The 56,748-nt window shown below is 68.2% G+C and carries 50 protein-coding genes (2 of these 50 cut by a window edge); 28 read left to right on the plus strand and 22 right to left on the minus strand.

Features of this window, described 5'->3' with window-relative positions:
• The 3 genes from ABD017_RS05505 to ABD017_RS05515 form a co-directional block, all read left to right on the plus strand.
• Positions 1–1,308: the 3' portion of an efflux RND transporter permease subunit gene (locus tag ABD017_RS05505; RefSeq protein ID WP_343880998.1), read on the plus strand. The gene continues 1,851 nt to the left of window position 1, outside the view; the window shows 1,308 of its 3,159 coding nt (coding positions 1,852–3,159); its start codon lies beyond the left edge, outside the window; the stop codon is at positions 1,306–1,308.
• 141 nt (positions 1,309–1,449) lie between these two features.
• On the plus strand, positions 1,450–4,626 hold the full coding sequence (locus ABD017_RS05510; RefSeq protein ID WP_343881000.1) for an efflux RND transporter permease subunit: 3,177 nt from the start codon (positions 1,450–1,452) through the stop codon (positions 4,624–4,626).
• Positions 4,627–4,894: 268 nt separating this feature from the next.
• Positions 4,895–5,665 carry a prephenate dehydrogenase/arogenate dehydrogenase family protein gene (locus ABD017_RS05515; protein WP_343881002.1) on the plus strand — a complete coding sequence of 257 codons (771 nt, stop codon included), beginning with the start codon at positions 4,895–4,897 and terminating at the stop codon, positions 5,663–5,665.
• Between the two features lie 207 nt (positions 5,666–5,872).
• On the opposite strand, the gene fabB is transcribed toward ABD017_RS05515, so the two are convergent.
• Both fabB and fabA read right to left on the minus strand, forming a co-directional pair.
• On the minus strand, positions 5,873–7,081 hold the full coding sequence (gene fabB, locus ABD017_RS05520) for a beta-ketoacyl-ACP synthase I (protein ID WP_343881004.1): 1,209 nt from the start codon (positions 7,079–7,081) through the stop codon (positions 5,873–5,875).
• Between the two features lies 1 nt (position 7,082).
• Positions 7,083–7,598, minus strand: coding sequence for a 3-hydroxyacyl-[acyl-carrier-protein] dehydratase FabA (gene fabA, locus ABD017_RS05525; RefSeq protein WP_343881006.1), 516 nt, complete (start codon positions 7,596–7,598; stop codon positions 7,083–7,085).
• 494 nt (positions 7,599–8,092) lie between these two features.
• Here fabA and ABD017_RS05530 point away from each other — a divergent pair, with 494 nt between their 5' ends.
• The 3 genes from ABD017_RS05530 to ABD017_RS05540 all read left to right on the plus strand — a co-directional run bounded on the left by ABD017_RS05530 (position 8,093) and on the right by ABD017_RS05540 (position 11,599).
• Positions 8,093–9,481 (plus strand): M16 family metallopeptidase, encoded by a 1,389-nt coding sequence (locus ABD017_RS05530; protein ID WP_343881008.1) that lies wholly within the window; start codon positions 8,093–8,095, stop codon positions 9,479–9,481.
• Positions 9,478–10,947 (plus strand): M16 family metallopeptidase, encoded by a 1,470-nt coding sequence (locus ABD017_RS05535; RefSeq protein WP_343881010.1) that lies wholly within the window; start codon positions 9,478–9,480, stop codon positions 10,945–10,947. The genes ABD017_RS05530 and ABD017_RS05535 overlap by 4 nt, the downstream gene beginning before the upstream one ends.
• Before the next feature lie 130 nt (positions 10,948–11,077).
• Complete coding sequence (locus tag ABD017_RS05540; RefSeq protein ID WP_343881012.1) at positions 11,078–11,599, plus strand: acyloxyacyl hydrolase; 522 nt, start codon at positions 11,078–11,080, stop codon at positions 11,597–11,599.
• Positions 11,600–11,614: 15 nt separating this feature from the next.
• Here the strand turns inward: ABD017_RS05540 and ABD017_RS05545 are convergent, their stop codons facing one another.
• The 5 genes from ABD017_RS05545 to ABD017_RS05565 form a co-directional block, all read right to left on the minus strand.
• Complete coding sequence (locus ABD017_RS05545) at positions 11,615–13,141, minus strand: DHA2 family efflux MFS transporter permease subunit (protein WP_343881014.1); 1,527 nt, start codon at positions 13,139–13,141, stop codon at positions 11,615–11,617.
• Between the two features lie 168 nt (positions 13,142–13,309).
• Positions 13,310–14,530: an efflux RND transporter periplasmic adaptor subunit gene (locus tag ABD017_RS05550; RefSeq protein WP_343881016.1), complete on the minus strand. Its 1,221-nt coding sequence runs from the start codon at positions 14,528–14,530 to the stop codon at positions 13,310–13,312.
• Between the two features lie 9 nt (positions 14,531–14,539).
• Entirely contained in the window at positions 14,540–16,000 is a 1,461-nt protein-coding gene (locus ABD017_RS05555; protein WP_343881018.1) for an efflux transporter outer membrane subunit, read from the minus strand.
• A gap of 30 nt (positions 16,001–16,030) precedes the next feature.
• Entirely contained in the window at positions 16,031–16,402 is a 372-nt protein-coding gene (locus ABD017_RS05560) for a MarR family winged helix-turn-helix transcriptional regulator (protein ID WP_343882182.1), read from the minus strand.
• Positions 16,403–16,613: 211 nt separating this feature from the next.
• Positions 16,614–16,865, minus strand: coding sequence for a hypothetical protein (locus ABD017_RS05565; RefSeq protein WP_343881020.1), 252 nt, complete (start codon positions 16,863–16,865; stop codon positions 16,614–16,616).
• 245 nt (positions 16,866–17,110) lie between these two features.
• Here ABD017_RS05565 and ABD017_RS05570 point away from each other — a divergent pair, with 245 nt between their 5' ends.
• Positions 17,111–17,947: a helix-turn-helix transcriptional regulator gene (locus ABD017_RS05570; protein ID WP_343881022.1), complete on the plus strand. Its 837-nt coding sequence runs from the start codon at positions 17,111–17,113 to the stop codon at positions 17,945–17,947.
• Positions 17,948–18,039: 92 nt separating this feature from the next.
• Here the strand turns inward: ABD017_RS05570 and ABD017_RS05575 are convergent, their stop codons facing one another.
• A complete protein-coding gene (locus ABD017_RS05575) occupies positions 18,040–18,738 on the minus strand; it encodes an RNA polymerase sigma factor (RefSeq protein ID WP_343881024.1) in 699 nt (232 codons plus the stop codon).
• 146 nt (positions 18,739–18,884) lie between these two features.
• On the opposite strand from ABD017_RS05575, the gene ABD017_RS05580 reads away from it, so the two are divergent.
• Positions 18,885–19,433 carry a DUF4142 domain-containing protein gene (locus ABD017_RS05580; protein ID WP_343881026.1) on the plus strand — a complete coding sequence of 183 codons (549 nt, stop codon included), beginning with the start codon at positions 18,885–18,887 and terminating at the stop codon, positions 19,431–19,433.
• 10 nt (positions 19,434–19,443) lie between these two features.
• Positions 19,444–19,803 (plus strand): cupredoxin domain-containing protein, encoded by a 360-nt coding sequence (locus ABD017_RS05585; RefSeq protein WP_343881028.1) that lies wholly within the window; start codon positions 19,444–19,446, stop codon positions 19,801–19,803.
• 134 nt (positions 19,804–19,937) lie between these two features.
• Here ABD017_RS05585 and ABD017_RS05590 read toward each other — a convergent pair whose 3' ends face one another.
• Both ABD017_RS05590 and ABD017_RS05595 read right to left on the minus strand, forming a co-directional pair.
• Positions 19,938–20,408: a GNAT family N-acetyltransferase gene (locus ABD017_RS05590; protein ID WP_343881030.1), complete on the minus strand. Its 471-nt coding sequence runs from the start codon at positions 20,406–20,408 to the stop codon at positions 19,938–19,940.
• A gap of 43 nt (positions 20,409–20,451) precedes the next feature.
• Positions 20,452–22,875, minus strand: coding sequence for a S9 family peptidase (locus ABD017_RS05595; RefSeq protein ID WP_343881032.1), 2,424 nt, complete (start codon positions 22,873–22,875; stop codon positions 20,452–20,454).
• Positions 22,876–23,020: 145 nt separating this feature from the next.
• Here ABD017_RS05595 and ABD017_RS05600 point away from each other — a divergent pair, with 145 nt between their 5' ends.
• The 6 genes from ABD017_RS05600 (at position 23,021) to ABD017_RS05625 (ending at position 29,884) form a co-directional block, all read left to right on the plus strand.
• The gene (locus tag ABD017_RS05600; RefSeq protein ID WP_343881034.1) at positions 23,021–25,165 is read left to right on the plus strand and encodes a prolyl oligopeptidase family serine peptidase; all 2,145 of its coding nucleotides are present in this window, start codon (positions 23,021–23,023) and stop codon (positions 25,163–25,165) included.
• Positions 25,166–25,298: 133 nt separating this feature from the next.
• The gene (locus ABD017_RS05605; RefSeq protein ID WP_343881037.1) at positions 25,299–25,964 is read left to right on the plus strand and encodes an alpha/beta hydrolase; all 666 of its coding nucleotides are present in this window, start codon (positions 25,299–25,301) and stop codon (positions 25,962–25,964) included.
• A gap of 26 nt (positions 25,965–25,990) precedes the next feature.
• On the plus strand, positions 25,991–27,028 hold the full coding sequence (locus tag ABD017_RS05610; RefSeq protein ID WP_343881039.1) for a sensor histidine kinase: 1,038 nt from the start codon (positions 25,991–25,993) through the stop codon (positions 27,026–27,028).
• Positions 27,025–27,732, plus strand: coding sequence for a LytR/AlgR family response regulator transcription factor (locus tag ABD017_RS05615; protein WP_343881041.1), 708 nt, complete (start codon positions 27,025–27,027; stop codon positions 27,730–27,732). Before ABD017_RS05610 ends, ABD017_RS05615 begins: the two co-directional genes overlap by 4 nt.
• Positions 27,733–28,020: 288 nt before the next feature.
• Positions 28,021–28,695 (plus strand): hypothetical protein, encoded by a 675-nt coding sequence (locus tag ABD017_RS05620; RefSeq protein ID WP_343881043.1) that lies wholly within the window; start codon positions 28,021–28,023, stop codon positions 28,693–28,695.
• A 70-nt stretch (positions 28,696–28,765) separates the two neighbouring features.
• Positions 28,766–29,884 (plus strand): TIR domain-containing protein, encoded by a 1,119-nt coding sequence (locus ABD017_RS05625; RefSeq protein ID WP_343881045.1) that lies wholly within the window; start codon positions 28,766–28,768, stop codon positions 29,882–29,884.
• A 297-nt stretch (positions 29,885–30,181) separates the two neighbouring features.
• Here ABD017_RS05625 and ABD017_RS05630 read toward each other — a convergent pair whose 3' ends face one another.
• Complete coding sequence (locus ABD017_RS05630) at positions 30,182–31,234, minus strand: NAD-dependent epimerase/dehydratase family protein (RefSeq protein WP_343881048.1); 1,053 nt, start codon at positions 31,232–31,234, stop codon at positions 30,182–30,184.
• Positions 31,235–31,454: 220 nt separating this feature from the next.
• Between ABD017_RS05630 and ABD017_RS05635 the strand changes: the two genes are divergently transcribed.
• On the plus strand, positions 31,455–31,892 hold the full coding sequence (locus ABD017_RS05635) for a RidA family protein (RefSeq protein WP_343881050.1): 438 nt from the start codon (positions 31,455–31,457) through the stop codon (positions 31,890–31,892).
• Positions 31,893–32,175: 283 nt separating this feature from the next.
• Positions 32,176–33,090, plus strand: a complete 915-nt coding sequence (gene hemC, locus ABD017_RS05640; protein ID WP_343881052.1) for a hydroxymethylbilane synthase — start codon at positions 32,176–32,178, stop codon at positions 33,088–33,090.
• 376 nt (positions 33,091–33,466) lie between these two features.
• Here the strand turns inward: hemC and ABD017_RS05645 are convergent, their stop codons facing one another.
• Positions 33,467–34,264, minus strand: a complete 798-nt coding sequence (locus tag ABD017_RS05645) for a DUF481 domain-containing protein (protein ID WP_343881054.1) — start codon at positions 34,262–34,264, stop codon at positions 33,467–33,469.
• A 93-nt stretch (positions 34,265–34,357) separates the two neighbouring features.
• Positions 34,358–35,251, minus strand: coding sequence for a hypothetical protein (locus ABD017_RS05650; RefSeq protein ID WP_343881056.1), 894 nt, complete (start codon positions 35,249–35,251; stop codon positions 34,358–34,360).
• 128 nt (positions 35,252–35,379) lie between these two features.
• On the opposite strand from ABD017_RS05650, the gene ABD017_RS05655 reads away from it, so the two are divergent.
• Positions 35,380–36,357 (plus strand): helix-turn-helix transcriptional regulator, encoded by a 978-nt coding sequence (locus ABD017_RS05655; RefSeq protein ID WP_343881058.1) that lies wholly within the window; start codon positions 35,380–35,382, stop codon positions 36,355–36,357.
• A gap of 229 nt (positions 36,358–36,586) precedes the next feature.
• Here the strand turns inward: ABD017_RS05655 and ABD017_RS05660 are convergent, their stop codons facing one another.
• Positions 36,587–38,359: an SLC13 family permease gene (locus tag ABD017_RS05660; protein ID WP_343881060.1), complete on the minus strand. Its 1,773-nt coding sequence runs from the start codon at positions 38,357–38,359 to the stop codon at positions 36,587–36,589.
• 196 nt (positions 38,360–38,555) lie between these two features.
• Between ABD017_RS05660 and ABD017_RS05665 the strand changes: the two genes are divergently transcribed.
• Complete coding sequence (locus tag ABD017_RS05665) at positions 38,556–39,485, plus strand: patatin-like phospholipase family protein (RefSeq protein WP_343881062.1); 930 nt, start codon at positions 38,556–38,558, stop codon at positions 39,483–39,485.
• A gap of 8 nt (positions 39,486–39,493) precedes the next feature.
• On the opposite strand, the gene ABD017_RS05670 is transcribed toward ABD017_RS05665, so the two are convergent.
• Together ABD017_RS05670 and ABD017_RS05675 are read right to left on the minus strand one after the other, a co-directional pair.
• On the minus strand, positions 39,494–39,862 hold the full coding sequence (locus tag ABD017_RS05670; protein WP_343881064.1) for a DUF488 domain-containing protein: 369 nt from the start codon (positions 39,860–39,862) through the stop codon (positions 39,494–39,496).
• 33 nt (positions 39,863–39,895) lie between these two features.
• On the minus strand, positions 39,896–40,612 hold the full coding sequence (locus ABD017_RS05675) for a glycosyltransferase (protein WP_343881066.1): 717 nt from the start codon (positions 40,610–40,612) through the stop codon (positions 39,896–39,898).
• Positions 40,613–41,826: 1,214 nt separating this feature from the next.
• On the opposite strand from ABD017_RS05675, the gene ABD017_RS05680 reads away from it, so the two are divergent.
• Both ABD017_RS05680 and glmU read left to right on the plus strand, forming a co-directional pair.
• Positions 41,827–42,912 carry a DUF748 domain-containing protein gene (locus ABD017_RS05680; RefSeq protein ID WP_343881068.1) on the plus strand — a complete coding sequence of 362 codons (1,086 nt, stop codon included), beginning with the start codon at positions 41,827–41,829 and terminating at the stop codon, positions 42,910–42,912.
• Between the two features lie 48 nt (positions 42,913–42,960).
• Complete coding sequence (gene glmU, locus ABD017_RS05685; RefSeq protein WP_343881070.1) at positions 42,961–44,334, plus strand: bifunctional UDP-N-acetylglucosamine diphosphorylase/glucosamine-1-phosphate N-acetyltransferase GlmU; 1,374 nt, start codon at positions 42,961–42,963, stop codon at positions 44,332–44,334.
• Positions 44,335–44,492: 158 nt separating this feature from the next.
• On the opposite strand, the gene ABD017_RS05690 is transcribed toward glmU, so the two are convergent.
• A complete protein-coding gene (locus ABD017_RS05690; RefSeq protein WP_343881072.1) occupies positions 44,493–45,479 on the minus strand; it encodes a chorismate transformation FkbO/Hyg5 family protein in 987 nt (328 codons plus the stop codon).
• Positions 45,480–45,569: 90 nt separating this feature from the next.
• Here ABD017_RS05690 and ABD017_RS05695 point away from each other — a divergent pair, with 90 nt between their 5' ends.
• The 7 genes from ABD017_RS05695 to ABD017_RS05725 all read left to right on the plus strand — a co-directional run bounded on the left by ABD017_RS05695 (position 45,570) and on the right by ABD017_RS05725 (position 51,251).
• Positions 45,570–45,839: a phosphopantetheine-binding protein gene (locus ABD017_RS05695; RefSeq protein ID WP_343881074.1), complete on the plus strand. Its 270-nt coding sequence runs from the start codon at positions 45,570–45,572 to the stop codon at positions 45,837–45,839.
• A 162-nt stretch (positions 45,840–46,001) separates the two neighbouring features.
• On the plus strand, positions 46,002–46,295 hold the full coding sequence (locus ABD017_RS05700) for an ApeI family dehydratase (RefSeq protein ID WP_343881076.1): 294 nt from the start codon (positions 46,002–46,004) through the stop codon (positions 46,293–46,295).
• Positions 46,292–47,245 carry a lysophospholipid acyltransferase family protein gene (locus ABD017_RS05705; RefSeq protein ID WP_343881078.1) on the plus strand — a complete coding sequence of 318 codons (954 nt, stop codon included), beginning with the start codon at positions 46,292–46,294 and terminating at the stop codon, positions 47,243–47,245. Before ABD017_RS05700 ends, ABD017_RS05705 begins: the two co-directional genes overlap by 4 nt.
• Positions 47,175–47,837, plus strand: coding sequence for a LolA-related protein (locus ABD017_RS05710; protein ID WP_343881080.1), 663 nt, complete (start codon positions 47,175–47,177; stop codon positions 47,835–47,837). Before ABD017_RS05705 ends, ABD017_RS05710 begins: the two co-directional genes overlap by 71 nt.
• Positions 47,819–50,158 carry an MMPL family transporter gene (locus ABD017_RS05715; protein WP_343881082.1) on the plus strand — a complete coding sequence of 780 codons (2,340 nt, stop codon included), beginning with the start codon at positions 47,819–47,821 and terminating at the stop codon, positions 50,156–50,158. The genes ABD017_RS05710 and ABD017_RS05715 overlap by 19 nt, the downstream gene beginning before the upstream one ends.
• On the plus strand, positions 50,142–50,576 hold the full coding sequence (locus ABD017_RS05720; protein WP_343881084.1) for a hotdog family protein: 435 nt from the start codon (positions 50,142–50,144) through the stop codon (positions 50,574–50,576). Before ABD017_RS05715 ends, ABD017_RS05720 begins: the two co-directional genes overlap by 17 nt.
• 138 nt (positions 50,577–50,714) lie before the next feature.
• On the plus strand, positions 50,715–51,251 hold the full coding sequence (locus ABD017_RS05725; protein WP_343881086.1) for a hypothetical protein: 537 nt from the start codon (positions 50,715–50,717) through the stop codon (positions 51,249–51,251).
• A 4-nt stretch (positions 51,252–51,255) separates the two neighbouring features.
• Here the strand turns inward: ABD017_RS05725 and ABD017_RS05730 are convergent, their stop codons facing one another.
• The 5 genes in view from ABD017_RS05730 to ABD017_RS05750 are tightly spaced (at most 20 nt apart) and all read right to left on the minus strand, a layout consistent with a single transcriptional unit that may run on beyond the window.
• Positions 51,256–52,842 carry an NAD(P)/FAD-dependent oxidoreductase gene (locus tag ABD017_RS05730; protein WP_343881088.1) on the minus strand — a complete coding sequence of 529 codons (1,587 nt, stop codon included), beginning with the start codon at positions 52,840–52,842 and terminating at the stop codon, positions 51,256–51,258.
• A 2-nt stretch (positions 52,843–52,844) separates the two neighbouring features.
• The gene (locus ABD017_RS05735) at positions 52,845–54,107 is read right to left on the minus strand and encodes a cation:proton antiporter (RefSeq protein WP_343881090.1); all 1,263 of its coding nucleotides are present in this window, start codon (positions 54,105–54,107) and stop codon (positions 52,845–52,847) included.
• 20 nt (positions 54,108–54,127) lie between these two features.
• Positions 54,128–54,883 (minus strand): glycosyltransferase family 2 protein, encoded by a 756-nt coding sequence (locus ABD017_RS05740; protein ID WP_343881092.1) that lies wholly within the window; start codon positions 54,881–54,883, stop codon positions 54,128–54,130.
• Positions 54,880–55,671: a beta-ketoacyl synthase chain length factor gene (locus ABD017_RS05745; protein ID WP_343881094.1), complete on the minus strand. Its 792-nt coding sequence runs from the start codon at positions 55,669–55,671 to the stop codon at positions 54,880–54,882. Before ABD017_RS05745 ends, ABD017_RS05740 begins: the two co-directional genes overlap by 4 nt.
• Positions 55,668–56,748: the 3' portion of a beta-ketoacyl-[acyl-carrier-protein] synthase family protein gene (locus ABD017_RS05750; RefSeq protein ID WP_343881096.1), read on the minus strand. The gene runs 113 nt beyond the window's last position; only the last 1,081 of its 1,194 coding nucleotides appear in the window; the start codon falls outside the window, past its right edge; it ends in the stop codon at positions 55,668–55,670. The genes ABD017_RS05745 and ABD017_RS05750 overlap by 4 nt, the downstream gene beginning before the upstream one ends.

Here is a 56,748-nt window from a genome sequence, read left to right on the forward strand (position 1 = left end):
CGCATGTGGATCGACCTGAAGCCGCTGGGCGACGGCCCGGGCCAGCGCCGGGTCAGTTCGAAAGTGGTGCTGGAGCGGCTCAGCAAGCAGTTCGAGGTGTTGCCCGACATGAAGGTGCAGTTGCGCACGCTGCAGTTCATGGGCGGCGGTGGCGGCAACAACGATGGCGCGCAGCACAGCTTCCAGATGATCAGCAAGGATGGCACCGACCTGCAGCCGTGGGCGCTGAAGATGGTGCGGCAGATGCGCAAGTCGAAGGAACTGCGCGACGTGGGCAGCGAGTTCGACGAGGTGGGCAAGCAGCAAATGCTGAAGGTGGACCACGATGCCGCCGCGCGGCTGCACGTGAACATGGGCATGGTCGACACCGCGCTGAACAACGCCTTCGGCCAACGCACGGTGTCGACCATCTACTCGGACATCAACGAATACCACGTGGTGCTGACCAGCGCCGGCGCGCAATCACTGAGCCCGGCCGCGCTGCTGGACACGCGCGTGCGCAACGCGCAGGGCCAGCTGATTCCGCTGTCCGCGATCGCCCGCATCGAACCCAACATCAGCCCCGCCGGCGTGGTCCACCAGGATCAGCTGGAAGCCACCGACCTCAGCTACAACCTGCCCGCCGGCGTGCCCGAAAGCCACGGCATCGACCTGGTGAACCAGGCTGCGCTGGCGATCCACCTGCCCGGCGGCATCCGCCTGAAATTCACCGGCACCGACGAGGAGATGCAGGATCTGCAATCCAACGGCGGCACCTTGCTGCTGGGCGCGATCCTGGCGATGTACATCGTGCTGGGCATTCTGTACGAGAGCCTGGGCCATCCGCTGACCATCCTTTCCACCTTGCCGGCGGCGGGCGCGGGCGCGTTCCTGGCGATGCTGGTGACGCAGACCCAGCTCAGCCTGATGGCGATCATCGCGATATTGATGCTGATCGGCATCGTGAAGAAGAACGCGATTCTGATGGTCGACTTTGCCCTGGTGGCGCAGCGCGAGCGCGGCTTGTCCGCGCCCGACGCGATCCGCGAGGCGGCGCTGGTGCGCTTTCGCCCGATTACCATGACCACCCTGGTGGCGATGGGCGCGGCGCTGCCGCTGGCGATCGGTTTCGGCGTGGGCTCGGAGATGCGCCAGCCGCTGGGCGTGGCGATCGTGGGCGGCCTGCTGGTGTCGCAGCTGCTGACCTTGCTGAGCACGCCGGCGATCTACCTGTGGGGCCACGACCGCAAGCTGCGCAAGGCCGCACGCAAGGCGCGGCGAGCGGAAAAGAAACGCCTGCGCGCGGGCCTGGCGGCCAGTGCGTCGTAATCCGCGCGACGGTCTGGCGACCGGGTCCACGGACCCGGCAGCCACGCGCATGCCGTCGTCGGTATCATCCCGGCGCATGCCTGCATCCTTCCTCGCCGATTCCCACCACCGTTTCCTTTCCCCGATAACCCGGCGGTGCGCATGAACGTCTTCGCACCGATGGTGCGCCGCCCGGTGGGCACCTCGCTGCTGGCGATCGGGCTGATGCTCGGTGGGCTGTGGGCGTACCTGCTGCTGGGCGTGGCGGCGTTTCCGTCGATCGAGTTTCCCGGCGTGGTGGTGTTCGCGCAGATGCCCGGCGCCAGCGCGCAGACCATGGCCAGCACGGTGGTGGCGCCGCTGGAGCGGCACCTGGGGCGCATCCCCGGCGTGCGCCAGATGTACTCCAGCGCCAGCGAGGGCGGCGCACAGATCCAGATCCTGTTCGAGATGGACCGCAGCGCCGACAAGGCGGCCCGCGACGTGCAGGCGGCGATCAACGCGGCCGCCGCCGACCTGCCCGCGGGCATGCCCAGCCCGCCGGGTTACTTCAAGTTCGATACCTCGCAGATCCCGGTGCTGCTGGTGTCGCTGACCTCCACCAGCCTGGCGCCCGACCAGCTCTACGACCTCACCGACACCTTGCTGAAGCCGGCCGTGGCGCAGATCCCCGGCGTGGCCCAGGTGCAGGTGTCCGGCGGCGCGCCGCACGCGGTGCGGATCGCGCTGAACAGCGCCGCGCTGGCGCGCAAGGGCATCACCAGCAACGACGTGGCCAATGCGCTGCGCGCGGCCAACGTCACCTCGCCGCAAGGCATGCTCAGCGACGGCGCCACCCAGATGACGGTGAGCGCCAACGACGCGCTGCACACCGTGGCCGATTTCGCCCCGCTGGTGATCGCCAGCCGCAACGGCGTGCCGGTGCGGCTGTCCGACGTGGCCACGATTACCGGCGGCCAGCAGGACCAGTACGCGGCGGCATGGTTCAACGGCCAGCGCGCCGTGACCATGCAGATCAGCAAGCGCGCGGAGGCGAACGCGGTGGCCACGGTAAATGCCATCCGCGCCGCGCTGCCGGGCTTCAGCCACCTGATGCCGGCCGACGTGCAGATCCACCCGATCTTCGACCTCACCCCCACCACCGAATCAGCGCTGCACGAGGTGGAGGTGGCGCTGCTGATGAGCATCGTGATGGTGGCGCTGGTGATGCTGGTGTTCCTGCGCCGCGTGCGGCCCACGGTGATCGCGATGTTCAGCGTGCCGCTGTCGCTGGCCGGCGCGTTCGTGGTGATGTGGATGCTGGGCTTCACCCTCAACATCTTCTCGCTGGTGGCGCTGGTGCTGTGCGTGGGTTTCGTGGTGGACGACGCGATCGTGGTGATCGAGAACATCGTGCGCCACATGGAGCGCGGCGAGCGCCCGCTGCAGGCCGCGCTCACCGGCGTGCGCGAGATCGGCTTCACGGTGGTGTCGATCACCTTGTCGCTGATTGCCGTGTTCGGGCCGATGGTGTTCGGCAACAACATGTTCACCATGCTGATGCGCGAGTTCTCGGTGACCCTGATCGCCACCATCGTGATCTCGGCCCTGGTCTCGCTGACGCTGACGCCAGCACTGTGCGGTGCCTGGCTGGCGCACGAATCGGGCACGCGCACGCCCGGCCGGCTGGAGCGCCTGGCCGAGCGCTTCGACCAATGGCTGCTGCGCATCTACCAGCGCGCGCTGGACTGGGCCATGCATCATCGGCGGGTGATGCGCTGGCAGCCGATCCTGTTGCTGGTGCTGACCGTGGTGCTGGCGGTGGTGGTGGCCAAGACCGCCGGCGGCGGCCTGATGCCGAAGGAGGACACCGGCCTCTTGCAGGCGCAGATCACCGCCGACGCCAACATCTCGCCCACCCTGCTGGCCGAGCGCACGCAGGCGATGGCCGCCGTGCTGCAGGCCGACCCGGCGGTGGCGGACGTCTCCACCATCCTGGGCGGCAACAACAACAATGGCGCGGTGGGCAACCAGTCCACCCTGTTCGTCGATTTGAAACCGCTGGGCGACGGCCCGAATGATCGCCACGAGCCGGGCCAGGCCGTGGTCGACCGGCTGGACAAGTACTACAAGACGGTGACCGATCTCGACGTCACCCTGACCACGGTGCAGTTCATCAGCGGCGGCGGCCCCGGCGGCGGTGCCAAGGGCCAGTATGCGTTCCAGCTCACCAGCACCGCCGGCCTGCCGCTGCAGCAACCCACGCTGCACCTGGCGCAGGTGATGCGCGGCATGAAGCAGTTCCGCGATGTCAGCACCAGCTTCGACAGCATCGGCCGGCAGGAGCTGCTGCAGGTGGACCGCAATGCCGCCGGCCGCCTGCACGTCAGCATGGGCCAGATCGATTCGGCGCTGTACGACGCGTTCGGCCAGAACCAGATCTCCACCATCTATTCGGACATCAACCAGTACCGCGTGGTGCTCACCGCCGACCCCGCGCAATCGCTGAGCCCGGCCAACCTGCTCAACACCTACGTGCGCAACACGGAGGGCAAGATGATCCCGCTGTCCGCGCTGGCCAGCATCCAGCCACACATCGCGCCGGTCACCATCAACCATTACAACCAGCTCGAATCGGCCTCGATCAACTACAACCTGGCCAAGGGCCTGACCCAGACCGACGGCCTGAAATACGTCGACCAGGCCATCTTCGCCGCCGGCCTGCCACCTGGCGTGCAGAAGAAGTACACCGGCGACAACGAAAACCTGATGGACGCGCTCAACAACGGCCTGCTGATGCTGCTGGCGGTGATCCTGGTGATGTACGTGGTGCTGGGCGTGCTGTACGAAAGCCTGATCCACCCGCTGACCATCCTCTCCACGCTGCCGGCCGCCGGCATGGGCGCTTTCCTGGCCATGCTGGTCACCCACACCCAGCTGACCATGATGTCGGCGATCGCGGTGCTGATGCTGATCGGAATCGTCAAGAAAAACGCCATCCTGATGGTCGACTTCGCCCTCGTCGCCGAACGCGAACACGGCCGCTCACCACCCGAAGCGATCCGCGAAGCCGCCCTGGTGCGCTTCCGCCCCATCACCATGACCACCCTGGTGGCGATGGGCGCTGCGCTGCCGCTGGCCATCGGCTTCGGCTACGGCTCGGAAATGCGCCAGCCGCTGGGCATCGCCATCCTGGGCGGCTTGTTCGTGTCCCAGTTGCTGACTTTGCTGAGCACGCCGGCGATCTATCTGTGGAGCCATGACCGCAAGGCGCGCAAGGCGGCGCGCAGGGCGCGCAAGGCGGAGAAGAGACGACAGAAGATGTTGCGGCGGGAAGCGCGGGCGGGCGGTTCGGCTTGAATCGCGGCGCTCGCGGCACTTCGACTTCGCCGTCCGGCAGACGGCTACGCTCAGTGTGATCGGGTGAGGGAGCAGGCATCGATCGAGAACCCCAACCGTTCTTCCTGAGCGTCGGCCGCGCAGCGGCCAGAGTCGAAGGACATGCCGCCTCGATATCGCGCTTTTGGACGTCCAATCCGACCCCCGGCTCGTCCGATCACGCCCCTCGATGGAACGAAAAGTCCGCGCTTGTGGCAGCATCAACGGTTTTCGACGCGCAGGAAGGCCCATGGTGTTCGCGATACTCGGGTACGGCCGCTTCGGCCAGGCGTTTGCCGGTCTGCTGGCACGGGCGGGGCACGAGGTGCGTATCCATGACCCGCAGGCCGAGGTGCCGCCCGCGCTGGCGACGGCGTCGGTGGCCGCCGCGGTCGATGGCGCGGACTGGGTGGTGCTGGCGATGCCGGTGCCGCGGATGGCGGAGGCGCTGGCCGCGTTGAAGCCGCACCTGGGCGCCGGGCATACCGTGATCGACGTGGGCAGCGTGAAGCTGCACCCCTGCGCGCTGATGGATGAGCAACTGGGCGACGCGATAGCGCACGTGGGCACGCACCCGCTGTTCGGGCCGCTGAGCCTGGCGCGCGGCGAGCGGCCGCTGCGCACGGTGGTGTGCGCCAGCGCCCGGCATCCGCAGACGGCCGAGCGCGCGCGTGCGCTTTTTCGCGAGCTGGGCTGCGAGGTGATCGACCAGGACCCGGCCACGCACGACCGGCACATGGCGCATACGCACGCATTGGCGTTTTTCCTGGCCAAGGGTTTGATCGAGATCGGCGTGGATGACGACTTGTCGGTAACGCCGCCGTCATTCCAGGGCCTGAAGAACATGCTGGCCGCGGTGCGCGGCGATGCCGGGCATCTGTTTGCCGCGATCCAGCAGGAGAACCCGTTTGCCGCCGAGGCGCGGGCGCAGTTGCTGGGGGCGTTGCAGCGTATCGATCGGCAGCTTGCCAGTGCGGATGACGACAGCCTGGCGATTCCGGTGCGGAAGCAGGAATCCTAGGGACTCCGATAAACGGGGTTGGCCGTCATCCCGGCGAAAGCCGGGATCCAGCGCCTCGGCTCTTCAACGACGTAAAGTCGCTGGATTCCGGCTTTCGCCGGAATGACGGATTTTTCGGGTTCTCTGTAGGAGCGACTTCAGTCGCGATGCTCTTTCGCCATGCAGCCAAAAAGCGTCGCGGCTGAAGCCGCTCCTACAAGGGCAGCCTCAGACTTTCGCGAACACCAGCGTGCCGTTGGTGCCGCCGAAGCCGAAGCTGTTGGACATTACCGTGGCGAGTTTCGCGTCGCGGCTTTCGCGCACGATCGGGAAACCCTCGGCCTGCGGGTCCAGCTCGGTGATGTTGGCGGAGGCGGCCACGTAGCCTTCGCGCAGCATCAGCAGGCTGTAGATCGCCTCATGCACGCTGGCGGCGCCCAGCGAATGGCCGGTGAGGGCCTTGGTCGAGGACAACGGCGGCACCGCGTCACCGAACACTTCGCGCACCGCCTTCAGCTCGACCACGTCGCCCACCGGCGTGGAGGTGCCGTGGGTGTTGAGGTAGTCGACCGGGCCGCTGACGTTGGCCAGCGCCATCTGCATGCAGCGCACCGCGCCTTCGCCCGACGGCGCCACCATGTCGCCGCCGTCGGAGGTGACGCCGTAACCCACCAGCTCGGCCAGGATGTTGGCGCCGCGGGCGCGGGCGTGCTCGTACTCTTCCAGCACCAGCATGCCGCCGCCGCCGGCGATGACGAAGCCGTCGCGGCTCACGTCGTACGGGCGCGAGGCCGATTCCGGCGTGGCGTTGTAGCTGGTGGAGAGCGCGCCCATCGCGTCGAACTGCGAGGTCATGCCCCAGTGCACCTCCTCGCCGCCGCCGGCGAACACGATGTCCTGCGCGCCGTGGCGGATCAGGTCGGCCGCCGCGCCGATGCAGTGCGCCGAGGTGGCGCAGGCGGCGGAGATGGAATAGCTCAGGCCCAGGATGCCGAAGCCGGTGGCCAGCGTGGCCGACACGGTGGAGCACATCGTGCGCGGCACCATGTACGGGCCGATCTTGCGCACGCCGCGGTTGCGCAGCAGGTCGCCGGTTTCGATCTGCCACTGCGGCGAGCCGCCGCCGGAGCCGGCGATGACGCCGGTACGCGGGTGGCTGACCTGCTCGGCGGAAAGGCCGGCGTCGGCGATCGCATCGCGCATCGACACGTAGGCGTATGCGGCCGCATCGCCCATGAAGCGCTTCAGCTTGCGGTCGATCTCGGCCACCAGGTCGATCTCGGGCACGCCGGCCACGTGGCTGCGCAGGCCAAGCTCCGCGTATTCGGGCACGGCACGGATGCCGCTGCGGCTGTCGCGCAGGGCCGACGACACCGTCGCCCCGTCGTTGCCCAGGCACGACACCACACCCATACCGGTGACCACGACACGACGCATCTCAAAACCCCTCGGTGGACTGGAACAGGCCGACGCGCATGTTCTCGGCGGCGTAGATCAGGCGGTCGTCGACAAACGTCTTGCCGTCGGCGATCACCAGCCGCAGCTTGCCGCGCATCACCCGGCGGATATCGATCTCGTAGCGCAGCTTCTTGGCCGTGGGCAGCACCTGGCCGGTGAACTTCACCTCGCCCACGCCCAGCGCGCGACCCAGGCCGGGCTCGCCCAGCCACGGCAGGAAGAAGCCGCTGAGCTGCCACATGCCGTCCAGGCCCAGGCAGCCGGGCATCACCGGGTCGCTCTCGAAATGGCAGGCGAAAAACCACAGGTCGGGACGGATATCCATCTCGGCCTGGATCACGCCCTTGCCGTAGGCGCCGCCTTCGGTGGAGATGTGGGTGATGCGATCGAACATCAGCATCGGCGGCAATGGCAGGCGGGCGTTGCCGGGGCCGAACATTTCGCCGCGGGCACAGGCCAGCAGCTGGTCGTGGTCTAGGGAGGAAGGACGCGTCATGAAAAGCTCATCAGTGGAGGAAGCCGGAAGGAGGGGCGTGCACGCAGGCCACGGGTTCCGGTCAAACCGTATGGTGACAGGGGCACGCCGATTCGCACAATGCGACAGACGGTAGCGGAGGGCGTCATAAACGCGCGTAAAGGCCGTAGTGGCAGGCGTTGATGGGCGAAGACGCGCGCGTCCGGCGAACGCCGAAGTCCGATCCGTGACCTCCTCTCCCCTTGGGGAGAGGACTGAGGTGAGGGGGTGGGGCTTGCGGGGAAAGTGATCGTGGGAGCTATCGGCGATGCGGGAGCGTCGTTGGGGCTTTCCCGCGGCGTGTCCCCCTCTCCCTGCCCTCTCCCCGCAGGGGAGAGGGGATTACGGTGTCTTTCGGGGCTGAGGTTTGGCGTTGTGGCGTTGTTGGGGCTGGCTCGCGATGCGGCCCGCTGCGGGCTGGACGCGTACCCGTGCCCGCTTGCTATGGTTGCCGCTTTCCACCGACAGGAATGCCCATGCGCCTGCTGCGTCCGGCCCCCTTGCTGGCCTCGTTCGTCCTGCTTGCCGCCATGGCCTTGCCCGCGCCGGCCGTCGCCGCCGAGCTGGCCATCCCGCCGGTGCATTACCAGCAGCGCACCCTGCCCAACGGCCTGCAGGTGCTGAGCGTGGAGGACCACGGCAGCCCCAACGTGGCGGTGCAGATGTGGTACCACGTGGGTTCGAAGGACGACCCGAAAGGCCGCTCCGGCTTCGCGCATCTGTTCGAGCACCTGATGTTCAAGAGCACGCGGCACATGCATGCCGAGCAGATGGACCGCCTGACCGAGGACGTGGGCGGCGCCAACAACGCCTCGACCGGCGACGACGTCACCAATTATTTCGAGGTGGTGCCGGCCAACCACCTGCAGACGCTGCTGTGGGCCGAGGCCGAGCGGCTGTCCAGCCTCAACGTGGACGAGCCCAATTTCCAGTCCGAGCGCGCCGTGGTGGAAGAGGAATACCGCCAGAGCGTGCTGGCCAATCCGTACGGCAAGCTGTTCAACGCGATCGATCCCAACTCCTACACGGTGCACCCCTACCGCCGCCCCACCATCGGCAGCATCGAGGACCTGGAAGCGGCCACGCTGCCGGACGTGATCGATTTCCACCGCACGTTCTACCGCCCCGACAACGCCACCCTGATCGTGGCCGGCGACTTCGATCCAAAGCAGCTGGACGCCTGGGTCGACCAGTATTTCGGCTGGATACCGAAGCCGGCCACGCCGATCCCGCAGGTCACCGCCACCGAGCCGAAGCGGCGCAAGAACCGCCGCGTCACCGTCACCGCCGATACCGCGCCGCTGCCCGCGGTGGCGCTCAGCTGGCTGATTCCGCCGGCATCGGACAGCGCCGACACCATCGCGCTGCAGGTGGCCGCCGCGCTGCTGGCGCGCGGCGATGCATCGCGGCTGTACCAGGCGCTGGTGTACCGCCACCAGGTGGCGCGCCAGGTGGACGCCGAGGCCGACGTGCGGGTGGGGCCGGGCCTGTTCCTGGCCTACGCGATCCTGGCCAGCGGCCACGCGCCGGAAGAAGCGGAAAAGCTGCTGCACGAGGAAATCATCTGGCTGGCCACCCAGCCGATTTCCGCCGAGGAACTGGAGCGCGCCAAAACGCTGTTGTTGACCGATGAACTAAAACAGCGCCAGACCGCGCAGGGGCTGGCCTTCGCCCTGGGTCAGGCGGCGCTGATCGGCGGCGACGTGGCGCGCGTCAACACCGACCTGACGGCGCTGCAGAAGGTCACCGCGAAAGACGTGCACCGCGTGCTGCAGAAGTACGTCACCGGTGGGCGCTACGTCACCATCGATTACCTGCCGGCCGCGAAAGCCAGCCAGCCGGCCAGCGGGGAGCATGCGAAATGAACCGTCCGACCGGCATCCTGCTTCTGGCCGTCTTTACCTCCCTTTGCAGCGTGGCCGCCGCCGAGCCGCCAGCCACGTTTCCCTCCACGCCGCCCGCGCCCGGTCCGGCGCCCGTGCTGACCCTTCCCACGCCCACCGCGCAGACCTTGCCGAACGGGCTGCGCGTGATCAGCGTGCGCCGCGACGGGCTGCCGCTGGTCACCGCGCAACTGGTGATACGCAGCGGCGACGAGATGGACCCGCCGCCGCTGGCGGGCCTGGCCGAGCTCACCGCCAGAGCGTTGACCAAGGGCGCCGCCGGCCTCACCGCGCCGCAGATCGCCGACGCCGCCGAAGCCCTGGGCGGCTCGCTGGAGGCGAGCGCCGGCTGGGACGAAAGCGACGTGGGCATCACCGTCACCACGCCACGCCTGCCGCAGGCGCTGGCCCTGCTGGCCAAGGTGGTGCGCCAGCCGGAGTTCAGTACGCGCGAGCTGAAGCGGGCGCAGGCGCAGGCGATCGACGACGTGCACCTCAGCCTCAGCCGGCCCGCCACGCTGGCCGCGCGGGTGGCGGCGCGCGGCATCTTCGGTACCGGCGCCTACGGCCACCCGCGCGGCGGCACGCCGGCGTCGATCGAGCGCATCGCTCGCGCGGACGTGCAGCAGTGGCACGAGCGGCTGTACCGGCCGGACAACGCCATCCTGATCCTGGCCGGCGACGTGACGCCGGCGCAGGCCCTGCAGCTGGCCCAGGCCAGTTTCGGCGACTGGGTGCGGCCGTCCTCGCCGCTGCCCGCCAAGCCGCCCGGCAGCGGCGATCGCGCGCTGGCCCCGGTGGTCCTGATCAACCAGCACGGTGCCGGGCAGGCTGGTGTGGTGGCGGCACATGCGGTGCCGCCGCGCAGCGACGCGCACTACTTCGCCGGGCTGGTTGCCGACGCCGTGCTGGGCGGGTCGTATTCGGCGCGACTGAACGAGGAGATCCGCATCAAGCGCGGGCTCTCCTACGGCGCTTTCAGCAACCTGCAGCCGCTGGGCGATGCCGGCCTGTGGCTGGCCTCGGCGCAGACCCGCAACCCGGCGGTGCCGCAGGTGATCGACCTGATGCTGGCCCAGTTCCGGCAGTTGGGCGACGAGGCGGTGCCGCCGGCCGAGCTGGCCGCGCGCAAGGCCACCCTCATCGGCAGCTACGGGCGCAGCCTCGAGACCACGGCCGGCCTGGCCGAACAGGTGGCGGCGCTGGCGATCTACGACGTGCCGCTGGATGAGCTGGGCCGTTACGCCGAGCAGGTGAATGCGGTGACGCCGCGCCAGCTGCGCAAGTACGCGCACAAGCACCTGGATGCCGACGCCGGCACCGTGGTGGTGGTGGGTGACGCCAGCCAGTTCGCCGCGGCGGTGCGCAAGGCCCATCCGAAGGCGGTGCTGCTCGACGCGGCCTCGCTGGACCTGGAGCGCGCCGACCTGGGCACGGCGGCGCACTGAGGCTCGATGCGTCGACCGACGGCGGTCGACGGGCGGGGAACACGCCGGCAACGGGCACCGGCTGGCGTTCACGTGTACGCGACGCGATATACTGAACTATCGCGTACACCATTTCCCCCGCAGGCTCCCCATGCGTTTCATCCCCACGCTCCGCACCGCGCTCGTGCTGGTGCCCTTGACCCTCGCCACCCTGCCCGCCGCCGCCGCGCGATGGGAGTTGCAGGCTGGCCAAAGCTACATGGACGACTACGGCGCCAACACGGCCTTCGTCGAAGCCGTGTTCGCGCCGCACCGCTTGGGCGACAGCCGCTTCAGTTGGGCGCCGGACGTATCCGTGGGCTGGATCGACGGCCGCGACGTGGCCCGCTTTCGCGACAAGCGTTACACCACCCGCGACAGCATCGCCCTGCTGGCCGCGGGCGTGCGGCTCTATGTGGGCGACGGCGACGAGTGGAGCCGCCGCTGGTTTCTCGGTCTGCAACCGGTGCTGCACACCGGCCGCACCCAGGCGCTGAGCAGCGTCTACGAATTCGCCACCACGCTCGGCTGGCAGGGCCGGCGCTTCAGCGTGCAGCTGCGGCACATTTCCAACGCCAGCCTGCATGAGCCGAACCGGGGCGAGACGATGGCCCTGCTGGGCGTGGCGTTCTAGCCCAGCAGCAACCCCTCAGTGTCCGCCCGACGCCGGCCCCGCCTTGGCGGTGAACGGCGGCCGGGCCAGCCAGATCACCAGCACCAGGGCGAGGAAGATCCAGCCCAGCATGTGGAACACCTCGTTGAACGCGATCTGGTAGCCCTGCTGGGTGATCATCCCGTTGACGATGCCGGCGCCGACCTGCGTATCGCCCTGGCCCAGGTGCGACAGGGCGCTCTGCGCGGTGGGGTCGAACACGGTGATGTGCTCGGCCAGCTGCTCGTGGTGGGCCACCGCGCGGCGCTCCCACAGCAAGGTGGTGATGGAGGCGGAGAAACTGCCGCCCAGCGTGCGCAGGAAGGTGGCCAGGCCGGAGCCGGAGGCGATCTCGTTCTGCTGCAGGTCCGACAGCAAAATGGTCAGGATCGGCATGAAGAACAGCGCCACGCCCAGCCCCTGCCACAGCTGCACCATCGCCACGTGGTAGAAGTCGATGCCGATGAAGAAGTCGGCGCGCATGAAGCAGGTGGCGCCCATCACGATGAAGGCCGCCGACGCCAGCAGGCGCAGGTCCACCCTGGTGGCGTACTTGCCCACGAAGAACGTCAGCAGCACCGGCAGCACGCCGATCGGCGCGGTGGCGAAGCCCGCCCAGGTGGAGGTGTAGCCCAGGTTGCGCTGCAGCCACAGCGGCACCAGCAGGCCGATCGCGAAGAACGCGGCGTAGGCCAGCACCAGCGCGATCGTGCCGGCGGTGAAGTTGCGGTGGCGGAACAGGCGCAGGTCGACGATCGGGTCCTTGTCGGTCAACTCCCAGATCAGGAACACCGCGATGCCGATCGCCGAGACGATGCTGGTGACGATGATGAAGGTGGAGTTGAACCAGTCCTCGTCGTTGCCCTTGTCCAGCACGATCTGCAACGCGCCCACGCCGATGATCAGGGTGATCAGGCCCACGTAGTCGATCTTCGGCCGCTCGGTTTTCTCGACTTTCGCGCGCAGCTGGTTGGCGACCACCATGCTGGCGAAGATGCCGATCGGCACGTTGATGAAGAAGATCCACGGCCACGAATAGTTGTCGGTGATCCAGCCGCCCAGGATCGGGCCGGCGATGGGGGCCACCACCGTCACCATCGCCAGCAGCGCCAGCGCCATGCCGCGCTTGGCCGGCGGGTAGATGCCGATCAGGAGGCTCTGCGTGATCGGGTACATCGGCCCGGCGACCGCGCCCTGCAGGGCGCGAAACAGGATCAGCATGCCCATGCTCTGCGACACGCCGCACATGAACGAGGTCAGCGCGAACAGCAGCGTGCAGGCGGTGAACAGCTTCACCTCGCCGAAGCGGCGGGTGAGGAAGCCGGTCAGCGGCAGCGAGATCGCCATGCTCACCGCGAACGAGGTGATCACCCAGGTGCTCTGGTTGTTGCTGACGCCGAGGTTGCCGGCAATGGTCGGCAGCGACACGTTGGCGATCGTCGTGTCCAGCACCTGCATGAACGTGGCCAGCGACAGGCCGATCGTCGCCAGTGCCAGGTTGGGTGGTCGGAAGTGGGTGGTCATCGCAATCGGTCAGTGAGGGAGTCTGCCTTGCCCCTCCCCCTGCTCGTCCCAAAGGGACTTCCTTCGGTCGCAGGGGGAGGCTGGGAGGGGGTAAAGCTCTTGACCTGAAGATCAAGAGCGAACCCCTCCCCAACCCTCCCCTGCCAGGCAAGGGAGGGAGTCCATTGGCTATTCGCCGCCAGCCATGTTGGCGTGGATGATCTGCGCGATCAGCGCGTCGGCCTTGGCCGTCTGCCGCGCGTACACGTCGGTACTGAAGGCCGGCTTGGTCGGCGACTGCTGCGCCAGGGTGGGGCCGCTGCGGTCGTGCAGGTTCACCGTAACGGCCAGCGACATGCCCAGGCGCAATGGATGCTTCTGCAGCATCGCCGGGTCGTCGAACACGATGCGCACCGGGATGCGCTGCACGATCTTGATCCAGTTGCCGGTGGCGTTCTGCGCCGGCAGCAGCGAGAACGCGCTGCCGGTGCCCACGCCCAGGCTCTGCACCTTGCCCTTGTAGGTCACGTCGCCGCCGTAGACGTCCGACTCGATCTCCACCGGCTGGCCGATGCGCATCCCGGTGAGCTGGGTTTCCTTGAAGTTGGCGTCCACCCACACCTCGTTCAGCGGCACCACCGCCATCAGCGGCGCGCCCGGCTGCACGCGCTGGCCCAGCTGCACCGAGCGTTTGGCCACATAGCCGTCCACCGGCGCCACCAGGGTGGTGCGTTCGTCATCGAGATAGGCGGCGCGCAGGCGTGCGGCGGCGGCCTGCACGTCCGGGTGCGAGGCCACCACGGTGTCGTCGACCAGCACCTTGCTGGTCTGGTACTGCTGCTGGGCGGCGGTGAGCGCGCTCTCGGCGGTGGTCAGCGCATCGCTGGCGTGCGACAGCTCCTCGGCCGAGATCGCGCCTGACTTGGCCAGCGCCACACGGCGCTTGTAGTCGGCGCGGGCCTTGGCCACCGCGGTCTGGCGTGCGGCCACGTCGGCCTCGGCGCCGCTGACGCTCGAGTACAGGCCGCGCACCTTGCGTACGGTGCTGGCCAGATCGGCCCTGGCTTCGGCCAGGGCCACGTCGGCATTGCTGCGGTCCAGCTTCACCAGCACGTCGCCGGCGTGCACGCGGTCGCCGTCGTCGGCACCGATGCTGATCACCGTACCGGCGATCTGCGGCGTCAACTGAACCACGTTGCCGTTGACGTAGGCGTCGTCGGTGTTCTCGTACCAGCGGCCGTCGAAGTAGTACCACAGGCCCCAGACGATGGCGGCAAGCAGCAGCACGATGCCGAGCAGGCGCAGCATCAACCCGCGCGACCGGGTCTTGGGTTGCGGCGGGGACGGCGGCGCGGCAGCCGGTGTCGCGGTGGGCGTGCTGCCCTGTTCGGGCGGTGTCTGACTGGACATGGGGGTGCCTCAGGAACGTGATGGGGTGGAAGAGGAAAGCGGCGCGGGCGTATCGGCCTGCGGACGGAAGCCGCCGCCGAGCGCCTGGATCAGCTGCACCGAGAGATCGACCTGCTGCGCCTGCAACTGCGCCGTGCCGCGCTCGGCCGCAAGCAGCTGCTGGCGCACGCTGAGCGCCTCCAGATAGCTGCCGATGCCGGCCTTGTAGCGCTGCTGCGCCAGCTGCCACGCCTGTTGCGCCGCCTGCTGCGCGCGCTGCTGCGCCGAGAGCTGCTCCTGCAGCGATTGCAGCGCCGACAGCTCGTCGGCCACCTGGTTGACCGCGCCGACCAGGGTGCGGTTGTACTGCGCCACCGCCAGGTCGTATTGCGCATCCTTGCCGGCCAGGTTGGCGCGCAGGCGGCCGCCGTCGAAGATCGGCAGGCTCAGCGACGGCCCGACCTGGTAGAAGCGCGCGGGCAGGCTCAGCGGGTTGCCGCCGCCCAGCGCGATCACGCCGGCCATGGCGCCGATGCTGATGTTGGGCATGAACCCAGTCTTCGCCGCGGCAATGCCCTTGCCCGCGGCCTCGACCCGCCAGCGCGCGGCCACCAGGTCGGCGCGATGGCCGATCAGTTCCATCGGCAGGTCGGTCGGCACCGCCAGTTGCGCCGGTCGGAGAGCCTGCGGTCGCGCGATGTCGAGGCCGCGATCGGGGCCCTTGCCCAGCAACACCGACAGCGACGAGCGCGCCGCCGACACGGCGCGCGTGGCCAGCGCCATCTGCTGTTCGGCGCTGGCCACTTCGGCATCGCTCTGCCTGAGCTGGATCCGGTTGTCCACGCCGGCGGCCACCCGCTGGCGGGTCAGTTCGCGCGCCGCGCTGGCACGCTCGTGTTCGGCCTTGGCCAGATCCTGCTGCGCGAACGCGTAGCCGAGCTGCACATAGGCGCGCGCCACGTTGCCGGACAGTTCGATGCGCGCGGCGCGGGCCTCGACCTCGGCGGCGCGCGCGGCGCCCACCGCCGCCTGCCAGGCCGCGCGTTTGCCGCCCCACAGGTCCAGCCCCCACTTGAAGCTGGCGTAGCCGTACTTGGCCAGGGCGAAGTGGCCGCCGCCGGCATCGGCCGGCATGATCGTGGTGGGGATGCGCGCGCCGGAAACACTGGCGCCGGCATCGACGGTCGGTGCCCGCGCCGCATCGGCCGCGCCGGCCTCGGCCTGCGCCGCCCGCGCGCGGGCGTCGGCCACGGCGAGGTCGGGGTTGTCGCGCAGCGCCTCGGCGATGAGCGCGTTCAACTGCGCGTCACCCAGGGCGCTCCACCAGTCGCCGGCCGGCCATGCGGCGGCGGCGGTGCCGGCCAGGCTCTGTTGCGTTTTCAGCGCGGAGGGGTCGAGCGGCGTGCCGTCGGGGCGGAGGCCGCCGTCGCTGACGCAGCCGGCCAACGCGAAGGTCAGTCCGACCGCTGCGGCTATCAGGTGCAGGCGCATGGGTGAAATCCTGGGAGTTCGGGTTCGAAATCAGGTCTTGTCGCGGAGCGCCAGCAGCACGCGCTCCAGGTAGTCGTGCAGGCGGTCGCGTTCGGCTTCATCCAGCGAACGTTGCGCCGCTTGCAGCACGCGCTCGTTGCAGCCGACCAGTTCCTGCCACATGGCCTCACCGGCGGCGGTCAGCTCGATCCGCAGGGCGCGGCGATCCTGCTGGTGCGGACAGCGGCGCAGGTAGCCCTTGCGTTCGAGCTGGTCGAGCTGGCGGGTCATCGCGCCGCCATCGAGCTCCACCGCGCGGGCCAGCTCGGTGGCCGACATCGGCCCCAGCCGGGCCAGCCGCTTGAGGATCAGGAACTGGGTAAAGCGCAGGTCGACGCCTTTGGCGGCCAGCTCCGCCTCCATCGCGCGGACGATTTCCGTGCGCACCAGCCCCAGCAGGATGCCGAGGCTGTCCTTGGTGTGGGGAATGGGCGGTTCGCAGGCCATGGCCGGGCATTCTATTGCCTGGATTATATTTGTCAAGGCAAATATGTTGGTGTCCATGTTTGCCGGGGCAAGTGCTGCTTGGAAGGGCGAAAGCCGCCGCCGCGGCCGCGACCGCCTGGGCCCCGTTTCAACCTGCCCGCGTGCGCAAGAGCGCCAGTTCGTCCTGCACCAAATTGCGCAAGGCGACGTCGCGGATGGCGAACAGGTCGAACACGCCCAGCGCCACCAGGGTGGGCAGCTGCGCCAGCAGGCGCGGTTCGGCTTCGCGCCGGACCGCCTCCGGCGTGGCCGGATCGAGCATCAGCTGCGCGTGCACCACGAAATCGGTGAAGGCGTCGGTGTCGTGCGGCACGGCTTGGGGAAAGGGGAGTAGCGACATGTCGGTCTCCTGGCGATGGGGCAAAACGGACAGGCACGGCGATGGCCGGCGGCGAACGGACTGGGCAGTCGTACCTGGCGGAGGTGGACGGAAGTCGAGGCGTCCGCATGGCGTGTTCGGCGATCGCGCGCGGAGAAGTGACGGACGGGACAGGCCACCCTATTTCCACCGCCGCTATCATGGGAAGGCACTTCCCACTGCTGGTACTCCCACCACCACCACGCCGGTTGTCGATGACCACGCCCATGCAACGCAACGAGCTGAAGGCTTTCCTGCGCACGCGGCGGGCCATGCTGACGCCCGAGGCGGTGGGCCTGCCGCGCGGCACGCGCCGGCTCACGCCCGGCCTGCGGCGCGAGGAAGTGGCCACCCTCGCCGACGTGGGGCTCACCTGGTACACGTGGCTGGAGCAGGGGCGCGACATCAACGTGTCAGCCGCCGCGCTCACCCGCATCGCGCGCGCCTTGTCGCTATCGGCCACCGACGAGACCTACCTGTTCTCGCTGATGGGCCTGTCGCGCATCGAGGTGCCCGAGCACCAGTTCAGCCTGCCGCCGGTGACGCAGCAGGTGCTGGACCTGTACCAGGCGCCCGCGTTCGTGCTCGACACGGTGTTCAACCTGCTGGCCTGGAACCGGCTGGCGGGGAAGCTCTACGACCTGGGCGAGTTCGGCGGCCCGTTCGCCGACAACCATCTGTGGAACGCGTTCATGAACCCGGCCCGGCGCCGGCTGTACCCGGATTTCGAGAACGGCGCGCTGAACCTGCTGGGCATGTTCCGCATGAACTACGCGGCGCACCCCGAGGATCCGCGTTTCGACCGCCTGATCGGCGCACTGACCGCGGCCAGCCCCGAGTTCGTGACGCTGTGGCAGCGCTGCCACACCGCGCCGCTGAGCGCGATCATCGTGCCGTTCTTCCACCCGGATTTCGGCGATCTCAGCATCCACTCAATGCGCATGCCGATCCGCGACGAGGACCACCTCGACCGCGCCACCGCCTTCTTCTTCGCGCCCGCCGACGAACCCACCGCCGCGAATTTCGCGCGGATGGCGCAGCGCCTGGCGAGCGAGCCCGCCTGACGCGACGCCGTAGGAGCGACTTCAGTCGCTTTGGACGGGATTCGTGGTTCGTGGTTCGTGGTTCGTGGTTCGGAAAAGCGTCGGAGAAACCGTTACTTCTCCGCCGCCAGGCGCGCCATCACCGCCTCGGTGACGCGGGCGCAGCGTTCGCCCATGAACGGGAACGCGTCGGCCAGCGAGGCGGCCACCGAACCGTGCAGCGAGTGGCGCAGCAGCCGGCGGGCGCGGTGCAGGCGGGTTTTCACCGTTTGCGGGTTGATCGCCAGCTGGGTGGCGGTTTCCTCCACCGAGCACTCCTCCACGTCGCGCATCATGTAGACGGTGCGGAACGCCGGCGGCAAGGCGTCGATGGCGTGTTCCAGCAGATGGCGGATCTGGGTGCGCTCGGCGGATACGGCCGGGTCTTCGCTGCCGAAGCGCGAGGGGAACTGGACGATCTGGTGGGTATCCATGGGGGATTCGTCGATTTTCTCCAGCCCGACCATGTTGTGCCGCTTGCGCAGCCGGCCACGGGCCTCGTTCAGCACGATGGAGGTGAGCCAGGTCAGCAGGCTGGACTCGCCACGGAAGGTGTCCAGCTTGCGGTACGCGCGCAGGTAGGACTCCTGCAGCACGTCTTCGGCCTCGGCATCCTCACCCAGCACGCTGCGGGCGATGCGGAACAGTCGCTGGTTGCAGCGCTGCATGATGTGGCGGAACGCGCCTTGCTGACCACCACGCACCAGGGCCACCAGCGCGGCATCGTCCAGCGCGGTGTAGTCAACGGCAACGGCATGAAGGGAAGCGGACATGATTTCTCCTTGTACACCGATTGAGATGCGATGACCTCGCCGCAGGTTCCCGCTGCAGATTTCCGGAACCCCCGCGGCGGCACGCGCATCCCATGGCCGCAGACGGGCAACTGCCGAACCTGCCCATGTCCATCAGGAGAAATCACGTGAAAAAGTCACTTTTCGCTCTCGCCATCGCCCTTGCTTTCGGCACCGTCGCCAGCGTGCAGGCGCAGCCCGCGCCGGCCGCCGCCACCGCGCCGGCCACCATCGATGACGCGCAGATCGCGCACATCGCCTATACCGCCGGCCAGATCGACGTCACCGCGGCCAAGCAGGCGCTGAAGAAGTCGCACAACAAGGCCGTGATCGCCTTTGCCGAGGAAATGCAGCGCGACCACGCCGCCGTCAACGAGCAGGCGCTGGCGCTGTGCAAGAAGCTGGGCGTGACGCCGGCCGACAACCCCACAAGCCAGTCGCTGGCCAAGGCCGCGGCGGCCGAGCAGGCGAAGCTGGCCGCGCTGAGCGGCGATGCGTATGACAAGGCCTATGCGGCCAACGAGGTGGCCTTTCACCAGACGGTGAACCAGGCGCTGTCCGGCACGCTGATTCCGGCGGCGAAGAACGAGGAGCTGAAGTCGTTGCTGGAAACCGGGCTGAAGCTGTTCGAGTCGCACCAGATGCACGCCGAGCACCTGGCGCAGAGCCTGAAATAAGGAGCTGATCATGCGTCGCGCGATGATGATGGTGTTTGCCAGCCTGCTGGCGATGGGCGACGTGGCGGTGGTTGCCGCCATGCCGACGACACCGCCCGCTGATGTCCCGTCGGCCACGCCGGCGCCGCAAGTGCACGTCATCGTGGTCGACACGATGGCCTATGGCCCGATGCCGACCGGCGTACGCGCCGGCGACATCATCGAGTGGGTCAACCGCGGCATCCTGGAACACACCGCGACCGCCCGCGACGGCCGCTTCGACATCGACCTGAAACCGGGCGCCACCGTGCGCATGAAAGCCACGGCCGGCACGGTGGAGGTCTACTGCAAGTTCCACCCCACCATGGTGGCCACGCTGGTGGTGAAGTAGCCGGCAGCGGGAAGCGGCTCTTTGTAGGAGCGACTTCAGTCGCGATGCTCCACCCCCGAGCCGCAAGGCAAAGGCATCGCGGCTGAAGCCGCTCCCACAGTTGGGGCGCGCCAATACGTTGCGCGCCCTCTTTTTCAGGCCACGGCTTTCAGCTTTCGTCCACCACTGATCTCGAAACCCTCGCGCAGGTAGAAGCGGAGGCTGGCGTCGAATTCGGGCAAGGGCGGCGTGCAGACTTCGATGCGGCGCCATCCGCGCGCCCGCGCATGCGCTTTCACGGCCTCGATCAATGCGGCGCCGATGCCGCCCGAGCGAAAGTCGGGCGCCACGTAGAATTCCTGCATCGTGCCGATGGCGCCACCGGCATACAGGGCATAGCCCTGCGACAAGCCGACAAAACCCACCGGGCGTTCGTCCACCGTGGCCAACAGCGTGGTGTAGCTGCCTTCGGCAAGCATCCGCGCGCACAGCACGGCAGTCCCGTCGATATCCAGGTCGAAATGCTGCACGCCCATGCGGCGGGAGATTTCCTCCGTGAGGGCAACGGCCATGTCGGCGATGGCCGGTGCGTCCGCTGCGGACGCCTGGGTGATCTCGAAGTGCACGGTGAGAAGCCAGCCTTGTCGTGGGGTAAGAAAGTATAGGTCGCTACGGTTTCGGTGCCCCCGGTTTCACGTACGTGTCGAACAGCTCGTACACACGCCGGTATTCGTCGTACCAGGCGTCGGGATGCACGAAGCCGTGGCGCTCCATCGGGTACAGCGAGATCCAGAAGTTCTTCTTGCGCAGCTCGATCAGGCGCTGGTACAGGCGGATGGAGTCTTCCGCCAGCACGTTGTCGTCGATCAGGCCGTGTTCGATCAGCAGCGGATCCTGCAACTGGTCGGCGTACTCGATCGGCGAGCTGGCCGTATAGGCGGCCGGATCGAGCTGCGGGTCGTTGAGGATGTTGGCGGTGTACTCGTGGTTGTACAGCGTCCAGTCGCTGACCGGGCGCAGCGCGGCGCCGGCGGCGAATTCGCCCGGCGCGCGCAGCAGCGCCATCTCGGTCATGAAGCCGCCGTAGCTGCCGCCGTAGATGCCCACGCGTTGCGGATCGACGCCGTGGTTTTTCACCAACCAGGCCTTGCCGTCCAGCAGATCCTGCAGTTCCGGATGGCCCATGTTGCGGTAGATCGCGGTGCGCCAGTCGCGGCCGTAGCCTTCGGAGGCGCGGTAGTCCATGTCCAACACGGCGTAGCCGCGCTGCACCAGCAGGTTGTTGAACATCTGCTCGCGGAAGTAATAGGTGGACGACAGCGTCACATCCTGCAGGTAGCCGGCGCCGTGCACGAACAGCACCGCGGGGCGGCTGGCGCCGTCGTTTTCGGCCGGGCCGTAGTACTTGGCGTAGATCACGCCGGCGCCGTGGCTGGAGGGGATCTGCACGATCTGCGGGGTGATCCACTGATGCGCGGTGAAGGCCGGCTTCATCGTGTCGGTCAGTTCGCGCGGGGTGCCGCCGGCCGCGGCCTGCACCGCCAGTTGCGGCAAGCGGTAGGCGGAGGAATGCAGCACCGCCAGCTGGCGGCCATCGGGCGAGAGCTTGAAGTCGTCCATGCCCTGGAAACGGGTGACGCGCTTCAGTGCGCCGCCCGTGCTGGGCACGCGGTAGACGTCGTAGCTGTACGGCGCCACCTGGTTGCTGCGCAGGTAGAACCAGCGGCCGTCGGGGCTCAGTTGCGGGTGGCTGACTTCGAAGCGGCCGGTCGTCAGCGCCACCGGCTTGCCGTCCAGCGGCTTGCTGTAGAGCTGCGACCAACCCGTGTGCTCGCTGAGGTACCACAGCGTGTAACTGTCCTTCAGCCAGCCGAAATCGTTGAAGTTCCAGTTGATCCAGGCCGGGTCGGTGAGCCGTTGCTGATTGACCAGCGCGTGTTTGGCGAAATCGACGCTGGCGATCCAGCGATCCTTGTTGTCGATGGCGCGCAGTTGCACGGCCAGTGCGGTGCCGTCGTCGCTCCAGGCGATGTTGTCGCCACCGTCGCCGGCCACGGTCACCGGGCGCACGTCGGGCGCCTTCAGCGCCTTGGCCTGGTCGGCCTTGCCGGCCTTTTCCAGCGCGGCGATCGCATCGCCGCGCAGCGCCTTCAGCGGATCGTCCTTGATGCCGGGCAGGGTGTCGGTGGGCAGCGCGTGCGACGTGTGGCTGGCCAGGTCGAGCAGCAGCAGCGACTGGCCGGCCGGATCGTTGCGACCTACATACGTGTGCACATCCTCCGGCTCGGCGTAGCCGCTGTCGGTGACGTAGTGGGTGAGCTGCGGCCGCTTGCCGGGGTCGGCGTCCTTGGGCACGGTGACCAGCAGCATCCAGCGGCCGTTGGGCGAAAGCTCGGCATCGACCAGCTTGATCTTGTCGCCCAGCCAGAACGGCATCGGCGAGCGGCTGGGGTCGGCGGCCTGCAAGGCCTCGTCCTCGCGGCGGGCGGCGTCCTTGTCGGCCTTGATCCGGCGCAGCGTGCTGAAGGTGGCCAGCTGCCGCTCGCCCAGCGCATCGGGCCTGGTGTCCTGCGGATCGTCGGCGAATTTCAGCAGCGCCACCGGCGCCACCACGGCCTGGGCCAGGTCGTAGCTGTACCAGTCGTTGCCGTCGCGGAAGTGCAGCGCGCGGCCATCGGCGGAGAACTGCGGCGAGGATTCGTCCTGCGGCGTGCGCGTCACCTGGCGGCGCTGGCCGCTGGCCACGTCCACCACGAAAACGTCGCCATGCAGGATGTACGCGGCATGCCGCCGGCCGCGGTCGAACACCGGATCGCCACCGGCCTGCGCCCGCGCCGCGGCATCCAGCTTCACGCTCTGGCCGCTGGCCGCATCGACGCGGTAAAGGTCGCGCACCGGGCTGCCGTCGCGCTTCACCGCGTAGTAGATGCTGCGCCCGTCCACGCTCCAGTACGGGTTTTCCACCGGCTGGCCGACCCAGTCGGGGTTGGCCATGATGGTTTCCAGGTCCAGCGGTTCCGGGGCGGCCTGTGGTGTTGCTGCCAGCGGCAGGACGGTGAAGGCGATGAGGCCGGCAAGCAGCAATCGGCGCATGGCGTGGGTTTCCCGCAAATGGCCAGCATAGCGGGCGAGCCCGGTCGCGCATGCCACCCCTGCCACAAGTCAGGCATCGCGATCACCCGGAAACGAAGTGGCCCGCGTTACCCTCGACGTCTTCGTTTTGCTGGGAGTTTCCGTCATGCGCAAGACCCTCGTGGTGGCCCTCATGTTGTCGGTAACCGGCCAGGCCCTGGCCCAGGCGCCGACGCCGGACGCGCGCACGCCCTCGCGCGAGGTGGCGCTGATCGACCACCGCGTGCTGCCGCCGCCCACGCCCGCGCGCACCGACCGCAGCGTGCTGCACGGCGTGACCGTGGCCGACCCGTACCGCTGGCTGGAAAACCCCGACGATCCGCAGGTGCAGGCGTGGATCGCCGCGCAGAACGCCTACACCGAGGCCGAGCTGGCGAAGATGCCCGAGGGCGCGGCGATCACCGCGCGGGTGCGTGAGCTGGCGATCACCTCCACCACCCGCAGCGGCCCGGTGCTGGCCGGCGGCACGCTGTTCTACCAGCAGCAGACGCCGCCGCAACCGCAGCCCGTGCTGGTCGCGCAGGCCTGGCCCGACGGCGCCGCCAGGACCTTGGTGGACCCGAACGCCGACCACGGCGGCACCGCCATCACCGGCTACTGGCCCTCGCCGAAGGGACGCTACCTGGCCTACGGCACGGCCGAGGGCGGCAGCGAGCTGACCACCCTCCACGTGCTCGACGTGGCCAGCGGCAAGCGCCTGCCCGACACCCTGCCCTGGGCCGGCGGCGGCACCACGCCGCAGGGCGTGGCGTGGGATGCGGACGAGCGCGGCTTCAGCTACGTGCGCTTCGTGCCGCCCGTGCCCGGCAAGCCGGTGGAACAGTTCAACGCGGCGCTGGCGCACCACGCGCTGGGCCAGCCCGCCACCGCCGACCGCACGGTATTCGGCCGCGATTACTCGAAGGTGGCCGAGTACGTGCTGGTGGACGACACCGCCTCGGCGCAGGCCGCCGTGCTGGCGTACGAAGGCGACGGCGGCCCGGCCGAGGTGTTCCTGCGCCGCGGCGACCAGTACCGCAAGGTGCTCGGCCACGACGCCAATGTGCGCAATGCGGCCTGGGTGTCCGGACGTCTCTACGTGGCGGCGTTCGCGGACGCTCCGCGTGGCCGCATCGTGGCGGTGGATGCGAGCGGCACCACCACCACGGTGCTGCCCGAGCGCAAGGGCGCGATCCAGCAGCTGGCGCCGCTGGGCGACGGCTTCCTGGTGGTGCGCAGCGAAGGCCCGGACTGGTGGGTCGAGCAGTACGACGCCAGGGCCGCCTTCGTGCGCCGGCTGCCGCTGCCCGCGCACGGCATCGGCGTGGGCGACATCGCGTCCGAATCGGGCCAGGACAAGGCGCTGATCAGCTACAGCGGCTGGACCACGCCGTCGCGCTGGGTCGAGTACGACGGCCGCAGCGGCAGCTTGAAGACGATCTTCCAGGTCAAGCCCGCCGCCGACTATTCGAAGGTGAAAGTGCAACGCATCGACGGTACCTCGAAGGACGGCACCAAGGTTCCCGTCACCGTGCTGTCGATGCCCGGCACCACCCCCAACGGCGCGCGCCCCACCATCCTGTACAGCTACGGCGGCTTCGATATCCCGATCAAGCCCGGCTTCATCGGCGCCAACCTGGCCTGGCTGGAGCGCGGCGGCGTGCTGGCCTACGCCAACATCCGCGGCGGCAACGAGAACGGCCAGGTGTGGCATGCGCAGGGCCAGAAGCTGGCCAAGCAGAACGTGTTCGACGATTTCCACGCCGCCGCGCTGGCCCTCATCCACACCCGCTGGACCGACCGCCGGCATCTGGGCATCCTGGGCGGCAGCAACGGCGGCCTGCTGATGGGATCGCAGATCGTGCAGCATCCGGCCGATTACCGCGCCGTGGTGGCGCGCGTGGGCATCTACGACATGCTGCGCCACGAGACGGATTTCGCCAACGGCCCGTACAACGTCAGCGAGTACGGCAGCATCACCGACCCGGCGCAGTTCAGGGCCACCCTGGCGTACTCGCCGCTGCAGAACGTCAAGCCCAACACCGCCTACCCGGCCGTGCTGATGACCACCGGCGCCAACGACCCGCGGGTGGCGCCGTGGCAGTCGCGCAAGTTCACCGCCGCGCTGCAGAACGCCACTTCGTCGGATCGACCGATCCTGCTGCTGACCCGCATGGACGCCGGCCACGGCGTCGGCGCGCCCTTCAGCCAGCGCGTGGGCGACACCGCGATCGGCTTGACCTTCTTCGCGCACGAGCTGGGTCTGCCGTAGGAGCCCACCCTGTGGGCGATGCTTTCAAGGGGCTCAAGGCATCGTCCACACGCCAGGCATGCGTCAAACGGACGGCCGCCCTGTCGCACGCGGCTGCTACGATGCCGCCCGTCTTCCACCACCGATCGCCGCCATGTCCCTGCTGCCCACCGTCGAACACGAAACCGCCGCCAACCCGACCCACAGCATCCTCTGGCTGCACGGCCTGGGTGCCGATGGCAACGACTTCGCGCCGATCGTGCCGGAGCTGGTGGCGAAGGAGTGGCCGGCGCTGCGCTTCGTGTTTCCGCATGCGCCGGTGCAGCCGGTGTCGATCAACGGCGGCGTGCCGATGCGCGCCTGGTACGACATCCACGGCTTCGACGCGCGGGCGCGCCAGGACGAGGCGGGCATTCGCGCGTCGATCGCCGCCGTCGAGGCGCTGATTGCCCGCGAGAACGCGCGCGGCGTGCCGGATGAAAACATCTTCCTGGTCGGCTTCTCGCAAGGCGGCGCGATCGCGCTCAGCGCCGGCCTGCGCCATCCGCGCAAGCTGGCCGGCATCGTGGCGCTGTCCACCTACGTGCCGATCTCCAACCTGCTGGCCGCCGAGCGCCACGCGGCCAACGCCGCCACGCCGATCTTCTGGGGCCACGGCAGCGCCGATCCGGTGGTGCTGTACCAGCGCGGCGTGGATTCGCGCGACCTGCTGCAGTCGCTGGGTTATACGGTGGACTGGCACAGCTACCCGATGCCGCATTCGGTCTGCGCCGAGGAGATCGCCGACCTGCGCCAATGGCTGGGCGCCCGGCTGGCCTGAACCCCCGCGTACGGCATACTCGCCGGATGCGCGAACCGTCCGCCCGTCGCCCCGAAGCCAGCCCGCTGCCGGACTTCTGCCGGCTGCCGGCGCTGTTCGCCTGGTTCGTGGTGGGCGCGCTGACGGTAACGGTCATGTGGCTGGCGCCCGGCCAGCCGCGCGGCTGGTCCGGCTACAGCGTGGCGGTGCTGTTCGCGAGCTGGCTGGCGCTGGTGATCGCCGTGCTGCTGTGCAAATCGCGGCCGTGGCTGCAGCGCCTGCCGGGCCGCTCGCCGTACGTCGGCGCGTGGCTGCTGATCATGCTGATCGTGGTGGCCGCCAGCGCCGCCGTGCACTGGCTCGACGCCTCGTTGCAGATGCCGTTCATCGCAGCACCGATGGGGATTTTCGTGCGCGACAACGCCGTCATCACCGCGCTGCTGGGCGCGGCGATGCTGCGCTACTTCTACGTGCTGGCGCAGTGGCAGGCACGGCTGGCCGCGGTGACGCGGGCGCAGGTCGGCGCGTTGCAGGCGCGCATCCGGCCGCACTTCCTGTTCAACAGCATGAACACGGTGGCGGCGCTGATCCGCGTCGACCCCGCCGCGGCCGAGCGCACGGTCGAGGACCTGTGCGAACTGTTCCGCGCCGCACTGGGCCAGCACGACACCGACGACGGCACCCTGGGCGAGGAGCTGGCGCTGATCGAGCGCTACCTGGCCATCGAGCAATGGCGCCTCGCCGAGCGCCTGCGCGTGGTGCGCGACCTGGATGAGCTACCCACCGACTTCCCGCTACCGCGCCTGCTGCTGCAACCGCTGGTGGAAAACGCCGTGCGCCACGGCATCCAGCCACTGCGCGCCGGCGGCGAAGTGGTGTTGCGCGGCGCCCGCGAAGGCGCCGGCGTCAGGGTGGAAATCATCAACCCGTTACCCACTACGCCGCCGGAACCGGGCAACGGCCACGGCCTGGACAGCGTGCGCCAACGCGTCGCCTACCACTACGGCCCCCGCGCCCGCTTCGAGGCCGGCCCGCGCGGCGACCAGTTCGTGGTGACCCTGCACCTGCCGGGACCGGCCGCATGACCCGCGTACTGATCGTCGACGACGAACCGCTGGCCCGCGCCCGCCTGGCCGCGCTGCTGGCCGAATGCGACGGCTGCGAACTGGTCGGCAGCGTGGCCGACGGCGAAGCCGCGCTGGCCGTGCTCGGCGAACTGCAGCCCGACGTACTGCTGCTGGACATCAACATGCCCGCACTCAGCGGCACCGCCCTGGCCGGCCGGTTGGCCGGCCGCCCACGGCCATTGATCATCTTCTGCACCGCCTACGAAGCCCACGCCCTGCAGGCCTTCGAACTCGGCGCCGTCGACTACCTGCTCAAACCCGTCCGCCTCGACCGCCTGCGCGAAGCCCTGCAACGCGCCCAACGACGCCTGGCCGAACCACCCCGCGAACGCACCACCTTCCTCCACGGCCGCCTGCGCGGCGCCCCCGTACGCATTGCCCTGGACGAAGTGATCTGCCTGCTGGCCGACGAGAAATATGTGGTCGTGCAACACCAGGCCGGCGAGTTGCTGATTGAGGAATCGCTGCGACAGCTGGAGGAAACCTACCCCGATCAACTGCTCCGCCTGCACCGCAATTGTCTGGTGCCGCCGGCGCGGTTGCTGGGGCTGAAAATCCTGCCGGATGGTCGTGCGTTGGCGCGGCTGGATGGCACTGAGCTCGCGCCTGAAGTGAGTCGGAGGAATCTGCCGGCGGTGCGGAAGTTGTTGAGGTTGGGGTGAGGTGTCGGGTTATATCAAAAGGAGTCACGCGGCAGCGGCTCACAAACGGGCGAGCGCATCGCCTGGTGCAGCGAAGGGAGGCCGCCAGCAGATACGCACAGGACGGTCGTTCGTTGAGGCGAAGCGCGCGATCCTAGTTTCGACGGGATTAGGCTGCATCAACGGAGGCGAGTCCTTGATTCGGGCACACCAACAGCACCAAGAAGATATCTCCGCACGGGGATAGGCTGCAGGATCACCCTGCACTTTGAAATTTACATAGCGTTAGCCATTACTGAAGGATCAGCCATGTCCGGACCAAAAATCAGCCTGAACAAGCTCGGTGAGTACCTTACCGCTACGCCCTCGCGACGGAAGCGCATCATCCAAGATCAACAGGATCCTAAAGCCTTCATTGCCGCAAGATACTCGGACGCCCGCGCAGAGATCTTGCAGTACCTCGTTTCCGGGATGGCGGATGAGTCATCTCTCTTGGCCGCAGCTCAGCGGCTTCGTCTCGATGACAATGGAACTGAGTTCGCTCACCAGGACCGACTCGCATCGGCCGAAGCGATTGAGAATTTTCTTGAAGCCAGCGAGCAAATAGAGCTCGATGATCTAACCGTCGTTCCCCTGGAAAGCTCAGCATCAGAGTCAATGGAGATCAGCGGAGTCTCGGTATCTATACGGCCAGATGCCTATCTCAAGGACCCGATAACTGGAGACATCAAGGGCGCTATCAAACTTCATTTCCCCAAGACGACGCCGTTAACTGAGTTGGCGGCCGGATACGTTGGAGCAGCGACTAAGGTGTTTTTGCAGAAAGAAAAGAACTCGCCAGTCGTAGACCATCGCAAATGCTACGTAGTCGACGTTTCCACTCAGACCGTCTCCACTGCTCCGAAGTCCCATGTTCGCAAGATGAATGACATTGCTGCAGCCTGCGAGGAGATTGATGCAAGATGGAAGCGGGGTAATGGCTAACAATTCATTCAAGCCGACGCCGCTTCGCGGTGCGGCTTAATTCAGGCGTTATGTGGCACAGGAGAGATTCGTGACGTCCCACCAAGAGCTCTTCAAGATCGCCGATGAGCTAGACAACCAAGCAGGGCTCGGCCAGATCCCTGAAATCAAGGAACCCATAGCCGCGCTTCGACGTGCAGTTAACGAAGTCGGGCGCTCTTTCTCTGGCTCTTGGCTCGGCTATCACTCACGGGTCTACTACCAGAACTTTCAGCCACCTCCACCTGGCGCACATTTCAGTCAGGAGTGGGGGCTAATGGACACGATTTCCGGCATGGGTTCGCGCGGAGATTGGATGGAGTACGACTCTGAAGCTGTAAAAGCGCACATCCAATCGCTCGCAGGCCACTTCGATCTATCGCGAGCTCACGAAGCAGCGAACGCTGCAGAAGAATCTTTCAAATCTGCGAAAGCGGGCATGATATCTATCATCCAGACTGAGATAGATTCGGGCAGTGACAAGTTTCTTGAATCACTACAAGAGCAGCTTGAAAAATTCGAACCGTTGTCCCCGTTCGAGGTCGCACAAAACATGAATCGCGGAGGTCAGGTGATGACACGCGACACAATCGTTCTTGGCCAAGGGACACAGCTGCCACCTCATTGCGCAATAAAGTCAGAATACCGTTCAATAGAGCATGCGCTCGCAATCTGCCACGAAGCTGGTTTGATTGCCCGAAAAGCCGCTTCTCACATCGAAAGAAAGAACAAACGCGCCGCGTCAACAGTCAGAATCGGTACAAACGTATTTATTGGTCATGGGCGCGCTACCGCATGGCGCGACTTGAAAGATTTTGTTCGAGATCGCCTTTCTCTGCCATGGGACGAGTTCAACAGGGTTCCGGTTGCTGGCGTGACCAACATCGCTCGACTTTCTGAAATGCTAGAAGCTGCGGCAATTGCATTTCTAGTGATGACTGCAGAGGACGAGAGAGCGGACGGATCACTCCAAGCGCGAATGAACGTCATCCATGAGGCCGGGCTATTTCAGGGCTGCCTCGGGTTCACCAAGGCGATAGTGATGCTGGAGGAGGGTTGCGAGGAGTTCACCAACATCTCAGGTCTTGGGCAAATACGCTTCCCTGCCGGCAACATTTCGGCGGTGTTCGAGGAGGTGCGTAGGGTTCTGGAGCGAGAAGGCCTACTGTAGGCTAGGCCGTAGCACGGCGAAACAGGGGTCAGAGTAAACTTTCTAAATCGACTGACCATTGTTTCTGGCAGGCGCACGAAAAGCCCTTGCTCTAGAAGCCTCGGTAAACCCGAATGCAGGAACAAGCCAGAGCATCGCGACTGAAGTCGTTCCTACAGGTGGTTTGTTGCCTGCGCTCGCGCACATTCGATGGACAGCGCAATCTCTGGCGCTCCGGAACCTCTGGCGAGGCGAGATGACCTCTTTGTTGCAAGGTGGGGAAGAACTACTCGATGACGCAGGCTCGCCGGTGACGCGCTAGGAGAACATCGCCCCTACACCGCGCAGGAAACGCGCCGAAACGTCGTCGTACAAGGCGTTTGCCTCGGTGTCGATGCTGCGCCGCTCGGGCTTTTCCATGAACCAGGCGATCGACTCGTGGATCGCGTCCTCGAAACGGTGTTGCGGTCGATAGTCGGGTACGAGGGAGCGCACCTTGGTATTGTCGAAGATCGCGGCATTCGCCTTGTCGCCCTTGATGGGGCCCTCGAAAGCCTCCTTGTTGAAGCGCACCAGGAGGTCGGTGGGCACGAATACGGTCTGCTCGTAGACGCGCCCGGGGTCCAGGCCCGCGGCGCTCGCGGTGAACGCGTGGATCTGGTTCCACGTCATCACGTCGTCCGACGTGATGTGGAAGGCCTCGCCGATCGCCTTGTCGTTGCCCAGCAAACCCGCAAAAGCATGCGCGAAGTCGCGATGATCGGTGAGGGTCCACAAGCTGGAGCCGTCGCCAGGGACCAGGATGGGGACGCCGCGCTTCATGCGGTCGACGACGGTCCACGGGTGCGTCCACGAGTTGATCGCGGCGGGGATGTCGCAATGCGCATACGTGTGTGAGGGCCGGACCACGGTGAAGGGGAATCCGGTTTCACGATGAGCGGACTCAAGCCGCGCCTCCGACTCCGCCTTGTCCCTGCTGTATTGCCAGTAGGGGTTGGCGAGCGGCGTGGAGCTTTCCCTGGCGATGTAGAAGCTTGGAGGGGTTTCGTAGGCGGAGGCGGACGAAATGAAGACGTACTGCCGGGTGATGCCCGCGAAGGTCTCGATATCGCGGCTGATGTGGTCGGGATCGAATCCGATCCACTGGACCACGGAGTCGTAGTGGCCGTTGGCCGCAACGTCCGACTTGATCGCCGCCCGGAACGCCGCCGTGTCGTTGACGTCGGCCACGATCACGTGAGCGCCCTCCGGGGCGTTGGCCTTGAGCGAAGTGCCCCTGTTGATCAGGGTCAGATCGTGCCCCCGGGAGACGACGAGCGGCGACACCGCCGAAGAAATAAGTCCCGTCCCCCCGATAAACAACATGCGCATGCTGGGCTCCCTCGTGCCATTTCAGACCGAGTCGAAACGATTCGACCCACTCGCCAATGTATCTGGTTGGTGGCGACACGTGAGGCGAGCCGGCGACAACAGCATTGGTCACTGCCAGAACTCACCGGGCGCCGCTTGGCCGCAAGGTTGCGTAACATCCCGTTCCAGGTTGGCGGCTGCGCCGACGCTCGACGATGGCATCAGTCAACGCAGGACATCCATGACTCGACATCTGCTTTTGGCGGTGGCTCTGGCCGCCGTATCCGGCACCGTTTCGGCGGCGCCAGCCGCGCAGGCCAGACACGCCTGTTTCCATTCCATGGAGCCGTTGGAGAAGGACGTCGGCTTTTGCCAGGCAGTCCGTAGCGGCAACACGCTTCATGTATCCGGTGTGGCGGCCGGCGGCAGCATGGATGCTGCCGTTCGCTCCGTGTACGGGCGGCTTGGCGAGGTTCTGCAAGCGCAAGGGCTGTCTTTTGCGAACGTGGTGCGCGAAACGGTGTTTGCCACGGACCTGGACGCGTTCATCGCCAACAAGGCCATTCGCCACGAGTTTTACGGCGCCAACCTGCCCGCCGCGAGTTGGGTGCAGGTGCAGCGCCTTTACCTCCCGTCCTTTGTTCTGGAAGTCGAGTTGACGGCGGTGTTCGAGGAATGAACGGCGGGCCGGCAAGGCGGGGCCGCGACTGAAGTCGCTCCTGCATGTGGCGGATGGTCGCCGCCATGTCCTTGGCGCTTTACGGTCACCCGTTCTCCTCGTAGACCGTGCTCGTCGCGCTGTACGGGAACACCCCCTTCGCGCTCTTCATCCAGGACCCTTGGCGCGAAGTCGGGTCCGGCAGGCAGCACAAGGGGGTTCCCACGGGCTGCGGCGAATCGTCGGCGGTCGGATTTGCCGTTCTGCGCGACAATACGGCTTTGCCAATGCCCGCGGAGCCCCCATGACCACCACCTTGCGCATCGCCACCCGCAAAAGCGCGCTGGCCCTCTGGCAGGCGGAGCATGTGGCGGGCTTGCTGCGCGCGGCGCATCCGGCGGTGGAGGTGGTGCTGGTGCCGATGAGCACGCGCGGCGACGAGATCCTGGATCAGCCGCTGGCCACGATCGGCGGCAAGGGCCTGTTCCTGAAGGAGCTGGAAGTGGCGATGCTGGAAGGGCGCGCCGACCTGGCCGTGCATTCGCTGAAGGATGTGCCGGCCGACCTGGAGCCGGGCTTCACCTTGCCGGCGATCCTGCCGCGCGCGGACGCGGCCGACGCCTTTGTCAGCAACGATTTCGCCGACCTCGCCGCGCTGCCGGCCGGCGCGCGGGTGGGCACGTCATCGCTGCGGCGGCAGACCCAGCTGCGGGCGCTGCGGCCGGACCTGCAGTTGCTCGACCTGCGCGGCAACGTGGGGACGCGGCTGGGCAAGCTCGACGGCGGTGTCTACGACGCCATCGTGCTGGCGTGTGCGGGACTGGAGCGGCTGGGCCTGGCCTCGCGCATCCGCTCGCGGCTGGCCGCGCCGGACTGGCTGCCCGCGCCGGGGCAGGCCGCCATCGCGATCGAGGCGCGCGACGACAACGCCGCCGCCTTGCCCCTGCTGGCCGCACTGGACGACGCCGATACGCGGGTCACCGTGAGCGTGGAGCGGGCGATGAACCGGGCGCTGGGCGGCAGTTGCACGGTGCCGGTGGGCGCCTGGTGCGTGCTGGGCGAGCATGGCCTGCATCTGCGCGGCATGGTGGGCGATGTCGAGGGTGGACGATTGCTGCACGCCGAAGCCCATGCGGCCATCGGCCAGGCACAGGCGTTGGGCGAACAGGTGGCCGAGGCGTTGCTGCAGCAGGGTGCCGGGGCGTTGCTGGGGTTGTGAGGCAGAGTGACGCGTTTGGCTCCTCCCCCTGCTTGCAGGGGGAGGCTGGGAGGGGGTGGCTCGGGATCGCTGCGAAGATCAAGAGCGAACCCCTCCCCAGCCCTCCCCTGCGAGCAGGGGAGGGAGAAAAGCGTGACGCCTTTGGCTCCTCCCCCTGCAAGCAGGGGGAGGCTGGGAGGGGGTTGCTCGGGATTGCTGCGAAGATCAAGAGCGAACCCCTCCCCAGCCCTCCCCTGCGAGCAGGGGAGGGAGAAAAGCGTGGCGCCTCTGGCTTCCCCCCTGCAGGTAGGGGAGGGAGAAAAGCGCGGTCGCTGCAACGACAACGGCCCTCCCGCTTGCGCGGAAGGGCCGTCGCGGCTTGCCCGGTGCGATCAGCTCAGAAGCTGTAGACCAGGTTGGTGGTGGTGAGCGTGTCGGTGTTCTTGGTGCCTGGCAGCACATCGGTGTTGTGGCGCACCTGGAAGCCCACTTTCAGCGCCAGCTTCTTCGTCATGCTGACGGCCAGCCCGGCGTCGTTCTGCAGGTAGGTGTTCTTGGAGCCCGCTTCGACCAGCAGCGTGTCGTCGAACGAGGTGTTGGCGGTGAGCTTGTACTTGTAGTTGAGCAGGCCGCGGCCGACCATTTCGCTTTCGGTCGGCTGGCGCACGGCCACGCTCTCGCTGTCGACGATGACGTAGGTGTCGGCCGGGCGGTAGCGCTTGTAACCGGGGCCGATTTCGAACGAGAGCTCGTTGCGCTCGTCCTTCAGGGCGATGTAGCCGTAACCCAGCGAGACGATGCCCTGCCACAGGTTGGCGCCGAAATCGTCGTGCTCGTAACGCGCCGCGCCCACGATGTAGCTGCGCGGATCAAGCTTGTAGCCCACCGACGCGCCGCCGTCGTAGCGGTTGGCGGTGGTGTTGAACTGCTTGACCGTGTTGCCGTCCTCGTCCTCCACGGTCTGCTGGCTCTTCGAGCGGAGGCCGTCGACGAAGAAGCTGTTCTTCCACTGGTCGTTTTCCTGGTTCAGGCCGAGCTTGGCGTTGAGGTTCTCCGAGCGCGAGTTGCCGGTGGAGGACGCAAAACCGAATTCGCCCGAACCGCTCCAGCCACCATTGTTGGGGGCGCTTTGCGCCTGCACGCCAAAGCTGGCACAGGCGGCCAGCAGCACGCTGGCCATCAGGGTCTTGTTCATCCGGAGGGTCCGTTTTGTTAAGTAAAGGTGACCAACTAGGATAGACGCCGGCATTGAACTCGCTATGAATGGCGCCACGGCGCCATCTTCGGCCTACCGCAGGTCATTGCCGCGCACCACCGCCAGCTGCCGTTGCTCCAGCCAGCGGCCGGCCAGGCAGCTGGGCACCGCCACCACCGCGGCCAGCAGCGGGGTAGGCAGCTGCGGCGCCACGGCCAGCGCCAGCGCTAGCACCGGCACGCCATAACCCAGTGTCATGGCCAGCCAGCGCGCGGATCGCAAGGCTGCCGTGCGCTCGGGCCGGCGCTGGCCCAGGGAGCGCCAGCGCAGCGCACCCATGCTGCCCGTGGCCACGGCCAGCACCAGGGCCAGCAGCAACCAGGGCCGGCCCAGGAAGGGCGAGTCCGACTGATCCTGCGCCAGGCTGAGCGCCCACAGCCACAAGCTGCCGGCGTACGCGGCGAAGAGCAGTCGCCGCACCGGCACCAGCGACGATGACGAGGGCGCCAGCGGGCGCCATGGCTGGCGACGGTCGTAGTTGTTGTAGGCAAGGCTCGCCAGGCTGCACAGCGCCAGCGCCGCGCCGGCCAGGCGGGTGGCCCAGAACTCGTTGTCGCCCCGGGCCAGGCCGGCCACGCCCAGCATCGGCAGGCAGGTGACGAAGGCCAGCAGCGCCGCGCGCGTGGGTCGGCTGTCGCGGCGGGGCCGCCAGCCGTACCAGTCGCGCGGGGCGCGCCCGGGCAGGCAGGCCAGCAACAGTCCGAACCCGGCCAGGATCAGGCCCACCGCCAGCGGCAGCAAGGTGTCGTTGCGGCCCTGCTGGTAGCCCAATAGCAGGGCCAGGCCCAGCCACGCCCACAGGCCATGGCCGCTGACGGCCAGCACGCGCCACAACGGCGCCGCCACATGGCTGGCCGAGCGCGCAGCGCCGGCACCGTCCGCATCGTTGGCCGGCACGGCGTCGGGTGGGGAAGGTATGAGCGGCATGACGGAAAAATCGATCAAGGCATCAACCTTGAGGATACGGCATGCGTCTCCACGTGTCCCGACGACAGCCCCGCACACGCCCGCCGTGCTACAAACGCCGGCATCGCCAACCTGCCCGGAACCGCGTCATGGATCGCTACGAACGCATACTCACCCTGCACCGCCTGCTGAAATCGGCGCATTACCCGATCCCGTTGCCGCGCCTGCTGGGCGAGCTGGAATGCTCGCGTGCCACGCTGTATCGCGACGTGGCGTTTCTGCGCGATGCCCTGGGCGCGCCGATCGAAAGTGCGGGCGGCGATTCGGCCGCGTTCCGCTACGCACTGGGCGAGGGCGAGCGTTTCGAACTGCCCGGCCTGTGGCTCACCTCCGACGAGCTGGCCGCGCTCTTGGCCTTGAACGAGCTGATGGGCCGCAGCGGGCCGGGCGTGCTGGCCGGCGCGCTGGCGCCGTTCAAGGCGCGCATCGAGGGGCTGCTCTCCGACCAGGGCAGCGGCAGCGCGTTGCCGCTGGAGCGCATCCGGGTGATCCCGTGGGGCGAACGCCGGCTGGACCAGCAGGTTTTCCGCACCGTGGCCGGCGCCGTGCTGCGGCGGCGGCAGCTGCGGTTCCGCTACCGCGCGCGCACCACCAATGCGGATAGCCACCGCACCGTCTCGCCGCAGCGGCTGACCCATTACCGCGACAACTGGTACCTCGACGTGTGGGATCACGACCGCGAGGCGCTGCGCAGCTTCGCGGTGGACCGCATCGCCGACGCGCAGGCGCTGGAACAGCCGGCCACCGACGTCAGCGAGGCCGAGCTCAACGACCTGCTGGCCTCCAGCTACGGCATCTTCGCCGGCAAGCCCAAGGCCTGGGCCACGCTGCGCTTCTCCGCCCACGCCGCCCGCTGGGTCGCCGACGAGCACTGGCACTCCCAGCAGAAGGGCGAATGGCTGCCGGACGGCCGCTACGAGCTGAAGGTGCCGTATTCCAACTCCAAGGAACTGCTGATGGACGTATTGAAGTACGGCCCTGACGCGGAGGTCGTGGCGCCGCTCTCGCTGCGCGAGGAGATGAAGATCCTGCTGCAGCTGGCCCTGGGCGGATACGCCCAGGCATAGATGAAGCCCCATCCCGGCGACCGATCCCATCCCAACCGGCGGCACGAAGAAGCGAACCTGCTCGGCACGATCGCCTCCTCTCCCATTGGGAGAGGATTGAGGTGAGGGTTCGGTGCTTGCCATAAGGCTGGTCGAAGGCGCGCTTCGTCGAAAGTGCGATGCGGCGTGGCCCCTCTCCCCAACCCTCTCCCCAAAGGGGAGAGGGGGCGAACGCAAAGAACGCGTTGCCTTATTGAGGCGGATTAAACGGCCAGAACACCGGTATCAGCCACATCGACAGCGCGCAGAAGATCGCGATGAGCGGGATGCCCACCTTCATGAAGTCGGTGAAGCGGTAGCCGCCGGCGTAATAGACCATGGTGTTGGTGGGGTAGCCCACCGGCGTGGCGAAGGAGGTGGCCGCGGCGAAGGCCACCGCCACCACGAACGGGCGCGGGTCGGCGTGCATCGCATGCGCCACGGTGACCGCGATGCCCACCATCAGTACCACCGACGGGTTGTGGCCCATCAGTTCGGTGAGCAGCGCGGTGAGCAGGTACACCATCAGCAGCGCGGCCAGCGGGCCGTGGCCGCCGACCATTCCCATCGCGCCGTGCACCACCACGGTGGAAAGGCCGGTGTTCTCGATCGCCAGCCCCAGCGGCAGGATCGCGCCCAGCAGCACGATGATCTTCCAGTCCATGCCTTCGTAGACGTCTTTACGGCCAAAACATCCGGTCAGCGCCATCGCCACCGCGCCGCACATCGCGGCAATCGGGATCGGCAGCCAGTGCAGCCCGGACACCACCACCACGGCGAGCATGATCGCGGCGGCCACGATGGCCTTGCGCGACATGCCGCGGGCGTCGTCGCGCTCGTTCAGCACGATGAAGGACTCGTCGCTGCGCAGTTTCGGCATCGCATCTTCGTCCACCAGCACCATCAGCACGTCGCCGACGGCCAGGCGCGTCACGCTGAGCTTGTCGCGCAGCACCTCGCCGCGCCGGTGCAGCGCCAGCACGGTGGCGCGGTAGCGCCAGTCCAGGCCGATCTCGGCCAGGCGGCGATCCTCCACCGGGCTGGCCGGCGCCACCATGATCTCGGCCAGCACGCGCGGCTGGTCACCCTCCTTCGCGTAGCGCCGCTCGGGCGCGTTCGCCAGCTTGTTCTGGCGCTGGAACTCCTCGATCTTCTCCCAGTCGCCGCGCACCAGCAGCACGTCGCCGGCCTGCAGCTTCTGCTCGCGTGGCGACCACATCCGCCGCTCGCCGCGCAGCAGTTCCAGCGGGTAGACGCCGAATTTCTCGCCCAGCCGCGCATCGGCAATGGCCGTGTCCAGCAGCGGGGAATCCTCGCCCACTTCCAGCTCGGTCACGAACTTGCCCACGTCGGTACCTTCGGACAGGGCGGTGTCGATGTGCTTGGGCAGCAGATGCCGGCCGATCACCATCAGGTAGACAATGCCCACCACCGCCAGCAGCGCGCCCATGCGGGTGAACTCGAACACGCCGAACTCGGCCATGCCGTGCTTTTGCGCCAGGCTGTCGGCGAGCAGGTTGGACGAGGTGCCGATCAGCGTGCACACGCCGCCCATCTGCGCGGCGTAGGCCATCGGCATCAGCACCCGCGCCGGCGAGGTGCCGGTGCGCTGGCACACGCGCAAGGCCAGCGGCAGGAAGGTGGCCACCAGCGCGATGTTCTTCACGAACGCGCCCAGGGGTGCGATCGCCAGCATCATCGCCAGGGTCAGCAGCCACGGTTTGCGGATCTTCATCAGCAGCCGGGTCAGCGGATCGAGCACGCCGGAGCGCTCGATCCCCAGACTCAGCGCGAACATCGCCGCCACCGTCACCGTGGCCTCGTTGCTGAAGCCGGACAAGGCCTGGGTCGGCGTCACGATGCCCAGCACCACCAGCGCGCCCAGCACCAGCAGGGCGACCAGGTCGATGCGCACCCGCTCGCTGACGAACAGCGCCATCGCACCCACGATGATCGCGACGGTGGCCCACGCCTGCCAGCTCACCGGCCAACCCCCGCGCAGCACTGGCGCGACGGGAAGCCCCAGGACATCCGGCGTCCGCCGATGGTGCGGGCGATGGGTTTGTCATCATTCACGGGGTGCATCATGAGACAAACACCTGACCGGTTTCCAGAAGCGTGGACTTCAGCACAGGCCGGTGCCAACGTATCGTGATGATCCATCCGCCATCGACCCACCCATGACCGACGCCTTGCCCGCCGCCTCCACCGACCGCAAACCCACCGTCGCGCTGGCGCTGGGCGCCGGTGGCGCGAAGGGCCTGGCGCACATCGGGGTGATCCGCGAAATCGAGGCGCAGGGCTACGACATCGTGGCCATCGCCGGCAGCTCGATGGGTGCGCTGATCGGCGGCATCCATGCGATGGGCAAGCTCGACGTGTACGCCGATTGGGTCTGCGCGCTGGCCAAGCTCGACGTGCTGCGGCTGGTGGACTGGACCTTCACCGGCGGCGGCCTGATCAAGGGCGAAAAGATCATCGAGACGCTGCGCACCCTGGTCGGCGACACGCGGATCGAGGAGCTGCCGCTGGCCTTCACCGCGGTGGCCACCGACCTGGATCGCGGGCGCGAGGTATGGCTGGGCCGCGGCAGCCTGTTCGACGCGATCCGCGCGTCGATCGCGATACCCACCGTGTTTCGTCCCTGCACCCTCGACGGCCGCCGCCTGATCGACGGCGCGCTGCTCAACCCGGTGCCGGTGACGCCGCTGATCCGCGAAGACGCCGACTATCTGGTCGCCGTCAGCGTGGATGGCCCCGCACTGGTCGCCACGCCGGCGGATGCACCGGCGGAAACCCCGCGCGAAGGCAACAGCTACCGCCAGCGCATCGGCGATTTCATCGGCCGCATGATCCCGCACGGCGAAGCGCGGCCGGCGGTGCCGGGTGCGTTCGAGCTGCTGACGCAATCGATGGATCTGATGCAGGCGAACCTGTCGCGCCTGCGGCTGGCCGCCTACGAGCCGGATCTGCTGATCCAGCTGCCACGCAACATGGCCAGCGTGTATGAGTTCTACCGCGCCAGCGAACTGATCGAGCGCGGCCACGAGCAAGCCCGCGAGGCGCTCGCCAACTGGCACCACGGCGGGGCGCCGCTGCGCAATCCCTGACGCCGGCCTCAGCGCGGCTTGTGCCGGCGCAGCCACTGCTCCATCAACGCCTTCAACGCCACCGCATCGTTGTGCGCCTCATCGCGCGCGCCATACAGCAGCGTCACCGGCTCCTTGGCGGATCGCTGCGCAAGCGCTTGCCAGACGTCGGCCGAGTCGGCCAGCTCGGCCGCGTAGCGCTGGCGAAATTCGTCCCACAGCGCCGGGTCATGGCCAAACCACTTGCGCAGCTCGGTGGACGGGGCCAGCTCCCTGGCCCAGACATCCATCGCCACCGCTTCCTTCTTCAGGCCGCGCGGCCACAGGCGATCGATCAGCACGCGATACCCGTCGCCCTCGGCGGGTGCCTCGTAGACACGTTTGATGGCAATGCCCATGACAACCCCCGCAGGCCGCGCGCTTGGCAGCGGTTACAGTTCCTCGACCGCCGTGACCTTGCCGCGGCGCATCAGCCATGCCACGCCGCGCAGGTCGGCCAGCCCCACCCACAGCCGGTCCAGCATGCCGTACTTGGAAACCCCCGCCGTGCGCGGGCGATGGCCCACCGGCACACTGCGGGTCTGGAACCCGGCACGCTTCACCAAGGCGGGCAGGTAGCGGTGCATGTGGTCGAAATAGGGCAGGCGCAGGAACACCTCGCGCTCGAACAGCTTCAGGCCGCAGCCGGTGTCGGGCGTGGCGTCCTTCAGCATGCGCGAGCGCACCGCGTTGGCGATCTTCGAGGAAATGCGCTTGTTGAAACTGTCGCGGCGGGTGGTGCGCCAGCCGGCGAACAGCCGCACCTCGGCCGGGGCGCCGTCGCGCGCGGCCAGCAGCTTCACGATGTCGGCCGGATCGTTCTGGCCATCGCCATCCAGCGTGGCGATCCACGGCGCCCGCGCCGCGCGCACGCCGTTCCACACCGCCGTGCTCTGGCCGCTGCGGGTGACGTGATGCAGCACACGCAATTCCGGATGCAACGCTTTTTGCGCCGCCAGCACCGCGCGGCTGTCGTCGCTGGAATCGTCATCGATGTAGATGATTTCGAACGGCAGCCGGCCACGCAGCGCGGCGGCGATCTCGGCCAGCAGGGGCGGGATGTTGTCGCGCTCGTTGAACACGGGGACGACGACGGAAAGTTGCGGCATGGGGAAGCCTTTGGGCGTGATGGCGATTGCGCGTGGCGCAACAGCCCCGCAGTTTAATGCCTGGCGGCCCGACGCGCTGATCGCGCCCTGGAAAGGCGCCTGACGAAGCACCATTGCGGGAACGACTTCACTCGCCATGCCCTTGCTGTTTGCAGGAGCGCACCCTGTGCGATGCCTCTGGCTCTCTGTAGGAGCGACTTCAGTCGCGACGCTTTTGTCGGCCGAGCGAAGGCAGGAGCAAGAGCTTTCGATCGCCTGCGGCGACCGAGTTACTTTCTCTTGCGTGGCCAAGAGAAAGTAACCAAAGAGAAGGCCACCCCGCTTGGCGCTTGCCGGGCTTCCTGCCCGGCAAGTCCGTGAGCCGGGGCCGGGCTTTTCGAGCGGGCATCCTGCCCGCACGAAAAGGCGAGTCCCTCCATGGACTCGCCCGCTGCGCGGCCTGTCGACCCCGTCTCACCGCCGCACAGGGGCCCCGGTAGAGCAGCGGGCCATCCTGGCCCGCACTCGGGATGGAGCCAGGGCAGAAGCAAAAGGCAAAAACAAAGGCGCCGCCCACCTCAGCCGTTCGCCCTGAGCGTAGGCCGAAGGCCGAAGTCGAAGGGCTCCCGCCAACCGCACCCTTCGACTTCGCCGCTGCGCGGCTACGCTCAGGGCGAACGGAGGCGAGACGAAAACACCGAAAGCCTCATGCCGCCGCGCTCTCGCCGCGGCACAGCCGCGGCGCACCGAGTCCGCGCCACGATGGCGCGGTGCTTTTCCCGGGGCCCCTCTGTAGCGGCGGGCGGGCGGAGGAAAAGCCCGAAGGGTGGCCGGCAGGGATGCCGGCCAATTTGGCGTCAGCACAGGATGTGCTGTCGACAAACTCCGTAGCCCGCACGCGTACCTTGCGGACAGGATGTCCGCAAGGCGCGGAAGCGGGGTGGCCTTTCTCTTTGGTTACTTTCTCTTTGGCCACGCAAAGAGAAAGTAACTCGAGCGCCGTAGGCGCTCGAAAGCTCTTACTTGTGCTTGACCAGAGAGCGTCGCGACTGAAGTCGCTCCTACGAAGAGCCAGAGGCTCGCGCAAAGAGCCAAAAGCATCGCGCACAGGGTGCGCTCCTACAAACAACACGAGCATCGGGACTGAAACCGCTCCCCGCAAGGCTGCCGCGCCACCCACGTCGCGCCTACATTCGCGTCCCTAGAATGCACGGGAGCCCCGAAAGGATCGCCCCATGAAATTCCGATATCGCCGCCCCGTCGGCTGGCTGCTCGTGGTGGTCGCGGTGCTGGTATTGGCGCGGCTGGCGTTGCCGTATGCGGTGAAGAGCTACCTCAACAAGCGCATGGACCGGATGGGCGACTACCACGGCCAGCTGGCCGATGTGGACATTCACCTGTGGCGCGGCGCCTACGGCATCGAGGGCCTGAAGGTGGTCAAGGTCAGCGGCAAGGTGCCGGTGCCGCTGTTCGACGCGGCGCATACCGACATCGCGATCAGCTGGCGCGCGCTGACCCACGGTCGCGTGCGCGGCAAGGTGGCGTTTACCCGCGCCTCGCTGAACTTCGTGGACGGCGAGGGCGGTAGCGACAGCCAGTCGGGCAAGGGCGTCAACTGGCGCCGCCAGCTGGAAATGCTGGTGCCGATCCGGCTGGACGAGGTGGCGGTGCACGACAGCACGGTCACCTTCCACAATTTCACCTCGCACCCGCGGGTGGACATGAAGATGACCGACGTGGATGGCACCATCGTCAACCTCACCAACGCCGACCGTCGCCGGGGCCGCCGCGTGGCCACGCTGCAGGCCACGGCCAAGGTGCTGCAAGACGCGCCGCTGCAGCTCAAGGCCAGCATCGACCCGCTGGAACGCAGCGGCGATTTCATGCTGGAGCTGCGCATCCGCGACATCCAGCTGACCCGCCTCAACGATTTCGCCCGCGCCTATGCCAAACTGGATTTCGCCGGCGGCAACGGCGATTTCGTGATGCAGCTGGAGGCGCGCGACGGCCAGCTCGACGGCTACGCCAAGCCGCTGCTGCACGGCGTCGAGATCTTCAGCTGGAAGCAGGACGTGGAGCAGGACAGGAACAACCCGCTGCGCGTGGCGTGGGAGGCCGTGGCGCAAGGCGTCACTTCATTGTTCAAGAACCACGCGAAGGACCAGTTCGCCACCCGCGTGCCGATCAGCGGACGCATCGACGACAGGAAGCTCGGCACCTGGGCGGCGATTGTGGGCGTGCTGCGCAATGCGTTCGTGAAGGCGTACACGCCGCAGCTGGAGGATCTGAAACCCGCGCCGAAAGCCGCCAGCGACGGTTGAGTGGCCGCTGCTATCCTGCGTGGTTTCCAGAAACCTGCGTGGTGACCCATGGCAACAGCGCCCCTGCACGTGATCGTCCTCGCCGCCGGCGCCGGCACGCGAATGAAATCGGCCCGGCCCAAGGTGTTGATGCCGCTGGCCGGCCAGCCGCTGCTGGCGCACGTGGTGAACGCGGCGCGGGCCTTGCGGCCGGCGGCCATCCACATCGTGCACGGCCACGGCGGCGACCAGGTGCAGGCGGCGTTCGCCGACCAGGCCGACCTGCGCTGGGCGCTGCAGGCCGAACGCCTGGGCACCGGCCACGCGGTGGAGCAGGCGCTGGCTGGCGTGTCCGACGGCGTGCGCGTGCTGGTGCTGTACGGCGACGTGCCGCTGACCCGCGTCGAGACCCTCGAGCGGCTGGTGCAGAGCGGCAACGCCCTGGGCCTGCTCACCATGCGCCTGGCCCAGCCGCGCGGCTACGGCCGCGTGCTGTGCGATGACACTGGCCACGTGCAGGCGGTGGTGGAGGAGAAGGACGCCGACGCGCAGCAGCGCGCGGTGAACCTGGTCAACACCGGCATCCTGGTGGCCGATGCGCAGGCGCTGCGGGGCTGGATCGGGCGGCTCGACCGCAACAACGCCCAGGGCGAGTACTACCTCACCGATATCTTCGGCATGGCCGCGGCCGAAGGCCAGCCGGCGCTCAGCGTGGAATGCGACGATCCGGTGGAAGCGGCCGGCGCCAACGACCCGCTGCAACTGGCCGAGCTGGAGGCCGCCTACCGGCGCCGCGCCGCCGAGGCGCTGATGCGCGCGGGCGTGCGCCTGGCCGATCCGTCGCGGCTTGACGTGCGCGGCACGGTCCAGGCCGGCAGCGACGTGGAGCTGGATATCGACGTGATCCTGGAAGGTCGCGTGCAACTGGGCGATCGCGTGCGCATCGGCGCGTTCACCCGCCTGCACGACGTGCAGCTGGCCGCCGGCACCGTGGTGCAATCGCACTGCGACCTGGACGGCGTGGTCACCCACGGCCCCTGCACCATCGGCCCGTTCGCGCGGCTGCGTCCCGGCACCGAACTGGACGCGGGCGTGCACATCGGCAACTTCGTGGAGACCAAGAAAACGCATCTGGGCGAAGGCAGCAAGGCCAACCACCTCACCTACCTGGGCGACAGCGTGGTGGGCAGCGGCGTCAACATCGGCGCCGGCACCATCACCTGCAACTACGACGGCGTGAACAAGTTCCAGACCCGCATCGGCGACGGCGCCTTCATCGGCTCCAACAGCGCGCTGGTGGCGCCGGTGACGATCGGCGCGCAGGCCACCATCGGCGCCGGCTCGGTAATCACCCGCGACGCCCCCGACGGCGAACTCACCGTGGCGCGTGGCCGGCAGCAGACCTTGCCGGGATGGAAGCGGCCGGTGAAAAAGCCGGGCTGAGCGAGGATGACGGCGGGCCAGGCGCAGCGTCGTCTGAAGCGGGGAGTGTGAGTGGAGAGGAGTGAGGAGTGAGAGAAGAGCCAAAGCATGCCTCAGGCCCGCTTTCTCTCACTGCTCACTCCTCTTCACTCACTCCTGCCTTTTCACCCACTCCCGGCCTACGCGTAACGCCACCCGTCGATCTCCACCAGCAACTCGCCGCGGCAGATGTCGCCATGCAGCAACAGCACTGGCACGCCGGGCAGGCGTTGCTGCAGGAAATCGCGCACGCGGGCCGCATCGGCGCTGTGGCGCACGTAGGCTTTCAGCGGTGACTGGGTGTCGAAGCCGGCGCTCATGTCGGCGCTGGCGAGCAGGGCTTCGAGGTTGACCAGGGTCTCCTCGAGCTGGGCGTCGAGATCGTCATGGTGCGCCGAGGCGTGGCCGACCACGGCGGCGGTGCCGGAGATGGCCAGCGCATCCAGCGCGGGCAGGCTCATGGCGCGGGCGAAGCTGGGCGGCGTGCTGCCGTACTGGCGCGGGTAGCGCCAGGCGCTGACCTGGCGCGGGTTCTCCACGCGCACACCCGACTGGTCGCTGGCCAAGAGGTAGACCTGCAGCCGCGGCACGTCGCCGTGATGGCCGATGGCGGTGGCCGCGGGAAAACCCTCGGCAAAGAAGTCGCCCATGCCCGCGGCGCGGCCGATGCAGAACTGCTTGTAGCGCTCGGCGTCGCCATCGCCCTGATTGATGGCGGCCATGTAGTTCCAGATGCGCAGCACGTGGCGTTCGGCGCGCTGGCCGACGAAGGCGCGCAGCTGCTCGTAGGCGCGGGTGGCAGTAGCCTGCGGGCCGCCGTGGTCGCGCTCGTCCAGCTCGATGGCGGCAAACAGCCAGCCACCACCGGCCGACCAGCGCAGCTCGCCGGCGACGCCGCATGTCACCGGGGCATCCACCTGCCAGATTTCCAGCGGCACCGGCGCGTCGAGGCTTTCCAGCGCCACCGGCAGGCAGCGCGGATCGTCGCGCAGGGCGTGGCCGCCAAAATCGAACAGGGCCAATGTCCCCGCCTCGCCCAGGGCGGCGTCGGCGTCGGTCACGCGGTAGGAAACGCGCGGTGCACGCCGCAACGGCGCGCGCTGTGGGTTCTCACTTCCCTGCATCATCGTTACAACCGGCAAGACAAGGGCGCTATGGTACACTCCGCGCCCACTGCCACCGGGGGGAGGCAATGCATCTGAGTACGGAAATCGAGCATGGCGGAACAGACAGCGGCGCAGCACGAATTGGCCACGTTGGTCGTGGAATGCCTGAATCTCGAATCGGTCACCCCCGCACAGATCGATCCCGATGCGCCGCTGTTCGGCGGTGACCTGGGGCTCGATTCCATCGACGCGCTGGAGATCGCGCTGGCCGTGTCCAAGCACTACGGTTTCCAGCTGCGCTCGGACAACCCGGACAACCGGCAGATCTTCACCAGCCTGCGTACGCTTTCCGCGCATGTCGAGCAGCACCGGGCCGGCTGACGGCTGCCACCGCGCCCGCGCCGTGACCCGTCACGTGGTGTTCCCCCGCGGATGGCATGCTGGGGCCTTCGACCACGCACGCACGCGACCGGGCATGACATCCCGCCTTTCCGGCACCGACCGCTCGTCGCAGGCGGGCACGGTCCTGCGGCCGGCGGCGCCATGACGACGTTCGAACAACCCCTGCATATCGACGCGGCGCATCCGGCGCTGCCTGGCCACTTTCCGGGCCAGCCGCTGGTGCCCGGCGTGGTGATGCTGGAGCAGGTGGCGCTGGCCTTGCGCGCCTGGCGCGACCAGCGGCTGGCGCGGGTGGTGGAGGCGAAATTCCTGGCGCCGCTGCGCCCCGACGAGACCGCGGTGGTGCGGCTTGCCGCGGCCGAGGCGCGGGTACGTTTCGAGATTCGCCGTGACGACGCCGTGCTGGCACGCGGCATCGTCGAGGGCGCGCCATGAGCGCCACGGAAAACTGGCAGAGCCGCCCCGAGGGTGGCGGCCGTTTCGCGCTGTGGCTGATCCGCAACATCGCCCTGTACGGCGGTCGCCGCCTGGGCCGCCTGTGCCTGTATCCGATCACGCTCTACTTCTACCTGCGCCGGGCGCCGGAGCGGCGGGCGTCGCAGCAGTACCTGCAGCGCGCGTTCGGCCGGCCGGCCACGCCGTGGCAGGTGATGAGGCACATCCATTGTTTCGCCGCCACGATCCTGGACCGCATCTTTCTGCTGGCGCATGGGGAGCGACCGTTCCGGATCGAGGCGGTGGGGCTGGAGCTGCTGGAGCAGCACGTGGCGCTGGGGCGCGGCGTGTTGCTGTTCGGTTCGCACCAGGGCAGTTTCGAAGCCTTGCGTGCGATCGGCGGACGCCGGCCGGAGCTGCCGCTGCGCGTGGTGCTGGACAAGCAGAAAACCCCCGCGATGACCGAGCTGCTGGAAGCGCTGGCGCCGGAGATCGGCGCCTGCGTGATCGATGCGGCCAAGGACGGCACCAGCATCGCGCTGGCGATGGCCGAAGCGTGCCGGCAGGGCGCGGTGGTGGCGATGCTGGCCGACCGCGGCCGCGGCCACGAGGTGCTGCGCCGCGCGCCGTTCCTGGGTTCGACCGCGCCGTTTCCGGTCAGCCCGTGGCTGCTGGCGCATACGCTGCAGGCGCCGGTGGTACTGTGCTTCGGCATCTACCTTGGCGGCAACCGCTACCGGCTGACGTTCGAGCCGTTCGCCGACCGGGTCGAGATTCCCCGACAGAACCGCGGGCCGGCGCTTGATGCGCTGATCGCCCGCTACGCACAGCGGGTGGAACACTACATCCATGTCGCTCCCTACAACTGGTTCAATTTCTATGATTTCTGGCAAGACGCTCCTGCTGTGGTCGAGCATGTGCCTGTGGTCGGTGAACATATCGGCGTCTGAAGCAGCGACGCCGGCGCCAGCCTCCCCGTCCACCCTGGCGCTGATTGCCGCGCTGGGGCAGCCCGCGCCGGCGCACACCGCCTTTGCCGAGGCGCGCTTCATGCAGGTGCTGGAGCGCCCGCTGGTGGTATCCGGCGAACTGGCCTGGCTGGGCGGCGACAAGCTGCAGCGGCGCGTGGACAAACCCCGGGCCGAAACCTTCACCATCGCCGACGGCGAGGTGACGCAGGAACGCGCCGGCCGGAAGCCGCGCCACTTTTCGCTGAGCCGCGCGCCGCAACTGCAGGTGCTGCTGGACAGCTTCGTGGCCCTGCTCAGCGGCGATCCGGCGCACCTGCAGCAAGTGTTCGCGATCAGCCACAGCGGCGACGCCGCCGCGCACTGGACGCTGAAGCTGGTGCCGCGCGACGCCAAGGTCGCGCGCACCATCGCCGCCATCACCATCGACGGCTACGCGACCGAATCGCGCTGCATGCAAATGCACGAGGCCGATGGCGACCTGGCGGTCGACCTGCTGGGCCCGCTGGCGGCGAAGATGCCGGCGCAACCGACCCGCGATGCGCTGTTGGCACTGTGCCGGGCGGCACCTTGAGCCTGCGCGGGGGCGGGCGCACCGCGCTGCTGGTGCTGTGGTTGCTGGCGCTGGCCGGACTGGGCTGGGTGGTCAGCCAACGCCTGAAGATCAGCACCGACCTGCGCAGCTTCATGCCCGCGCCGACGACGCCGGATCAGCGGTTGCTGATGGAACAGGTGGGCGAGGGCCCAGGCTCGCGGCTGTTGCTGCTGGCGATCTCCGGCGGCTCCGATGCGAAGCTGGCGGCGCTCAGCCAGGGGCTGGTGGCGACGCTGAAAAAGGACCCGCGCTACAGCCAGGTGATCAATGGCAGTTTCGATCCCGGCGCGCTGGACCCCGCGCTGCTGTCGTATCGCTACCTGCTCTCGCCCACGCTGGACACGCAGCCGCTGGACGAGGCGTATCTGGCCGATCAGCTGGAGCAGCGGCTGGACGAGCTGTCCTCGCCCGCCGCCAGCCTGCTGAAGGGCCTGCTGCCGCGCGACCCCACGCTGGAGGTGCTGAAGCTGGCCCAGATGTGGGCGCCGGCGAAGTCGCCGCAGGTGCGTGACGGCGTGTGGTTCTCGGCGCAGGACGAAGCGTTGCTGCTGGTGCAGACGGTGGCCGCCGGCTTCGACCCCGGTGCGCAGCAGCAGGCCATCGAGGGCATCGAGAAGGCGTTCCACGCCTTGCCCGGCAGCGCGGGCGCGACACTCGACCTCAGCGGCCCGGGCTATTTCAGCGTGGTGGTGGGCGCGCAGACGCGGCACCAGGCCGACTGGATCGGGCGCATCTCCACCGTGGGCTTCATCGCCCTGCTGCTGCTGGCGTATCGCAGCATCGGCTCGCTGCTGCTGTCGGCGCTGCCCATTGCCAGCGCGGCGCTGGCCGGCATCGTGGCGCTGACGCTGGCGTTTCCCGACGTGCACGGCATCACCCTGGCATTCGGCTTCACCCTGCTGGGCGTAGCGCAGGAGTATCCGATCCGCGTGCTCAGCCATCGCCGCGCGGGCGAGGATGCGGTGCAGAGCGTGCGCGCGCTGTGGCCGCTGCTGCTGACCGCCATCGCCTCGGCGTGCATCGCCTACCTCGCGTTCTACGCCTCGGGTGTCAACGGCCTGAAGCAGCTGGCGGTGTTCACCATCGTGGGCCTGCTGGTGGCCGGTTTCAGCACCCGCTACCTGCTGCCGCACCTGTTGCCGCGGCGGGTGCGCGACGTGGCCGACATGGGCTGGCTGGTGCGTGCGCGCGAGCTCGTGGATCGCCTGCCGCGGCCGCGCTGGGTGCCGCTGCTGGTGGCCGGGGCGATCGTGGCGATGCTGGCGCTGGCACCGGGCCCGTTCTGGCAGAACAACCTGGCCGCGCTGACGCCGCTGCCGCAAAGCATGCTGCAGCACGACGCGCGCCTGCGCCAGGCGCTGGGCGCGCCGGACGTGCGCTACCTGCTGGTGCTGCAGGCACCGACCGCGCAAGGCGTGCTGGAACTGTCGCAAACGCTGCAGCCGCGCGTCGACGCGCTGGTGGCCAGGCATGCGGTGGACACCCTGGAGCTGCCCTCGCGCTACCTGCCCGCCGTGGCCTTGCAGCGCGAACGGCAACAGAAGTTGCCCGACGCCACCACGCTGCAGCACGACCTCGCCGAAGCGCTCGACGGCCTGCCGTTCCGCGCCGACCTGTTCCAGCCTTTCTTGGACGACGTGCAGACCGCGCGCACGCTGCCGCCGCTGACGCCCGAACGCTACGCGCAGACCCCGTTGGGCCAGCGCCTCGCCGCCATGCTGGTGCCGCGCGACGGGCACTGGCTGGGCCTGGGCACGGTCAGCGGCGTACACGACGTGGCCGCGCTGCAGGCGCTGGGCGAAGGCAGCCACGGCACGGTGCGCCTGCTCGACCTGAAGGCCGCGTCCGAATCGCTGGTGGTCGATTACCGCACGCGCATCCTGCAGGCGCTGCTGGCCGCATCGGTGCTGCTGGTGCTGACCATCAGCTTCGCCCTGCGCAGCGCGCGCCGCGCCTGGCACGTACTGGCGCCGATGACGCTGGCCACCTTCCTGGTGCTGGCGGTGGAGCGCCTGGCCGGGATCGAGATCTCGCTGTTCCACCTGGTGGCGCTTATCCTGGCCGGCGGGCTGGGCCTGCACTACGCGCTGTTTTTCGAGCGCGACACCGGCGACCCGGCCGAACAGCGACGCACGCTGCACGCCACGCTGGTGTGCGTGCTGTCCGCGCTGCTGGTGTTCGGCATGCTGGCCTGGGCCACGATCCCGGTGCTGCGCGCGATCGGGCTCACCGTGAGCCTGGGCGTGGCCTTCCACTTCTGCCTGTCGATCCTGATGGCGCCGCATGCTTCCAAAGACTGACTGGGCCCACCTGATTCCACACGCAGGCACGATGTGCCTGCTCGACGCCGTGCTGGCGTGGGACGCGAAAACCATCCACGCCACCAGCGCCGGCCATGCGCGCGCCGACAACCCGCTGCGCGGCGAGCACGGCCTGCACGCGGTGCACCTGGCCGAATACGGTGCCCAGGCGATGGCCGTGCACGGCGCGCTGCTGGCGCGCGCCGATGGCGTGGAGGAAGTCCGCGCCGGGCGGCTGGTGAGCCTGCGCGACGTGCAGCTGTGTGAGGAATACGTCGACCAACTGGATGGACGTCTGGACGTCCATGCGCAATGCCTCTACAGCGACGACAGCGGCGCGCAATACGCGTTCCGCGTCGAGCATCGCGGCCGTTTGCTGGCGGCGGGCCGCGCGGCGGTGATCTACGCGGCCGGCTGAATTTCGCGCACACAACGCCGCTCGCTCCCTGCGGCGGCCGCGTGCCATCGCAACCGGTCACGCGCCCCTGGATCGACGACTTTTTCGATATGACATACTCGCCGGACGGGCCAGTAGGCCCATCACGGGGGATGTTCAATGCGTCATGTCATTTTTGCGGCGGCCCTGCTGGGCAGCGTCTTTTTTCCCATTGCTGCGCACGCCGCCGAAGGCGCCGCCGACAACACCAGCGCTGCCGTAGCCGTGCCGACCGTGGTGCCTTTCGCGGAAGGTGCGGTGATCGCCGGCGCGGTCAAGCGCGAATGCAAGCTCGGCGAGAAACTGTCGACCTTCATCAAGGAGTCCGGACAGGAACAGGGAATCGCAGTGACGCAGGTGGCGGAGGTCAACGCCAAGGCGCCGGGGCGCACGCTGGTAGTGGAGATCAGCGATTCCATGGCCGGCGGCAACGCCTTCATCGGCCACAACACCTACACGACGGTGAAGGGCAAGTTGTATCAGGACGGTGCGGAGCTGGGCAACTTCGTTGGCCGCCGCAATTCGATGGGTGGCGCATTCGGCGCCTTCAAGGGCAATTGCGCGGTGCTGGGACGCACGGTGCAGGCCCTGGGCAGCGATATCGCCGGCTGGCTGGCCCATCCCGGCAAGGACAGCCAACTGGGCGACCTGAACTAGCCCGTCAGCCGAACAGCGCCGGCAGCGCCCGGTCGCATGGCGGTGGCGTTTCGACGCCACCGCCAACGGCCGCCTGGCGCGCGATGGTTTCGGCCAGGTCTTCCAGTAAACGCACGTTCTGGCGTATCCGCTCACGCACGCCGGCGTCGTCGAGCGTGTCATGCATGCCCGCGTTGAGTGCCACGAACCACGGCAGTTGGCGCTGGTCGAAGATCACCGGCGGATTCTGTGGCGTGGCGGTTTCGTGCCATTGGCGGAAGCACGCCTGCATGCGCTGGTTGAGTTGTTGCGCCAGCGCCAGCTCGGGTGCCAGGTCGGCGAACAGCGCCACGTCGGCCAGGCGCTGCTGGAACACCAGCTGGCACAGCACGCCCCAGTAGAACGCGTGGTCCCAGATGATCTTGGCGGCCATCACCGTGACGTCGCCGAACAGCGGGTACTGGTGGCGGAAGATCTGCAGCATGTTGTCGTAGAACGACTGGTACAGCCGCTCGTAGCTGCGCACGCGCGAGGCCAGCGGCAGGCCGGCGCGGTCGTCGGCGATCAGCTGGCAGATGTAGGTGTTGCCGATGGCGATGAAGTCGCTGCCGGGGGAATAGAACGGGTCGAGGAAGGCGCCGGCTTCGCCGGCCAGCGCCCAGCGGTCGGCGCTGAACAGCTGCGAGCAGCCGTAGGAATAATCGCGCAGGAAGCGGAAATCCAGCAGCTTGCCGGCGCACCGCGCCACCTCGCGCGCCACCGCCGGCTGATGGCGCGCCAGCCATGCCTGGGCGCGCTCGAAGGTGTTGAACTCCTCCAGCGGATGCATCGCCGCGTCGGCCACGATGCCCACCGAATGCGCGCCCGAGGCCAGCGGAATCAGCCACACCCAGTAACCGGGGCCGCACAGGTGGTTGGTGGAGCGCCAACGCTCCGGCGGCGTGCAGCGGCGGCACCAGTCCGCGTCATCGGACCAGTCGTCGGGCTTGAGCCGTTCGTCCACGCGGAACCAGGCGGCGTTGACGTGATGGCCGTTGTCCACCGTGAGATCCAGCCGCCGCCGCAGCAGCCCGGCGCGGCCGGACGCATCCACCAGCCAACGCGCGTGCAGGACGTGGTCGCCATCGGCATCGCTGCAGCGCACGGTGTGGCTGTCGCTGCCCTTGCCCAGGTCGAAGCCGCGCACGCGGGTGCCCTGGCGGAAGTCGATGCCGCGGCGAACGGCTTCCTCGCCCAGGAAATTCTCGAAGATGCCGCGGTCCAGCTGGTAGCTGGGCGCGGGGAACACTTCGCTGACGCCCAGCTCGGCCACGCTGTCGATGGCGTCGCTGCCGTGCGTGAAGAAGTAGCGCAGGCCGAACTTCAGGATGTGTTCGCGCTGCAGGTAATCGCGCAGGCCCAGCGTTTCGCCGAAGTAGTGCGCGCCGATGTCGACGGTGGATTCGCCCACCTTGTGCGCGGCCAGCGGCAGTGGATGGGTGGCGCGCTCCAGCACCACGATGTCGAGCCCGGGCAGGCGGTCGCGAAGTTGCAGCGCCAGGGTCAGACCGGCAAGCCCCCCACCCAGGATGACGACGTCATGCGTGTTTTGGCCGTCCGTGGTGGCAGTCATGTCTAGTCCAGCGGGTGGGCGTGGCGCATGGCGTCGGTGGGCATCACCAGCTGCGGGGCCGCTGGCCGGCGGTCCAGCGCCAGCAGCATCGGCGTGGCCATCATGGTGGTGATGATGGCGATCAGCAGCAGGATCGTGAACAGCTGCGGTCCGATCACGCCGGCATCCAGGCCCACCTTCAGCACGATCAGCTCCATCATGCCGCGGGCGTTCATCAGCGAGCCCACGGCGAACGCGTCGCGCCAGCGATGGCCGCCCAGGCGCGCGCCGACGACACCGCCGAACAGCTTTCCGGATGCCGCCACCAGGAGGATCAGCGCCAGCGCGCCAAACGCCTGCACGTCCAGCGCCGCGGCGGTGGTGCTGAGGCCGGCCAGGGCGAAGAACACCGGCAGCAGGGCCATCACGGTGATGTTCTCCAGCCGCAGGATCAGGCTGGCCAGCAGCGCGTCGTTGCGCGGCAGGGCCACGCCGAACAGGAACGCGCCGAACACCGCGTGCAGGTGCATCCAGTGCGTAAGCGCGCCGCAGGCGAACGTGCCGATCAGCAGCAGGGCCAGCATGTAGCCGTCCGGATGGCCTTGCTGCGCATGGCGCCGCAGCAGCCACGCCAGGCACGGGCGCAGCACGCCCAGGCACAGCAGGATCATCGCGACGACGCCGATCGAGGCGCGCAGGAACGGTGTCCAGTCGCCATGCGACGACGCCAGCGCCATGGCCAGCGCCAGCGCCAGCCAGGCCAGCACATCGGCCACCGCGGCACTGGCCAGAGCCAGCTGCCCAACCGGCGTGCAGGTGCGGCCCGAATCCTTGAGGATGCGCGCCAGGACGGGCATGGCGGTGATGCCGATGGCCGCGGCCAGGAACATCGCGAACGGCCAGAACCCCACCCCGGGCGGCGCGAAGCGTGCCTGCAGGCCGGGCGCGATCAGCAGGCCCAGGCCCATCGGCAGCAGCACCGCCAGCACGCCCACCGCGCCGGCGGTGCGCAGCGAACGGCGCGAACCGGTCGGCAGGCGCAGTTCGGCACCCACGATCAGCATGAACAGCACCAGGCCCAGCTGGCTCAGCGCATCCAGCGCGGGCAGCGTGTCGGCCGCGAACAGCCACTGCTGCCATTGGGGAGCCAGCGCCCCCAGCAGGATCGGCCCCAGCGCCAGGCCAGCCAGCATCTCCCCGATCACCCGCGGCTGCCCGAGCCAGCGCAGCACCCAGGCCAGCGCCCTAGACGCCGTCAATATCACGACCAGCTGCAACAACAACACTGCCTTCTCCCCGGAACCCCTCAAACGACCTCTCGCTGCTCCTGCACGATGGTCGGCGTGCCACGCGAACGCCGATAGCTGGCGATGATATGGCCGTAATGCACCACCCGGCCAATGGTGTAAAGCGTTATACGGACAACGTCGCGTACCGGGCTGAAATGACTGGGCCGGAAGTGGCCATGGTAGCGCGAAGCGATCGGTACCGAGACCACGCCGATGTCCTTCTCGCGCGAGGCCACGATCAGGATGGCCGCCTCGAACACGAAGTGCTCCGCCGGCAGGTCGACCAGCTCCAGTGCCGCGCGCGGATACCAGCGCTGCCCGCTCTGGGTGTCGGCCACCGGCTGCGCGCAGGCCCAGGACACGCCCCAGTCGGCCACGGCATTGGCGCGGCGGCGGCCCTTGGGCTGCTGCTGTTTGTCGAGCAGGCGCGCGCCGATCACGATGTGACCGGGGTAGCGGGCGGCGGCCGCGGCGATGCGCGGGATGTCGCCGGCCAGGTGCTGGCCGTCGCCGTCCATCGTCACCACGGCGTCGTAGCCCTGGCGCAAGGCTTCGCGAAAACCGCGCCGCAGCGCCTCGCCCTTGCCTCGCCGCTGCGCATGCCGCAACAGGGTCACCGGCAGCGCGGCCACGATCTCCGGGGTGCGGTCGTCCGAGCCGTCGTCGATCACGATCACCGGCGCGCCCAGCGCCAGTACCGATTCGACCACCGCCTGGATGGCCGCCTCCTCGTTGAGGCAGGGGATCAGCACGCACCAGCGCGGGGCGCTCAAGCGGCGGTCTCCGCGTCGATCTGCAGGCCCAGGGCATCGCTGGCGGCCAGCTGGCAACGGCCGCCAGCGCGGGCCAGCAAGGCCAGCAAGGGCAGGGCCTCGGCCGAGGCGTTGGCTTCGCGCCAGTCCTCCAGCGGCGGCGCCAGCGGGGTCGGCGCCACGCCGGCATTCAGCTGGATATCAAGCCGCGCCCGCGTCGAGGCGCTCGCCGCGGGAGCCAGCACCAGCGCGCAGGCGAACGGCTGCCGGCAACCGGTCACCTCGCCCAGCGGCCCGCTGCCGGCGGTGTCCATGCATACCAGCAGGACCGGCCGCTGCTCGGCCAGCACCTGGCTGGCCGCTTCCAGCAGGCCGGCGCCGAAACTGGCGCGGTGGCCGCACACGGCGGTGGAGGGTTCGCGGCAGCCCACGGCGATGGTCCAGTAGCCGGCCGGCGCGTTGTGCACCGAGTTGTGGAAGCGGATCGGCGACAGCTCGGTCGGCGAGTGCGCCAGCGTGGCGCACATGTAGTCGGTGATCGACTGGTCGCCGTGCGAGGAGGCGAACACGCAGGCCAGGCCGGCCGCATCGCGCCCGCTCATGGCCACCGCCTGGCCGGCCGCTTCCACCGCCAGCAACACGCCTTCGGGCGCGCGGCGGCGCTCGTTCGGCGGGATCGCCGCCGCGGCCGGTCGCGCCGCCGGCGGCGTGGGCGAGTCGCCATCGAGCAGGCGGCGCAGCGCCTCGAAATCGGCCAGTTGCGGCGACCACAGGCCGATGCCTTCGACGTGGATACGCAGCGCCGTCATGCCGCAAACTCCGCCGCCGCGAACGCCAGGCAGGCATTGTTGCCACCGAAGCCGAACGAATTGCTCAGCGCCACCCGCACCGGCCGGTGCTCGTTGTGCCACGCGAAGCCGGGGCCGCAGGCCGGGTCGGGCGTGTCGCCACCGAGGTTGCCGGGGACCAGGCCATGTTCGATCGCCTGCAGCGCCACGGTTGCTTCCAGGATACCGGCCGCGCCCAGCGTGTGGCCGGTGAAGCCCTTGGTGGAACTGGCCCGCGTGCTGGTTGGAAAAGTACGGTTGACCAGCGCGGCTTCCACCTCGTCATTCTTCTGGCTGGCCGTGCCATGCAGGTTGATGTAGTCGACCTGCGCCGCCTGCAGCCCGGCCCGCGCCAGCGCCGCCTTGAGCGCCAGCCCCGCGCCCAGCCCCTGCGGGTGCGGCGTGGACATGTGGTGCGCGTCGCTGGCCTCGCCGTAGCCCAGCAGCCGCGGCGCGCTGGGCGCCAGCTCCACCCGCTGCAGCAGGGCGAAGCCCGCCGCCTCGCCGATCGAGATGCCGTCGCGCGCCACGTCGAACGGACGGCACGGCTGTGACGACACCAGCTCCAGCGCGTTGAAGCCGAACAGCACGCTGTCGCACAAGGTGTCCACGCCACCCACCACCGCCGCATCGATCAGCCCCAGCGCGATCATCCGCTGCGCGCTGGCGAACACCTTGGCGCTGGAGGAGCAGGCCGTGGACACGGTGAGGCAGGGCCCTTCCAGCCCCAGCGCCGCGGCCACGAACGAGGCCAGCGAATGCGGCGCGTGGATCACCGGCCGCAGCATGTCGTCGGGCAGGCCGCCATCCGGGTCCAGCCGCCGGTAGGCCTCCTCGGTGGCACCGATGCTGGAGGTGGACGTGCCGAGGAACAGCCCGATCCGGGCGGCGCCGTGGCGCTGGCGCGCGACCATCACCTGGTCCAGGAAGCCGTCCTGGTTCAACCCCAGCCAGGCAAGGCGATTGTTGCGGCACTCCCAGCAGGTGTAGTCGGCGGGCAGGGCGGCCTGCTCCAGGCCATCGACCCGGCCGATCCAGCACGCCAGCGGCGCGCTGCTG

The sequence above is a fragment of the Rhodanobacter caeni genome, assembly GCF_039523575.1.
Classification (GTDB): Bacteria; Pseudomonadota; Gammaproteobacteria; order Xanthomonadales; family Rhodanobacteraceae; genus Rhodanobacter; species Rhodanobacter caeni.

Coding starts and splice junctions, on each gene's coding strand:
- ABD017_RS05665 (WP_343881062.1), top strand. CDS start 38,556: ATGACCGACGCCTTGCCCGCCGCCTCCACCGACCGCAAACCCACCGTC.
- ABD017_RS05615 (WP_343881041.1), top strand. CDS start 27,025: ATGACCCGCGTACTGATCGTCGACGACGAACCGCTGGCCCGCGCCCGC.
- hemC (WP_343881052.1), top strand. CDS start 32,176: ATGACCACCACCTTGCGCATCGCCACCCGCAAAAGCGCGCTGGCCCTC.
- ABD017_RS05635 (WP_343881050.1), top strand. CDS start 31,455: ATGACTCGACATCTGCTTTTGGCGGTGGCTCTGGCCGCCGTATCCGGC.
- ABD017_RS05725 (WP_343881086.1), top strand. CDS start 50,715: ATGCGTCATGTCATTTTTGCGGCGGCCCTGCTGGGCAGCGTCTTTTTT.
- ABD017_RS05700 (WP_343881076.1), top strand. CDS start 46,002: ATGACGACGTTCGAACAACCCCTGCATATCGACGCGGCGCATCCGGCG.
- ABD017_RS05555 (WP_343881018.1), bottom strand. CDS start 16,000: ATGCGCCTGCACCTGATAGCCGCAGCGGTCGGACTGACCTTCGCGTTG.
- ABD017_RS05540 (WP_343881012.1), top strand. CDS start 11,078: ATGCGTTTCATCCCCACGCTCCGCACCGCGCTCGTGCTGGTGCCCTTG.
- ABD017_RS05530 (WP_343881008.1), top strand. CDS start 8,093: ATGCGCCTGCTGCGTCCGGCCCCCTTGCTGGCCTCGTTCGTCCTGCTT.
- ABD017_RS05655 (WP_343881058.1), top strand. CDS start 35,380: ATGGATCGCTACGAACGCATACTCACCCTGCACCGCCTGCTGAAATCG.
- ABD017_RS05620 (WP_343881043.1), top strand. CDS start 28,021: ATGTCCGGACCAAAAATCAGCCTGAACAAGCTCGGTGAGTACCTTACC.
- fabA (WP_343881006.1), bottom strand. CDS start 7,598: ATGACGCGTCCTTCCTCCCTAGACCACGACCAGCTGCTGGCCTGTGCC.
- ABD017_RS05550 (WP_343881016.1), bottom strand. CDS start 14,530: ATGTCCAGTCAGACACCGCCCGAACAGGGCAGCACGCCCACCGCGACA.
- ABD017_RS05575 (WP_343881024.1), bottom strand. CDS start 18,738: ATGTCCGCTTCCCTTCATGCCGTTGCCGTTGACTACACCGCGCTGGAC.
- ABD017_RS05535 (WP_343881010.1), top strand. CDS start 9,478: ATGAACCGTCCGACCGGCATCCTGCTTCTGGCCGTCTTTACCTCCCTT.
- ABD017_RS05645 (WP_343881054.1), bottom strand. CDS start 34,264: ATGAACAAGACCCTGATGGCCAGCGTGCTGCTGGCCGCCTGTGCCAGC.
- ABD017_RS05710 (WP_343881080.1), top strand. CDS start 47,175: ATGATTTCTGGCAAGACGCTCCTGCTGTGGTCGAGCATGTGCCTGTGG.
- ABD017_RS05745 (WP_343881094.1), bottom strand. CDS start 55,671: ATGACGGCGCTGCGTATCCACGTCGAAGGCATCGGCCTGTGGTCGCCG.
- ABD017_RS05720 (WP_343881084.1), top strand. CDS start 50,142: ATGCTTCCAAAGACTGACTGGGCCCACCTGATTCCACACGCAGGCACG.
- ABD017_RS05730 (WP_343881088.1), bottom strand. CDS start 52,842: ATGACTGCCACCACGGACGGCCAAAACACGCATGACGTCGTCATCCTG.
- ABD017_RS05510 (WP_343881000.1), top strand. CDS start 1,450: ATGAACGTCTTCGCACCGATGGTGCGCCGCCCGGTGGGCACCTCGCTG.
- ABD017_RS05565 (WP_343881020.1), bottom strand. CDS start 16,865: ATGTCGCTACTCCCCTTTCCCCAAGCCGTGCCGCACGACACCGACGCC.
- ABD017_RS05585 (WP_343881028.1), top strand. CDS start 19,444: ATGCGTCGCGCGATGATGATGGTGTTTGCCAGCCTGCTGGCGATGGGC.
- fabB (WP_343881004.1), bottom strand. CDS start 7,081: ATGCGTCGTGTCGTGGTCACCGGTATGGGTGTGGTGTCGTGCCTGGGC.
- ABD017_RS05545 (WP_343881014.1), bottom strand. CDS start 13,141: ATGACCACCCACTTCCGACCACCCAACCTGGCACTGGCGACGATCGGC.
- ABD017_RS05515 (WP_343881002.1), top strand. CDS start 4,895: ATGGTGTTCGCGATACTCGGGTACGGCCGCTTCGGCCAGGCGTTTGCC.
- ABD017_RS05695 (WP_343881074.1), top strand. CDS start 45,570: ATGGCGGAACAGACAGCGGCGCAGCACGAATTGGCCACGTTGGTCGTG.
- ABD017_RS05690 (WP_343881072.1), bottom strand. CDS start 45,479: ATGATGCAGGGAAGTGAGAACCCACAGCGCGCGCCGTTGCGGCGTGCA.
- ABD017_RS05650 (WP_343881056.1), bottom strand. CDS start 35,251: ATGCCGCTCATACCTTCCCCACCCGACGCCGTGCCGGCCAACGATGCG.
- ABD017_RS05595 (WP_343881032.1), bottom strand. CDS start 22,875: ATGCGCCGATTGCTGCTTGCCGGCCTCATCGCCTTCACCGTCCTGCCG.
- ABD017_RS05630 (WP_343881048.1), bottom strand. CDS start 31,234: ATGCGCATGTTGTTTATCGGGGGGACGGGACTTATTTCTTCGGCGGTG.
- ABD017_RS05600 (WP_343881034.1), top strand. CDS start 23,021: ATGCGCAAGACCCTCGTGGTGGCCCTCATGTTGTCGGTAACCGGCCAG.
- ABD017_RS05705 (WP_343881078.1), top strand. CDS start 46,292: ATGAGCGCCACGGAAAACTGGCAGAGCCGCCCCGAGGGTGGCGGCCGT.
- ABD017_RS05675 (WP_343881066.1), bottom strand. CDS start 40,612: ATGCCGCAACTTTCCGTCGTCGTCCCCGTGTTCAACGAGCGCGACAAC.
- ABD017_RS05605 (WP_343881037.1), top strand. CDS start 25,299: ATGTCCCTGCTGCCCACCGTCGAACACGAAACCGCCGCCAACCCGACC.
- ABD017_RS05670 (WP_343881064.1), bottom strand. CDS start 39,862: ATGGGCATTGCCATCAAACGTGTCTACGAGGCACCCGCCGAGGGCGAC.
- ABD017_RS05560 (WP_343882182.1), bottom strand. CDS start 16,402: ATGGAGGCGGAGCTGGCCGCCAAAGGCGTCGACCTGCGCTTTACCCAG.
- ABD017_RS05570 (WP_343881022.1), top strand. CDS start 17,111: ATGCAACGCAACGAGCTGAAGGCTTTCCTGCGCACGCGGCGGGCCATG.
- glmU (WP_343881070.1), top strand. CDS start 42,961: ATGGCAACAGCGCCCCTGCACGTGATCGTCCTCGCCGCCGGCGCCGGC.
- ABD017_RS05610 (WP_343881039.1), top strand. CDS start 25,991: ATGCGCGAACCGTCCGCCCGTCGCCCCGAAGCCAGCCCGCTGCCGGAC.
- ABD017_RS05680 (WP_343881068.1), top strand. CDS start 41,827: ATGAAATTCCGATATCGCCGCCCCGTCGGCTGGCTGCTCGTGGTGGTC.